This is a genomic window from Denitrobacterium sp. (assembly GCF_056180635.1).
In genome coordinates this window covers 1-56696 of record NZ_JAZZJS010000040.1, presented here as the reverse complement: position 1 = coordinate 56696, position 56696 = coordinate 1, and the positions used below count along the sequence as shown (strand labels likewise).

At 61.3% G+C, this 56696-nt stretch carries 46 protein-coding genes, 1 rRNA gene, 1 other RNA gene and 1 riboswitch; of the genes, 31 read left to right on the top strand and 17 right to left on the bottom strand.

The window, feature by feature from the left end:
• Window positions 1-167: 167 nt before the first annotated feature.
• The 10 genes from rrf (at window position 168) to AC04P6_RS03715 (ending at window position 12034) form a co-directional block, all read left to right on the top strand.
• A 5S ribosomal RNA gene (rrf, locus tag AC04P6_RS03760) occupies window positions 168-281 on the top strand.
• 170 nt (window positions 282-451) lie between these two features.
• Window positions 452-817 (top strand): YccF domain-containing protein, encoded by a 366-nt coding sequence (locus AC04P6_RS03755; protein ID WP_475565260.1) that lies wholly within the window; start codon window positions 452-454, stop codon window positions 815-817.
• A gap of 111 nt (window positions 818-928) precedes the next feature.
• Complete coding sequence (locus AC04P6_RS03750; RefSeq protein WP_475565259.1) at window positions 929-2368, top strand: polysaccharide pyruvyl transferase family protein; 1440 nt, start codon at window positions 929-931, stop codon at window positions 2366-2368.
• A 5-nt stretch (window positions 2369-2373) separates the two neighbouring features.
• Window positions 2374-5145: an SDR family oxidoreductase gene (locus tag AC04P6_RS03745; protein WP_475565258.1), complete on the top strand. Its 2772-nt coding sequence runs from the start codon at window positions 2374-2376 to the stop codon at window positions 5143-5145.
• Window positions 5142-5753, top strand: a complete 612-nt coding sequence (locus tag AC04P6_RS03740; protein ID WP_475565257.1) for a hypothetical protein — start codon at window positions 5142-5144, stop codon at window positions 5751-5753. Before AC04P6_RS03745 ends, AC04P6_RS03740 begins: the two co-directional genes overlap by 4 nt.
• Complete coding sequence (locus AC04P6_RS03735; protein WP_475565255.1) at window positions 5750-7027, top strand: FAD-dependent oxidoreductase; 1278 nt, start codon at window positions 5750-5752, stop codon at window positions 7025-7027. Before AC04P6_RS03740 ends, AC04P6_RS03735 begins: the two co-directional genes overlap by 4 nt.
• Before the next feature lie 100 nt (window positions 7028-7127).
• Window positions 7128-7703, top strand: coding sequence for a phosphatase PAP2 family protein (locus AC04P6_RS03730; protein WP_475565254.1), 576 nt, complete (start codon window positions 7128-7130; stop codon window positions 7701-7703).
• 15 nt (window positions 7704-7718) lie between these two features.
• Window positions 7719-8558 (top strand): deoxyribonuclease IV, encoded by an 840-nt coding sequence (locus tag AC04P6_RS03725; RefSeq protein WP_475565253.1) that lies wholly within the window; start codon window positions 7719-7721, stop codon window positions 8556-8558.
• 62 nt (window positions 8559-8620) lie between these two features.
• Window positions 8621-10447: a fructose-bisphosphatase class III gene (locus tag AC04P6_RS03720; protein WP_475565252.1), complete on the top strand. Its 1827-nt coding sequence runs from the start codon at window positions 8621-8623 to the stop codon at window positions 10445-10447.
• A gap of 168 nt (window positions 10448-10615) precedes the next feature.
• A complete protein-coding gene (locus AC04P6_RS03715; protein ID WP_475565251.1) occupies window positions 10616-12034 on the top strand; it encodes an FAD-binding oxidoreductase in 1419 nt (472 codons plus the stop codon).
• A gap of 51 nt (window positions 12035-12085) precedes the next feature.
• Here AC04P6_RS03715 and AC04P6_RS03710 read toward each other — a convergent pair whose 3' ends face one another.
• On the bottom strand, window positions 12086-12337 hold the full coding sequence (locus tag AC04P6_RS03710; RefSeq protein WP_475565249.1) for a DUF1653 domain-containing protein: 252 nt from the start codon (window positions 12335-12337) through the stop codon (window positions 12086-12088).
• A gap of 154 nt (window positions 12338-12491) precedes the next feature.
• On the opposite strand from AC04P6_RS03710, the gene brnQ reads away from it, so the two are divergent.
• Entirely contained in the window at window positions 12492-13814 is a 1323-nt protein-coding gene (brnQ, locus tag AC04P6_RS03705) for a branched-chain amino acid transport system II carrier protein (RefSeq protein WP_475565248.1), read from the top strand.
• Window positions 13815-13902: 88 nt separating this feature from the next.
• On the opposite strand, the gene AC04P6_RS03700 is transcribed toward brnQ, so the two are convergent.
• The 4 genes from AC04P6_RS03700 to AC04P6_RS03685 form a co-directional block, all read right to left on the bottom strand.
• The gene (locus AC04P6_RS03700) at window positions 13903-15984 is read right to left on the bottom strand and encodes an FtsX-like permease family protein (RefSeq protein WP_475565247.1); all 2082 of its coding nucleotides are present in this window, start codon (window positions 15982-15984) and stop codon (window positions 13903-13905) included.
• Between the two features lies 1 nt (window position 15985).
• Window positions 15986-16789 (bottom strand): ABC transporter ATP-binding protein, encoded by an 804-nt coding sequence (locus AC04P6_RS03695; RefSeq protein ID WP_475565246.1) that lies wholly within the window; start codon window positions 16787-16789, stop codon window positions 15986-15988.
• Window positions 16790-16858: 69 nt separating this feature from the next.
• On the bottom strand, window positions 16859-17926 hold the full coding sequence (locus AC04P6_RS03690; RefSeq protein WP_475565245.1) for a sensor histidine kinase: 1068 nt from the start codon (window positions 17924-17926) through the stop codon (window positions 16859-16861).
• Window positions 17913-18587 (bottom strand): response regulator transcription factor, encoded by a 675-nt coding sequence (locus AC04P6_RS03685; protein WP_475565244.1) that lies wholly within the window; start codon window positions 18585-18587, stop codon window positions 17913-17915. The genes AC04P6_RS03690 and AC04P6_RS03685 overlap by 14 nt, the downstream gene beginning before the upstream one ends.
• Before the next feature lie 192 nt (window positions 18588-18779).
• On the opposite strand from AC04P6_RS03685, the gene AC04P6_RS03680 reads away from it, so the two are divergent.
• The 4 genes from AC04P6_RS03680 (at window position 18780) to AC04P6_RS03665 (ending at window position 23576) form a co-directional block, all read left to right on the top strand.
• Window positions 18780-19151: a potassium channel family protein gene (locus AC04P6_RS03680; protein ID WP_475565243.1), complete on the top strand. Its 372-nt coding sequence runs from the start codon at window positions 18780-18782 to the stop codon at window positions 19149-19151.
• A complete protein-coding gene (locus AC04P6_RS03675) occupies window positions 19144-20424 on the top strand; it encodes a chloride channel protein (protein ID WP_475565242.1) in 1281 nt (426 codons plus the stop codon). Before AC04P6_RS03680 ends, AC04P6_RS03675 begins: the two co-directional genes overlap by 8 nt.
• 96 nt (window positions 20425-20520) lie before the next feature.
• Window positions 20521-21966 carry a C39 family peptidase gene (locus AC04P6_RS03670; protein ID WP_475565241.1) on the top strand — a complete coding sequence of 482 codons (1446 nt, stop codon included), beginning with the start codon at window positions 20521-20523 and terminating at the stop codon, window positions 21964-21966.
• Window positions 21967-21968: 2 nt separating this feature from the next.
• The gene (locus tag AC04P6_RS03665; RefSeq protein WP_475565240.1) at window positions 21969-23576 is read left to right on the top strand and encodes a TerB N-terminal domain-containing protein; all 1608 of its coding nucleotides are present in this window, start codon (window positions 21969-21971) and stop codon (window positions 23574-23576) included.
• A gap of 6 nt (window positions 23577-23582) precedes the next feature.
• On the opposite strand, the gene AC04P6_RS03660 is transcribed toward AC04P6_RS03665, so the two are convergent.
• Window positions 23583-25556 carry an SEL1-like repeat protein gene (locus AC04P6_RS03660; protein WP_475565239.1) on the bottom strand — a complete coding sequence of 658 codons (1974 nt, stop codon included), beginning with the start codon at window positions 25554-25556 and terminating at the stop codon, window positions 23583-23585.
• Window positions 25557-25796: 240 nt separating this feature from the next.
• Here AC04P6_RS03660 and AC04P6_RS03655 point away from each other — a divergent pair, with 240 nt between their 5' ends.
• Window positions 25797-27152 (top strand): ATP-binding protein, encoded by a 1356-nt coding sequence (locus tag AC04P6_RS03655; RefSeq protein WP_475565238.1) that lies wholly within the window; start codon window positions 25797-25799, stop codon window positions 27150-27152.
• Window positions 27153-27154: 2 nt separating this feature from the next.
• Complete coding sequence (locus AC04P6_RS03650) at window positions 27155-29548, top strand: DEAD/DEAH box helicase (RefSeq protein WP_475565237.1); 2394 nt, start codon at window positions 27155-27157, stop codon at window positions 29546-29548.
• Between the two features lie 45 nt (window positions 29549-29593).
• Here the strand turns inward: AC04P6_RS03650 and AC04P6_RS03645 are convergent, their stop codons facing one another.
• Both AC04P6_RS03645 and AC04P6_RS03640 read right to left on the bottom strand, forming a co-directional pair.
• On the bottom strand, window positions 29594-30448 hold the full coding sequence (locus AC04P6_RS03645; protein WP_475565236.1) for a TIGR02452 family protein: 855 nt from the start codon (window positions 30446-30448) through the stop codon (window positions 29594-29596).
• A gap of 77 nt (window positions 30449-30525) precedes the next feature.
• On the bottom strand, window positions 30526-32901 hold the full coding sequence (locus tag AC04P6_RS03640; protein WP_475565235.1) for a S8 family serine peptidase: 2376 nt from the start codon (window positions 32899-32901) through the stop codon (window positions 30526-30528).
• A 223-nt stretch (window positions 32902-33124) separates the two neighbouring features.
• Window positions 33125-33215: riboswitch (glycine riboswitch) on the top strand.
• A gap of 123 nt (window positions 33216-33338) precedes the next feature.
• Between AC04P6_RS03640 and AC04P6_RS03635 the strand changes: the two genes are divergently transcribed.
• On the top strand, window positions 33339-34748 hold the full coding sequence (locus tag AC04P6_RS03635) for an alanine/glycine:cation symporter family protein (protein WP_475565234.1): 1410 nt from the start codon (window positions 33339-33341) through the stop codon (window positions 34746-34748).
• A gap of 108 nt (window positions 34749-34856) precedes the next feature.
• Here the strand turns inward: AC04P6_RS03635 and AC04P6_RS03630 are convergent, their stop codons facing one another.
• On the bottom strand, window positions 34857-35495 hold the full coding sequence (locus tag AC04P6_RS03630) for a lactate utilization protein (protein ID WP_475565233.1): 639 nt from the start codon (window positions 35493-35495) through the stop codon (window positions 34857-34859).
• A 112-nt stretch (window positions 35496-35607) separates the two neighbouring features.
• Window positions 35608-36969: a sodium-dependent transporter gene (locus tag AC04P6_RS03625; RefSeq protein ID WP_475565232.1), complete on the bottom strand. Its 1362-nt coding sequence runs from the start codon at window positions 36967-36969 to the stop codon at window positions 35608-35610.
• 205 nt (window positions 36970-37174) lie between these two features.
• Between AC04P6_RS03625 and AC04P6_RS03620 the strand changes: the two genes are divergently transcribed.
• From AC04P6_RS03620 to AC04P6_RS03610, 3 genes are all read left to right on the top strand, one after another.
• Window positions 37175-38956, top strand: coding sequence for an ABC transporter ATP-binding protein (locus tag AC04P6_RS03620; protein ID WP_475565231.1), 1782 nt, complete (start codon window positions 37175-37177; stop codon window positions 38954-38956).
• Between the two features lie 274 nt (window positions 38957-39230).
• The gene (locus tag AC04P6_RS03615) at window positions 39231-39824 is read left to right on the top strand and encodes a hypothetical protein (RefSeq protein ID WP_475565230.1); all 594 of its coding nucleotides are present in this window, start codon (window positions 39231-39233) and stop codon (window positions 39822-39824) included.
• A 65-nt stretch (window positions 39825-39889) separates the two neighbouring features.
• A complete protein-coding gene (locus AC04P6_RS03610; RefSeq protein WP_475565229.1) occupies window positions 39890-41119 on the top strand; it encodes a restriction endonuclease in 1230 nt (409 codons plus the stop codon).
• A gap of 59 nt (window positions 41120-41178) precedes the next feature.
• On the opposite strand, the gene AC04P6_RS03605 is transcribed toward AC04P6_RS03610, so the two are convergent.
• The 5 genes from AC04P6_RS03605 to AC04P6_RS03585 all read right to left on the bottom strand — a co-directional run bounded on the left by AC04P6_RS03605 (window position 41179) and on the right by AC04P6_RS03585 (window position 45723).
• Window positions 41179-42462 carry a HipA domain-containing protein gene (locus AC04P6_RS03605; RefSeq protein WP_475565228.1) on the bottom strand — a complete coding sequence of 428 codons (1284 nt, stop codon included), beginning with the start codon at window positions 42460-42462 and terminating at the stop codon, window positions 41179-41181.
• Window positions 42462-42716, bottom strand: coding sequence for a helix-turn-helix domain-containing protein (locus tag AC04P6_RS03600; RefSeq protein WP_475565227.1), 255 nt, complete (start codon window positions 42714-42716; stop codon window positions 42462-42464). Before AC04P6_RS03600 ends, AC04P6_RS03605 begins: the two co-directional genes overlap by 1 nt.
• Before the next feature lie 252 nt (window positions 42717-42968).
• Window positions 42969-43529 (bottom strand): MogA/MoaB family molybdenum cofactor biosynthesis protein, encoded by a 561-nt coding sequence (locus tag AC04P6_RS03595; protein WP_475565226.1) that lies wholly within the window; start codon window positions 43527-43529, stop codon window positions 42969-42971.
• Window positions 43529-44782, bottom strand: coding sequence for a molybdopterin molybdotransferase MoeA (locus AC04P6_RS03590; protein WP_475565225.1), 1254 nt, complete (start codon window positions 44780-44782; stop codon window positions 43529-43531). Before AC04P6_RS03590 ends, AC04P6_RS03595 begins: the two co-directional genes overlap by 1 nt.
• 56 nt (window positions 44783-44838) lie before the next feature.
• Window positions 44839-45723, bottom strand: coding sequence for a methionyl aminopeptidase (locus AC04P6_RS03585; protein WP_475565224.1), 885 nt, complete (start codon window positions 45721-45723; stop codon window positions 44839-44841).
• Between the two features lie 224 nt (window positions 45724-45947).
• Between AC04P6_RS03585 and alr the strand changes: the two genes are divergently transcribed.
• From alr to AC04P6_RS03570, 3 genes are read left to right on the top strand one after another with little or no spacing between them, the layout of a single operon-like run.
• Window positions 45948-47225, top strand: a complete 1278-nt coding sequence (alr, locus tag AC04P6_RS03580) for an alanine racemase (RefSeq protein WP_475565223.1) — start codon at window positions 45948-45950, stop codon at window positions 47223-47225.
• A gap of 6 nt (window positions 47226-47231) precedes the next feature.
• The gene (locus tag AC04P6_RS03575) at window positions 47232-47804 is read left to right on the top strand and encodes a uracil-DNA glycosylase (RefSeq protein ID WP_475565222.1); all 573 of its coding nucleotides are present in this window, start codon (window positions 47232-47234) and stop codon (window positions 47802-47804) included.
• 27 nt (window positions 47805-47831) lie between these two features.
• Window positions 47832-49169 carry a bifunctional folylpolyglutamate synthase/dihydrofolate synthase gene (locus AC04P6_RS03570; protein ID WP_475565221.1) on the top strand — a complete coding sequence of 446 codons (1338 nt, stop codon included), beginning with the start codon at window positions 47832-47834 and terminating at the stop codon, window positions 49167-49169.
• A gap of 27 nt (window positions 49170-49196) precedes the next feature.
• Here AC04P6_RS03570 and AC04P6_RS03565 read toward each other — a convergent pair whose 3' ends face one another.
• A complete protein-coding gene (locus AC04P6_RS03565; RefSeq protein ID WP_475565220.1) occupies window positions 49197-49685 on the bottom strand; it encodes a phosphatase PAP2 family protein in 489 nt (162 codons plus the stop codon).
• Window positions 49686-49894: 209 nt separating this feature from the next.
• Here AC04P6_RS03565 and ffs point away from each other — a divergent pair.
• From ffs to AC04P6_RS03535, 6 genes are all read left to right on the top strand, one after another.
• Window positions 49895-49988, top strand: an RNA gene (gene ffs / locus AC04P6_RS03560) — signal recognition particle sRNA small type.
• A gap of 87 nt (window positions 49989-50075) precedes the next feature.
• Window positions 50076-50744 (top strand): VTT domain-containing protein, encoded by a 669-nt coding sequence (locus AC04P6_RS03555; protein ID WP_475565219.1) that lies wholly within the window; start codon window positions 50076-50078, stop codon window positions 50742-50744.
• A gap of 1 nt (window position 50745) precedes the next feature.
• Complete coding sequence (gene dnaX, locus AC04P6_RS03550) at window positions 50746-52812, top strand: DNA polymerase III subunit gamma/tau (RefSeq protein WP_475565218.1); 2067 nt, start codon at window positions 50746-50748, stop codon at window positions 52810-52812.
• A 37-nt stretch (window positions 52813-52849) separates the two neighbouring features.
• Window positions 52850-53155, top strand: a complete 306-nt coding sequence (locus AC04P6_RS03545; RefSeq protein WP_066664099.1) for a YbaB/EbfC family nucleoid-associated protein — start codon at window positions 52850-52852, stop codon at window positions 53153-53155.
• Between the two features lie 18 nt (window positions 53156-53173).
• Window positions 53174-53770: a recombination mediator RecR gene (recR, locus tag AC04P6_RS03540; RefSeq protein WP_475565217.1), complete on the top strand. Its 597-nt coding sequence runs from the start codon at window positions 53174-53176 to the stop codon at window positions 53768-53770.
• A 103-nt stretch (window positions 53771-53873) separates the two neighbouring features.
• Entirely contained in the window at window positions 53874-55121 is a 1248-nt protein-coding gene (locus tag AC04P6_RS03535) for a deoxyguanosinetriphosphate triphosphohydrolase family protein (protein WP_475565216.1), read from the top strand.
• Window positions 55122-55319: 198 nt separating this feature from the next.
• On the opposite strand, the gene AC04P6_RS03530 is transcribed toward AC04P6_RS03535, so the two are convergent.
• Window positions 55320-55577 (bottom strand): hypothetical protein, encoded by a 258-nt coding sequence (locus AC04P6_RS03530; RefSeq protein WP_475565215.1) that lies wholly within the window; start codon window positions 55575-55577, stop codon window positions 55320-55322.
• A 282-nt stretch (window positions 55578-55859) separates the two neighbouring features.
• Between AC04P6_RS03530 and AC04P6_RS03525 the strand changes: the two genes are divergently transcribed.
• Window positions 55860-56696: arginine deiminase (locus AC04P6_RS03525; protein WP_475565214.1), on the top strand; the 837-nt coding region annotated here is incomplete at its 3' end.

Sequence of the window (56696 nt, the reverse complement as noted above, 5' to 3'; positions counted from 1 at the left end):
TGCAAGCGCCGCGAGGCGTTCAGGCGAGCGGTACTAATAGCCCGAGCTCTTCTATTCACATCGCGCATGTCTAGTCACGATCAACGAACGCTATGCGGCACCCAGGGTAGCCGGCTCCCGCCGGACCTGACAATCGCATATGAGCGATTTGGGGGAACGCCCCCCATGAGCGCGACCATGGAGAGGGGGATCACCCGATCCCATTCCGAACTCGGCAGGTAAGCCCCTCCTCGCCGAAAGTACTGCGGTGTAGTCCGGGGGAGGATAGGGCGGCGCGCTCATGGGGGGCATTTCCATGCCATGGCCCGTCCCGCACCTGCGGGGCGGGCCTTTTTGTTTTATGACGCATAGTGTTGCTTGGGCATCGAATTACTTGTTTGTACGCATTTTGGTACATGCCAAATGCGAGGATGGGTATCATGGTGTCTAATGGCACGAGATAAGGAGCGTCATGCGTACTATCGGCAACATCATCTGGATTCTCACGGGCGGTTGGATCACGGCTCTGGGCTTCTGCCTGGCGGGAATCGTTTTCTATGTCTCCATCATCGGCATTCCGCTGGGACGCATTTCGTTCCGCATGGCCGCGCTTACGCTTACTCCGTTCGGCAAGGAAATCGTCTATGGCGGCGGAGCGCCGTCGTTCCTGGCGAATGTCGTATGGTTCCTGCTCATCGGCCTGTGGGCCGCAATTGCCTACGTTATCATGGGCGCCCTGTTTTGCATCACCGTCGTGGGCATTCCCTTTGGCCTGCAGCTTTTCAAGATGGCGCGCCTCGCTATCGCGCCTTTCGGATCCAGCCTCGTCGAGCGGTAAATACACCCGTAGGTTTACAAGTTAGCGAAGACTCCGTATAAAGCATTGTACACAATTAGATAGCGTGCTACTATTCTTTGCGATATTGAGGTATTGCAAGGAGTATTCCGCATGGATCGTCTGTTGGATATTGTCGTTCGTCTTCTCGCGCGCGCTTCGGTGCTCGCGAAGCCCCTGTCGCGCATTGGGCTCGTGTGCTATAGCGAATGGAAGCCCGGCCAGCCCATCCGTTTTCTGCTGGTGGGGTATAACGGTGCTGGTAACACCGGCGCGGATGTGCGCACGGCGGAAATCGCGCGTTTCGTGCGCGAGCGCTTCGGCGACCAGGCCCAGATCACGGTCATGACGCTCGACCGCGCCACGACCGATTGCTATTTCGACAGCGACGTCGCATCGTTCGAGTTCAGCTCGCTGTATCCCATGGCTACGCTGAAGGCGTGCTCGGAAAACGACGTCGTCATCCTGTGCGAAGGCTCCACGCTGAAGAGCAAGTTTGCCAACGCGCTCACGCTGTTCTTCGCCGAGGCCGCGGGCATTATGAAAGCGCAAGGCAAGCCCTGCATCGCCCTAGGCACGGAAGCGGGCCAGATGGACGAGTTCCTTGAGCGCACGGTGCGCAAGGAATTCTCGGAGGTCGAATACATCGCCCGCAGCGAGGCTTCGCTCGAGCGCGTGCGCGAGCTGGGCCTGAAGGCCCATGCGGGCACCGATGCCGCGTGGGATTTCGAGGTCGAGCGCGAGAATCCGGCAATCGAGGCGCAGCTGCGTGCCGATGGCTGGGATGGCAAGGCGCCCCTCATGGGCGTGGCTGCCATCGACCCCTTCTGCTGGCCGGTGCGCCCCTCGCTGGCAAAGGCCATCCGCGCGGCCATCACGCGCGACTGGTCGAACAACTTTGCGAAGTGGTATTTCTTCAGCACCTCGCCTGAGCGCGACGACCAGTTCGAGCGCTATATTCACGCGCTCGCCGATGCCATCAACACGCGTTATGTGCTCACGGGCTGCCACGCGGTGCTGCTGGGCATGGAACGCCTGGATGCGCGTGCGTGCCAGCGTCTTTCCGAGCTCATCGATGCGCCGTATTCCGTCTTTCTGGCGCGCGACCATAATGCCTACGACATGACCGCGGTGCTGCGTCGCCTTTCCCTCCTGGTGACGTCGCGCTATCACGCGAACGTGCTGAGCATGGCTGCCGCGGTGCCCACCGTGGCCGTTTCGATGGACGAGCGTCTGAAGAACACCATGGATGAAATGGGCCTTTCCGAGCATCTGCTGCTTGCGGCCGATGACCCCGACCTGGCGAGCCACATTAAGTCGGCGATGTCGTACATCGATGCGAACGAGACGAACATTCGCGAGACCATTCGCACGTCGAATCGCGAGTACCAGGGCCAGATGCATGCCATGGTTGACCAGATGGAAGGCATGGTCAATGCTTATCTGCGTGAGCGTCAGGCGGCGTTGAACGCATCTTCTGCGATGTCGGCAGAGCCGTTCGAGGCTCCCATCCGCAATCTGGGCGATTCCGCGGTTCGAGCGGGGCAGAGGTAGTGGCGATGAACGACGTCCGCGAAAGCGTATTCCTCACGGGTGCCACGGGATTCCTTGGCACGTTCGTGACGGCGGAGCTGCTTGCCCGTCCTAACGTGACGGTGTATGCGCTCGTGCGCGCGGCCGACGAGGCCTCTGCGCGTACGCGCTTGCGCAATCTCTGGTGGGAATTGCCCGATCTGCGCGAAGCCGTGGGCGAGCGCGTTATTCCCATCGTCGGCGATCTTGCCGCCCCTGACCTGGGGCTTTCCGTGTCTGACCTGCAGCGTGTAACGGAATCGTGCACGTATGTCGTGCATGCCGCCGCGCAGGTGGAAATCATGAAGTCGCGCGACGAGATGCAACGCGTGAATGTGGGAGGCACGCGTGCTGCGCTTGGCCTGGCCCAGCGCCTGCACGAAACCGGCTGCCTGAAGCGCTTCGCGTTCGTGTCCACGGCATATGTGGCAGGCTCGATGTCGGGGCGCATTCCCGCGGGAGAGCTGCCCGAGCATGCGTTCAACAGCGCATACGAGGAGAGCAAGGCACAGGCCGAGGCACTGGTGCGCGCGAGCGGGCTTCCGTTTTCTATCTTCCGCCCCGGCATGATCGTGGGCGATAGCGCCACTGGGCGTATCTCCACGTTCAACACCGTGTATTACGTGCTGAAGCTGCTACTCACGCGCAAGCTGCGCTTCCTGCCCATATCATCCTCGCAGCGCGTGAACCTCGTTCCCGTCGACTACGTGGCGCGTGCTCTTGTAGGCTTGCTGCTGCGTGACGACACCGAAGGCGAGACGTTCCACCTGGTCACGCCGAAGGAAAAGCAGCCCCAGGTGGGCGAGCTGCTTTCCCATGTACGTGCGTGGGCTTCCCGCGAGTTGGGCGAGCGCGTGCCCAGCGTGACGTGCATCCCCCTGGGGTTCTTGGCCAAGCGCGGGGCCGCCACCAACCTGCGTGGCGCCGAGCGCGCACATGGGCTGAAGGAGAATCTGCTCGCGCTCACCCCGTATTTCTTCGACGCCTGCGATTTCGACACGGCTAACGCGAAGGAACGTGGTTTCGAGGCGCCTGAATGGCGTGGGTATATTGATGCGATGCTGGCATATGCCTGCCGCAAGAACTTCCTGCACCACAACGCGCGCACGGTGTTCGAGCAGGTGATGTTCCGTCAGCGCAGCAAGAGTGCTCGCGTCATGTATCACGACGTGAGCTCGCAGGGCATCAGCGACGTTTCGGCGCGTGATATGGGCGAGCTCATCGAGCGCGTGCATGCCTCGCTGGTTGCCATGGGCATGAAGCCTGGCAGCCGCGTGGCCATTTCGGGCGCGAACAGCACCGCCTATCTGGCTATCGACATGGCCATCGGCCTTGCAGGTGCGGTGAGCGTCCCCCTGTATTACACGACGCCCGCTGCGGAAATCGACGAGCTGCTGCAGGCGCGCAACGCGGATGTGCTGTTCGTGGGCGATGCGCGCATCATGGCGCATATCGACGACGTGCGTACGGACATCCCCATCGTAGCTTTTGGCGGCGTTTCCCATAAGGATGTTACGCGCTCCATCGTGGCCTGGGATGATTTTCTGGCGCGCGGTGAGGGGCTCTATCCGCAGCCCGCCGTGGTCGATTACGGCTCGCTTGCCACCATCCGCTCCACGTCGGGCACGACGGGCATGCCGAAGGGCGTGCTATTCAACCACTATCAGCTGCGTTGGATGGGCGAGGTGCTCGCTTCGCTTCTGGGTTGGCGTGGACGCACCACGGAAATGCGCTACCTGTCGTTTTTGCCCATGAGTCATGTGGTCGAGGGCATCCTGGCCACGTATGCACCCTATTACCTGCGTGCGAAAACCGACCTGTACTACCTGAACGACTTCGAGAGCCTCGTTTCCTCGCTTCCGAAGATTCGCCCCACGGTGTTCTTCTCGGTGCCGCGTTTCTACGAGAAGGTGTGGGATCAGCTTGCCGCAAACCCAGTGGGCCGTCGCTATATCGCCATGAAGGATGGCTTCCTGAAGCGTGCGCTCGCGCCCGTGCTGCGTCGCAAGCTGCTCAAGCAGGCGGGGCTCGACGCGTGCGAGCAGTTGCTGGTGGGTTCGGCGCCGATCAACCCGCAGCTGCTTCGGAATTTCCGCAGCTTGGGAATCGAGATTCACAACGCGTACGGCCAGACCGAGGCTCCTCTCATTTCCATGTGCCGTCTGGGCGACAACCAGCTTGGCAGCGTGGGTACGGCCCTCCCCGACACGCAGATTTCCGTGAATGACGAGGGCGAAATCCTCGTGCGCGGCCCACAGGTCGCCCTGGGCTACGATGGGCGCAGGGCGAAGGGCCTCGACGAGGGCGTGCTGTTCACGGGAGATATCGGCAGCCTCGACGAGGCGGGGCATCTGTCGCTCGCGGGGCGCCAGAAGGAAATGCTCGTGACGTCGTACGGCAAGAACATCAACACGCAGAAGGTCGAAACGGCCCTGAAGGGCATTCCCGGGGTCGAAGAGGCCGTGCTCATCGGCGAGGCGAAGCCGTTCTGCGTGGCGCTCCTGTGGGTTTCGCAGGAATGCGACCTTGGCTTGCTGGAGCGTTCGATTGCGCAGGTGAACGAAGGTCTTTCGCATCCCGAACAGGTAAAGCGCTGGCGCGTGGAGGCCGAGCCGCTCTCCATTGCGAAGGGCGAGCTCACGCCCAACTTGAAGGTGCGCCATGCCGTGGTGGAACGTCATTACGCGCATGATATCGAAGCGCTGTATGCCGGTCATGGCGCGGTTCCCGTGGGAGTCGGGAGGGATGCGTCTCGATGAGCATCGCTCTCCGAATGTTCCTGTTCGCGCATCGTCGCATACCCCAGGTATTCAACCGGGTTGCGCTCGGCGTGCTCATGCGGGTAACGGCACGTGCGTTTGGCGAGAAGCCCCCGCGCCAGATGGGGCCCCATAAGAAGCGTCTGCAATCGTATGCCCAGTACACGCGGCGTATGGCGCGTACCGAGCTGAAGGCGTACGAGGAGGGGCGCACTGCCCTGGAAACAGGTGAGATGGACGCGGTGCGGAACCTGCCCGCGGCCAAGCGCTTGCGCGAGGAAATGCGCGTTATGTCGGCTCGCCTGAAGCGCGTTCTGAAGCCGCGCACCGAAGAGCAATCCTGGCGCATCGTGCGTACGCTCTACAGTGCCATTTACATCGACATGCACGCTAAGCCCTCATCTGCGCAAGAGGGCGCGTCGGTATGCATGAAGCGGTGCTATTTCTCGAGGATATATGGTCCTGCGACCTGCGCTTTTATGGGGTGCATGGATGAAGGGCTGATGGCGGGTCTGGTTGCCGATGGGCAGCTGGATTTCTCGTCGCGTATCACGCAGGGTTCGCCTGCATGCTGTGCACGTTTCAACATGGAGAGTGGTGCTCGATGAAAACCGCAATCGTAGTGGGTTCCGGCGCGGGCGGCGCGATGATGGCGCGCGAGCTTCAGGGCGCGTATCAGGTGACGGTGCTGGAAGAAGGTGGCGCGTTCGAGCCGTTCGGCGCGAATATCAACCGCCTTGCCAAGCTGCGCAAGACGGGCGCGTTCTTCGATGACCGCATGATTCAGTTGCTCTTTCCCCAGATGCGCATTTCGCATGTTCCCGAAATGACGCTCGTGCGTGGTCGCGGTTTGGGTGGCACTACCACGCTGTCGACGGCGAATGCGCTGCGCTACGACGGGTCGCTGCGCGAGCTGGGCATCGATCTCGATACCGAATTCGCGGAGCTGCAGGATGAGCTCCCCATCAATACGGAACACCAAGCTCGTTGGTCTCCGATGACGAAGCGCGCGTGGGATATCTTCGGCGACATGGGCCTCAATCCCGTTGTCATGCCGAAGTTCACGCAATGCCCCAAGCGTTGCGTAGCGTGCGGCCGCTGCGTGCTGGGCTGCCCCACGGGCGCGAAGTGGGATTCCCGTTTGCTTCTTAACGAGGCCGCCGAAAACGGCGCGGTCATTCTGGAGAAGTGCCGCGTGCTGAGCCTTGAGATTCGCAACGATCAGGTGGCGGGCGTATGGGCCATTCACCAGGGGCATAAGCGCCTCTTTACCGCCGACGTGGTGGTGCTTGCCGCGGGTGGCGAGGGAACGCCGTGCATTCTGGAGGCGTCGGGCATTACCGCGAAGCAGGGCTTCTTCGAGGATCCGGTGCTTTGCGTCGCCGGCCGTCTTCCGAATGCGCGTCTGCATGCGCAGGTGCCCATGCCGTTCGCGAGCCAGCAGGATGGCTACATCCTCTCGCCGTACATGGATTGGCTGAGCTTCTTCTTCAACCGCGACTGGCGCCTGCCTGCGCAGGATATCGCCAGCATGATGATCAAGTTCGCCGATACGAACGAGGGGTCGGTCACGCGTGCGGGTACGTACAAGCGCCTCGAGGACATCGACTACGAACGCTTGGCGCGTGGCGTCGACCAGTGCCGCGAAATCCTGCTGCGCATGGGCGTGGCCGAGGAAGACATCGTGCTCGGCACCATGAACGCGGGGCATCCTGGCGGAACCTTCCCGCTGGGCGAAGCCGAAGCGGCGACGCTGCATAGCTCGCTGCTGCCCGCGAATTGCTACGTGGCCGATGCCTCGCTGCTGCCCGAATCGATGGGCAATCCGCCGATGCTCACCATCATGGCGCTCGCGAAGCGCATCGCCCGCATTCTGCGCTAGCGCTCACGTAACGCAAGCGTTGGTGATTCGGTGCAATCGCCGGGTCCATCGTCTCGTCTGCTAGGATGGAAGCACATTTCGATTCTAAGAGGGTGGGAACATGGACTTGGCGATACTGCACGGCATTCAGAACGCGATAGGCTGCGCGCCCCTGGACGCATTCATGGCTGCAATTACCATGCTGGGCGAAAAGGGCGCCCTTTGGCTGCTCATCGGCATCGTGCTTATCTGCATGAAGCGCTATCGCCGCTGGGGCGTTGCCGTCATCTGCGCGGTCGCCCTGGTATGGGTTGTGGGCGACCATGTCATCAAGCCGCTGGTGGCGCGTCCCCGTCCGTTCTTGGTTGACGCGTCGTTCCTTCCCCTGCTCGTGCCTACGCCCGACGGCTATTCGTTCCCCTCGGGGCATGCGGCCGGCGGCTTCGCCACGGCAACGGTGCTGTTGTTCAGTAACGTGAAAAAGCCCTGGAAGGTGGCCATTTTCGTGGTGGCCGCCATCGTTGCGTTCTCGCGCCTGTATCTGTGCGTGCACAATCCCTCCGACGTGCTGGCTGGCATGCTGCTGGGCATTGTGGCGGGCATCATCGTTTCCCTTATCGTGAAAGCGCTTTCGCAGCGCTATGGCTGGGGCGATTCCTCCGATGAGCCGCAAGGCGCTCACGCGCGCCAGGCTTAACGCGAAGGGGCGCAGGTGGAACAGCTTGTAATTGGGCCGCACCTTTCGGTGGCGAAGGGCTATGCCAAGGCCGCAGACGAGGCGGCATCGCTGGGTGCGAATACGTTCCAGTTCTTCACGCGCAACCCGCGCGGCGGCAAGGCGAAGGCCATCGACCCGAAGGATATCGAGGCCTTTCGCGTGCGCGCGAGGAAATACGGCATCGGCTGCATGCTTGCTCATGCGCCCTACACGCTGAATGCCGCTGCCGCGAAACCCGACGTGCAGGATTTCGCGCGTCGCGCGTTCGCCGAAGACCTCGAGCGCATGGAGCTCTTCCCCGGCCAGTGCTACAACTTCCACCCTGGCAGCCATGTGGGGCAGGGTGCCGAAGTGGGCATCGCCAAGATCGTCTCGGTGCTGAACGACGTGCTGCAGCCAGGCCAGACCACCATGGTGCTGTTGGAGACGATGGCCGGCAAGGGCACGGAAATCGGTCGTACGTTCGAGGAGCTTGCGGCCATCATCGATGGCGTGGAGCTGAGCGACTGCATGGGCGTCACGCTCGATACGTGCCACGTGTGGGATGCCGGCTACGACATCCGCGATAACCTCGACGGCGTGCTCGAGGAATTCGACCGCATCATTGGCCTCGACCGCTTGAAGGCCATCCATCTGAACGATTCCAAGAACCCCTGCGGTGCGCATAAGGACCGCCACGAGCGCATTGGGGAAGGGGCCATCGGCTTCGAGGCCCTCGCTGCCGTAACGCGCCATCCCGCTCTGCGCCATCTGCCCTTCTACCTGGAGACTCCTCAGGATTCCCCTGCGGGCTATGCCGGCGAAATCGAGGCATTGCGCGCAATTTGGCAATAAGCTGCATCCGCGCGCTCCTTCGGGTACCATTAAGCGGTACAAAACGATTCGAAAGGACGTCCATGGACCGCGAAGAGGAAATCAAGAAGATATCCGCTGAACTGAATTCCCTGAAAACGCCTGAGTACTTCGTTTCCGATGTGCATGGCGAATTCGGCGCGTTTGCCCACATCCTGCGCAATGGATGCGGCATGGTGCGCGTCGCCATCGACGACGTGCTGGGCGACCTGCTGGAAGAGGGCGACGTCGATGCCCTGGCAACGCTCGTGTACTATCCGCATCGCAAGCTCCCGCTTCTGGTGGAAGCCGCGGAAGATGCCGATCTGTGGCGCATTCGCACGATGAAGAACCTGCTCGCGGTGCTGCGCCATGTTGCGGCCGACCGTTCTCCGCGCTCCGTGGCCGACGCGCTTTCCAGCGACGTCGCGCGCGAGGTGTACGCCATCCTGGGGCTGGAAGACAAGGCTCCTGCGGAAGCGCCCGAGCTGTCGAACGACCCCGATGTGCAGATCATCGCGCTATGCCGGGCCATCCAGCGTCTCGTTATCGGCCACGTGCACATGGTGGGCGACATCTACGACCGTGGCCCCGCGCCGCATCTCATCATGGACGAGCTCGCGAAGCTTCCCTCGCTCGACATCCAGTGGGGCAATCACGACATGGTGTGGATGGGCGCATCGCTGGGCCAGCGTGGCTGCATCGCGCACGTGGTGCGTAACTGCGCGCGCTATGGCAACCTCGACATCCTCACCGACGCCTACGGCATGGACCTGAAACCCCTGGTGGATTTCGCGCTCGAGGCGTACGCGGGCGACCCGTGCGAAGCTTTCGCGCTGAAGGTGAACCCGGGCCTGTCGCCCGAAGAGCTCGACGCTGCCGTGAAGGTGCAGAAGGCCATGGCCATTCTGCAGTTCAAGGTGGAAGCGCAGCTCATCGACGAGAATCCCGATTTTGGGTTGGAAAGTCGCAAGCTGCTGCACCTCATCGACTACGAGCGCGGCGTGGTGCCGGTCGACGGCGTGGAGTACGACGTCACCGACCTCCATCTGCCCACGGTCGACCGCGAGCATCCCTACCAGCTCACGCAGGGAGAAGAGGAAGTCATGCGCCATCTGGAGCGCGAGTTCATGGAATGCGAGACGCTTCAGAAGCATATGCGCGTGCTGCTCGACCGAGGCAGCCTGTACGCGCTTTCCAATGGCAACTTGCTGCTGCACGCGTGCGTGCCCCTGAACGAAGACGGCTCGCTGAAGGAAGTCAGCATTTTCGGCAAGGTCTGCTCGGGCCTGGCGCTCTACGATGAGCTGCAGGAATGGGTGTACCGCGGCTTCCGCGCCGAAGACGAGGCGGAGCGCAAGCGTGGTCGCGACATCATGTGGTACCTGTGGCTGGGCGAGGGCTCGCCGCTGTTCGCCAAGAGCAAGATGGCCACGTTCGAGATTTACATGTGCCGCCAGAAGGAAGCGCGCAAGGAAATCAAGAACGCGTTCTACCAGCTGTTCGACTACGAGGAACCCTATAACGGCATCTTCCGCGACTTCGGGCTCGACCCCAACACGGCGCACCTGGTGTGCGGCCACGTGCCCGTGAAGGTGAAGGACGGCGAAGACCCGGTGAAGGCGGGCGGCAAGGTCATCTGCATCGACGGCGGCTTTTCCGCGGCGTATCAGAAGACCACGGGCATTGCCGGGTTCACGCTGGTGAGCAGCCCGTACGACCTTACCATCTACAGTCACGAGCCCCTTCCCGATGTGGATGCCGCAATTCGCGATAACCTCGACATTCACTCCACGGCGCGCATCATCGAGGAATATGCGACGCCTCGTCTTATCGCCGATACCGACGAAGGGCTGTTCCTGCATGCCCGCTTGGCGAAACTGCAAGCGTAGCGTTTTCTTATGGCCTACTGGCGGCTTCGGCTCGCTAGTGGGCCTTATTTATTCTGGGGGAATTACCTATCTCTGCCCTAAAAATGGCCCTTTAACTGGTATAACAGTCAATCACTGAGGGATTTTTTGAGCACGCGGGCGGGGGAGTTCGCGTGGAAAGGAGCTTTCATGCCCGAGTATCAGGAGCTAACGCCCGAGCTGATTTCCCAGCTCGCGGAAATCGTGGGCGCCGACAATTGCCTTTCCGGCGAGGATATCGCCGAAGACTACGCGCATGACGAAATGCCCATCTACGGCACGCGCATGCCCGAGGCGGTTTGCCTGCCCGCAACCACCGAAGAGGTGGCTGCCATCATGAAGCTCTGCTATGAAAACAGCATTCCCGTTACGGTGCGCGGCGCTGGCACGGGTCTGGTGGGCGGCAGCACGCCGCTCTTCGGCGGTGTCGTTCTGTGCACGATGCGCATGGACAAGATCCTGGAATACGACATGGACAATCTGAACGTGCGCGTTCAGCCGGGCGTGCGCCTGTGCGACCTCGCTGCCGACGCTCAGGACCACGACCTGATGTATCCGCCCGATCCCGGCGAGAAGACGGGGTCTCTGGGCGGCAACGTGAGCACCAATGCCGGCGGCATGCGTGCGGTGAAGTACGGCACTACGCGCGATTACGTGCTTGCCATGACCGTCGTGCTTCCCACGGGCGAAATCCAGCATATTGGCCGTGCCGTTACGAAGACGAGCTCGGGCTACAGCCTGCTGCACCTCATGATTGGCTCCGAGGGCACGCTGGGCGTTATCTGCGAGCTCACGCTGAAGCTCGTGCCGAATCCGCGTGAGGACATGAGCTTCATCCTGCCGTTCCAGAACATCGAAGCGGCCATCGAGTCGGTTCCGAAAATCAAGCTGGCCGGACTCGACCCCCAGTCCATCGAGTTCATGGAGCGCGACATCGTCGATACGTCGGCGGAGGCCACGGGCAACCACGTGTTCCCCACGGAAGTGGACGGCAACGAAGTGGGCGCCTACATTCTGGTCACGCTCGATGGCAACGACGAGGACGAGATCTTCATGCGTGCCGAGCGCTTGGCGGAGGTGGCCGATGAGCAGGGCGCATTCGACACGCTCGTCGTTCAGGACCCGTCTCAGAAAGACAGCGTGTGGGCAGCGCGCAGCTCGTTCCTCACGGTAATCGAGTCCGATACGCAGCATATCGACGAAATGGACGTGGTTGTTCCCGTGAACAGCATCGCCAACTTCCTGGAGTACGTGCATGGCGTGGGCGAGCAGAACGGCACGCGCATTCGATCCTTCGGCCATGCGGGCGACGGCAACCTGCATATCTACTGTTGCGCTAACGACATGGACCAGGACGAATTCCTGGCGCAGTCGGCCAAGGTGATGGAGGCCGCATACGCGAAGTGCGCCGAACTGGGTGGCCAGATTTCCGGCGAGCATGGCATTGGCCATGCGAAGAAGGAGTATCTGCGCGCTTCCCTGGGCGATACGCCCATCAACCTCATGGCAGGCATCAAGGCCGTGTTCGATCCGAAGGGAATTCTGAACCCCGGCAAGATCTGCAGCTAGGGCTGGCTTATACCTCACGAGGGGCGGTGCGCTTGCGCGTGCCGCCTCTTTTTATGCCTTGTGGGCTACGCTTTCGATTTCCTGCAGCTCGAAGCGGTGCTTCTGCTCGCAGTTGGGGTACTTGTCGTGGTCGACTTCCGAAAGGAACATGCTCTTGGGGCGAATCCAGAGCGAGCCGTCGCCGTAGAGCTTGCGGTACACCACGTATTCCTCGTTGGTTTCGGAATGGCGCGCGATGTCCTCCACGAGGTAATAGTCGCCCTTGAAATGACGGTATACGCGTTTGAGCTCGATGTTTCGCATGCTTATCCTTTCATGGCGCGCTGGTGTGCTTCCTTGGGATTGTAGCAGCTGCGCTGCGGTGGGACGCTTCGTGTCGAGGGAGTGTGAACGCTTTGGCGTGCCGCACGCCGCGCGTGCTATCATGCCCACTGTTTTTCAAATGATAGGAGCGCCGGTGAAGGCTAAGAATAGGATATCTGTTTCGGTGATGCTGTTTGGCATGCTGTTTGGTGCGGGCAACTTGATTTTCCCCGTTCACCTGGGGCAGCTTGCCGCGGGAAACGTGGTTGTGGCTACGCTGGGCTTCGTGATCACCGCCGTTGGCCTGCCCCTTTTGGGCGTGGCCGCTCTGGGCGCGAGCCGCGCGTCGGGCGGTCTCGAGCTTGCGCAGAAGGTTGGTCGCAGGTGGGGCCTTGCCTTCATGGGCGTGCTGTACCTCACCATTGGCCCGTTCTTCGCGATTCCCCGTTGCGCGTCGGTTACCTACACGGTGGGCATCGAGCCGCTAGTTGGCTCGTCGTGGCTCGCCCCGTGCACGGTCGTGTTTTTCGTCATTGCCGTGCTGCTGGCGATGAGGCCCGGCCAGATCCTCACGTGGATTGGCAAGGTCATCACGCCGCTCTTCCTGGTTTTCCTGGCGGTGCTGCTGGTAACGGCGCTCGCCAACCCGCTGTCTTCCATCGATGCCGCATCCGCATCTGCGGGCTATGACGCAAATGCGTTCTCGAGTGGCTTCTTCGAAGGCTACAACACCATGGACGTGCTTGCCGCGCTCGCATTCGGCGGCGTAGTGGTGGAGGTAATCCGTCGCCTGGGCGTTTCCGATGGTGGCGCCATTGCGGGCGAGGTGGTGCGCTGCGGCGCGGTGAGCTGCGCCATCATGGTCGTCATCTACGGCGCGCTTGCCCTCGTGGGCGCGCAGAGCGTGGGTGCGCTGGGCGCGTCCGAAAATGGCGGCATCGCACTTACGCAAATCGCCACGGCGTATTTCGGGCCGGCGGGCCTGGTTATCCTTGCCGTCACGGTTGCCCTTGCATGCTTGAAGGTGGCCGTGGGCTTGCTGGTGAGCTGCGCCGAATTCTTCAAGGAGTCGTTCCCGAAGGGGCCGTCGTATCGGGCGTGGGTCATCATCTTCGCCGTCTTGTCGCTGGTCATCGCCAACGCGGGCCTTACGCGCGTAATCGAATACGCCGCACCCGTGCTCATGTTCCTCTATCCGCTTGCCATCGTTCTCATCGTCTTGGCGCTTGCGGGTCGTTGGGTCTCCGTTCCCCGCGAAGTGTATATCGCGGTTGTTTCGTGCGTCACGGTAACGTGCGTGCTCGATTTTCTGAACGGGCTGCCCGAAGCGGCGCAGGCTCCGTTCCTGGGCCTGTTGAGCTGGGCATCTGCATATGTCCCGCTGTTCGACATGGGCCTTGCCTGGCTTCTGCCTGCCGCGCTGGGCGTGTGCATCGGCGCAGCTGCCCATGCGCTGCGCGCCAAGAAGAGCGCGTAGGCTGCGCAATCTGGCATAACGAAAGCCGGCCCGGAGCTAAACGCTGCGGGCCGGCTTTCTGTTTGTCGGAAGGGGTGTTGGGGTTAGGCTAGCGGGCAAGCGCTCCGCGTACGAGTCGCTTGCTTGCGAAGTACGTGATGAGCATGTAGCCGCCATAGATCACGAGCATGAGCGCGCCCGTGAGTGCGATGGATCCCGTAGCGTCGACGCCCAGTGCGGGGATGATGGTCTTCGACATAACGGCGATGCTCCATGCCGTGTGGCAGATCGCAACCGCAAGCGGGGCAAGGAAGTACAGCTCGACCTGATGGCGAAGCGAGCGCTGGATGTCGCGCTGGTCGGTTCCAATGCGCGAAAGCGTGCGGTAGCGTGCAAGCGAATCGGCTACGTCGGTGAGCTGCCTGATGGCGAGCAGGGCCGCAACGGCGATGAGGAACACGAACCCGATGTAGATGGCCAGGTACGTTACGAGCATATGCAGGAAGGTCGCCTGGGAGTACATTTCCTGTCCGGTGAGCGTGGCTTCCAGGGGCCAGCTGTCGCCATAGGCCTCTTCGCACGCTTTGCGCGTGTTCGAGAGCGCCTCCTCGTATGCGCTGGCATCGTCGGATACGAACATGAAGTTCAGGTAGGTGTACGACTCGGTTGCGTGGCCGCTGGCGATAAGCTGGTCTACGACATCGTCGTTCGCGATGATGACCAGGCCCACGCTGCCCATTGCCGTATTCGATTCCTCCACCGACGTGCTCGCGGTTATTTCAAGGTCGATGCCGCTGTACGTGACATGCGCGTGCTTTTCCAGCAGCTCCTTGGCCTGGGTCTTCACCATGTCGACGGTGTTGGCGAGCGCTGCCTGGCCTTCGCCGATATGCACTTCGGGCTGGCCGATCATGCGCATGGTGGCGTTGTATTCCGAAAGCTTCTGAATGGAAACCGGCCCATCCTCGATGTACGCCAGGGATTCGTCTAGGACTACGCCGGATGCGCCTAGCATTTCGCCGTACGTGAACGAGGTTCCGTCGGTTTCGCTTGCGAGGTCGTACGTGTTGAGCTGCACCGATTCGCGGACGTACGTATCCCAATTCGGGTCGGCAAGGCGGATGGCCGCCACGCGGTCGCCGTGGGTTTCCTGGTATGCGTCAAGCTTGTCGATGCCCGTCTGGCTTGCATGGTAGTAGAGCGGAGCCGAGCAGTCGTAGGGCGTGAGCTTGCCCGAGTTGTCGATGAGCGCGCTCGCGATGCCCATGCCCGTGGAGAAGATGGTCATGGCGAAGAAGAGGATGACGCTGATGGCCCACAGCGAGAGGAACGCCGTGTTGATGCGGGCAGCTACCTGGCGCATGGTGAACGCAGTGAGGCCGCGGCGATATGCGGAAAGCTTGCTTACGGCAGCGATGGTCAGGCCGGATGCCGACCAGAAGAACAGCAGCGTGCCCACGAGCATGGCGATGGTTGCCTGTATGAACCGGGGGTCGTCGAGCGAGACCAGGCCGGTTTCCGCCAGGCGGAAGTAGGCGAACGCCAGGATGCCGATGGAAAGCATGAACACGAGCGTGCTTGCAATGGGGTTGCGCATGATGATGCGTTGCTGCTGCGAGCCGCTGTCGAGTAGCTTCACGATGTTCGTGCGTCCGATGGAAACGACGTTGAACAGGGCTACCACTGCGAAGATGATGCCCACGCACAAGACGGTGCTCTTGAGTGCGTCCACCGAGAAGATGAACTGGTAGTGCTGGATGATGGTGCACATGAGCTTGGCCGTGGCGAGCGAGAGGAGCTGGCTGAGCAGGAAGCCCGCCGCAACGCCCAGCGCGAGCGCCGCCAGGCCAACCAGCAGCGTCTCCATGAGCATGACGATGGTGACGCCGCGCGTTGTCATGCCCAGGGTGAGGTACGTGCCGAATTCGCGATGGCGCCTGCGGATGATGAATCCGTTCGCGTAGACGACCAGGAAGCCAAGCACGAAGGCGACGACGTACGAGAACAGCCCCATGAATTCGGAAACCGACTTGAAGATGTCCGCGTTTTCGCGGATGTCGAAGAGGATCTGCTGAGCCTCGATGGAGTTGAACGCGTAGAAGACGGCTACGCCTACGAAGAGCGTCACGAAGTAGACGGCGTAGTCTCCCAGTGATTTGCGCATATTGCGCAAGGCGAGTTTCAAGTACATGCTACGCCTCCCCACCCAGGAAGCCCATGACGTCCATGATCTGCGAGAAGTAATCCTTGCGGGAGCGGTTGCCCCGGCGGATTTCGTTGAACAGCCTGCCGTCGCGAATGAAGAGGATGCGATGCGTCCAGCTGGCGGCGAAGGGGTCGTGGGTGACCATCATGATGGTTGCGCCCGTGACGCGGTTCATGGTGTCGAGCAGCTCCATCATGTGCGTTGAGCTGCGCGAATCGAGAGCGCCCGTGGGTTCGTCGGCCAGCACGAGCGAGGGGTTGCCCACGAAGGCGCGGGCTGCGGCGACGCGCTGACGCTGGCCACCCGACATCTGGTGGGGCATCTTGTCGAGGATGCTCGTGATTTCCAGGCGCTGCGCAATGTCTTCCACCTCGGTGCGGATGAGGCGTGCGGGCTTGCGCTGGATGGTGAGCGCGAGTTCGATGTTCTCGCGCGCGGTGAGCGTGTCGACCAGGTTGGAATCCTGGAAGACGAATCCAAGGTCCTCGCGGCGGAAACGCGCGAGGGCGCCGCCGCGCAGGCGGGAAATCTGCGTGCCGTTCACGGTGACTTCGCCCGCCGAGGGGCGGTCGATGGTGGAAATGCAGTTCAGCAGCGTGCTCTTGCCCGAGCCCGAGGGGCCCATCACGCCTACGAATTCGCCCTTCTCGACCTCGAAGGAAACGCCCGCCAGGGCGCGGGTGACGATGTCCTTGCTGCCGAAGCTCTTTTCCAGGTTCTGAACGGAAAGCGCGGGCTGGTTCTGCGTACCCGTTGCTCCGATGCGTGCTTCCGCGAATGTTTCTGCCATAGCGATCTCCTTTCGTATGTGGCGATTACCATGCTAGAAACCCACGTGATGCCTCGCCATCGATTAGGCTTACAGCTCTCTTTCGTTTTTGTCACATAGACTCTTGTTGGCCTGGTTGAGCGGGAAGGAAATCGTGATGCGCGTGCCGTTTCCCTCTTCGGATGCCACGAACAGGCGTAGCCCCATCTGCGAGCACATGACGGCGCACAGGTAGAGCCCCATGCCCGTGGAGCTGCCCGCGCGATGGCCGTTTTCTCCCGTGAACGCGCGGTCGAACACGCGCGGAACGTCGGCTGCGGGAATGCCCCAGCCGTTGTCGGCGACGACGAGGTCCACGTGGCCGGTGCTCGTGTTTTCCCCGTGGGATGAGGCGCTGAACGTGAGCTCGGTGGCGCCGTATTTCACCGCGTTCGCGATGAGCTGCCCCAGGATGAAGAGGAGCCACTGCTCGTCGGCCAAAACGGTAAGGTCTTCGGAAATGGCGGGCTTGGGCTGTACGCCGCTGGCGATGAGCAGATTGGCGTGGCGCTTGCATGCTTCGCGCGCAACGGCGGCCAGGCGCAGTTCGCGAATGTGGTAGTCATTCGTTATGTTCGAGCAGCGTGCGTAATAGAGCGCCTGCTCGACCTGGCGCTCGATGGATTCCAGCTCTAGTCGCAGTGTGTCGGCATCGGTGCCGTGCATCCCGGCCGTAAGGAGCTTCGCGGCGGCGATGGGCGTTTTCACCTCGTGAATCCATAGGTCGACGTAGGTACGGTAGTCGCTCACGCTTCGCTTCTCGCTGCTGATGTCGCGCGATGCGGCAAGCTCGCATGCCTCGATGGCGTCTTGCGCAATCTGCGATTCGATCGAATGGGGAAGCGGCGCCAGGTTGCCGAGCTCGCCGATGTGCTCGATGCGGTCGGAAATGGCGGCGAGCTCCCTGAAGTAGCGCGCGTGGCGGATGTAGTCGATGCTAAGGGCCGCGATGTCGCAGGCAAACAGCATGGCGAGACAGAGCGCGATGCCCGAGTTGCTGATTCCGAATGCGGAAAGCGCCAGGGTCAAAACGCAGGCGGCTACGATAAGCGGCACCACGACGGCCACGCGGTCGGCTAGATACGCGAGCGGCGTGTAGCGTGCGTCATTGGACGGCATAGCCCTGTCCCCGCTTCGTTTCCAGGAAGGATTCGGGCGCGCCGATGGACGCGAGCTTGCGGCGCACGCGGTTCACGTTCACCGTGAGGGTGTTATCGTCGACGAACGCGTCGGATTCCCAGAGCTCGCAGAGAAGCTCGCGGCGCGTGACGATGGCGCCCGGATTTTCCATGAGCATTGCCAGGATGCGCTGCTCGTTGCGCGTGAGCTCGACGCTTCGTTCGAGCGTGGATGCCGTCCCCGACGCAAGGTCGAGCGTGACGCCATTATGTTCGATGAGGTTCGATTTGGCGTTCGAGCGGCGCAGGATGGCATCGATGCGCGCCAGCAGAACGGCTGGACGATACGGCTTGGTGATGTAGTCGTTCGCGCCCAGTTGAAGCGCCATGACCTCGTCGAATTCCATGTCGGATGACGTGAGGACCACGATGGGGACCTCGCTGCGCTCGCGGATGGCGCGGCAGATGGAATGGCCGTCGGCGCCAGGCAGCTTGAGGTCGAGTATTACCAGGTCGGGGGATTGCGCGATGGCCTCTTCGGCTGCGTGCGCGAAATCGAAGCACGGTATGGCGTTGTGCCCTTGCAGGCGCAGCAAGTTGGAAAGCCCCTCGCGCAGCGTCGCGTCGTCTTCCACGATGTATATGTTGACCTGCGTGTCCATGTCCCCATCATACCTGTTTGCACTGCGGCGAACGTGACACTTTCGTAAGCAATGGCGCTCGTTCACATGGGATGTTCCCTGGTGGGAAACGATTGGCGGGTATACTATACGCAAAAACGGCGGGAGCGGTGCATGTTCAAGTTTGGAATCGTACGTTCGGTTATACGGAGCTCGGGGCTACAGCGGGCCGCTGTGGGTTTCGTGGTGGTCTATCTCGTTTGCTCGCTGCTCATCTGGCTATTCGATCCCGCCATCGGCGGGTTTGCCGATTCCCTGTGGTACTGCTTCGAAATCGTGAGCACGATTGGTTTTGGCGACGTTACCGTCACCTCGCCGCTGGCGCGTATCGTGTCGGTGCTGCTTAGCGTCACGAGCGTCTTCCTTGTCGCCGTCCTTACCGGTGCGGTGGTCAGCTACAGCCAGGAAATCATGCATGCGCGCAGGGATGAGAGCGTCGCGCTGTTCCTCGACCGCCTCGAGCGCTTGCCCGAGCTCCTCCCGAGCGAGCTCGAGGATATTTCCTCCCACGTGAAAAGCATGCGTAAGCGGAATGGCCATGAGTGACGCGCGTCCCCTGGTGGGGGAGTACGGAGAGTCGGAACCGCGGCTTGCGGGCGTGCTCGCCTTGGTACTCGTGTCGCTGGCGATGGGCGCCGTGGTGGGAGCGGCCGTGTCGCTTTTGCTGCGTGCCATGAACGCGGGCGTGTCGCTCGTATGGTCGGCGCTTCCCGCGGCGGTTGGCGCCTGGTGGCTGCCGCTTGTGGTCTGCCCCATTGGCGGGGCTGTCATCGGCATGCTCTCGAAGCGCACGCATGCCGCTCCCGAAGAGCTCGAAGACGTTTTTGCGCAGGTGAAGCGCGAAGGGGGCTATGCCCTCGAGCGCCCGGCTGCAACCGTCGTCCTGTTCCTGCTGCCCCTGGTCTTTGGCGGGTCCGTGGGTCCGGAGGCGGGACTGACCGGCATTATTGCCGCGCTGGTCACGTGGGTGGGCGATTCCCTGCGACGTGCGGGCTTGGGCGCGCAGTCGCTTGCCGACGTCACGGTTTCCGCTACGCTCACCGCCGTATTCGGAGCTCCGTTTGCGGGTATCGTGGCTGCTCGCGAGGCGCTGGGCGATGTGCCCAACCCGCGCCTGTTCACGTTCCGTCGCGTGGCGAAGGTGGTCTTGTATGTGGCCGCCGCCGCGGGCGCATTTGCGGGAATGTGGGCGGTATCGCTGCTCTTTTCCCAGATGGGCGGCCTTCCGCGGTTCGATGCCATTTCGTATAGGCTCGACCAGGTTCTCTGGGGCGTGCTATTCGTGGCCGTGGGCTATGCGCTGGGCGTGGAATCGCATGCGGCTCGTTCGCTGGCCCGGCGCATGAAGCCCCTGGTCGATGCATATCCCGTTATCGCGGCCGCGCTATGCGGCCTGGTGCTGGGCGCGCTGTTCCTGGCGTTTCCCTACGTGCTCTTTTCGGGCGAGGAGCAGTGCCGTGAAATCGCCGGGGCGTGGGTGGGCATCCCCGCAGTTGCCCTTGTCGCAACGGCCGTGCTGAAGTGCGCAGTTACGCCGCTCTGCATTGGCGCTGGATGGCGCGGCGGCACGATCTTTCCGAACATTTTCACGGGGGTGGTGGCCGGGTTCGCCCTGGCGGCTCTTACGGGGGTCGACCCCATGTTCGCCGTAACGGCAACGGCATCGGCCTTCATCGGCGTCACGACGCGCAAGCCCCTTCTGGCAATCTGCCTGCTGCTGCTCTGCTTCCCGTTGTCGAGCTTGCCCGTGGTCATCGTGGCGGCCATTCTGGGCGCGAAGATTCCGCTGCCGCCCCGCCTGGCGCATCCTGCGGCGTAGCACTTTCCTGCGATGATGCTTTGTGGCCTCCGTTTGCACGGGGCGTGCCCGCAAGGCGCCTGCGGTATACTTGCCGCATAGATTAAGGAGTGTGCCGTGCCCGATTGTTCCTCGCATATGTATTCGCGTCGCAAGTTCGTCTCGCTGTGCGGGGGCTTGGCGGCGGCGGGGTCCGTGGCGTTCGCCCTGCCTGGGTGCGTGGCCAAGTCGGGTTCCAATAGCAAGAGCTCGCGCGCGTCGAAGGGCGCCAACGTGGCGCGCTATATCAGCCTTACGGTGTGGCGCGGCGCCAACAAGCTCGACCGCGGCACCTTCAACGGGCTCACGCTCGACGCCGCCGGCCATGCGGTGTTCGACGACGCTTCCGCAACTGAAACGCGCACGCTTTCCGACGAATTCGCGCGCAAGCCCGTCGATATCGATTTCGAGGCGGGTACGTGGATTTCGCCCGAGCTCGAGCTTTCGTTCGGCGCCACCGAGCTCATGGCTTCGTGGGGCGCTTCCGTGCCGGCGGGTTGCTGGCTGGAAGTTGATGTGCGCGGCCGCCGCAAAGACGGCAGCTTAACCGACTGGGTTTCCTTGGCGCGTTGGAGCGGGGCTGCTCTTTCGGAAGATGATGCCCTGCATAGTTATTCCGAGCAGAATTCGCTTGATGCGGGCAGTACCTCGTCGTGCGTGTTCGCGGCTGCCGAAGAGCGCAGGCTCTACAACGTGCAGATGCGCGTGACGCTCCTGCGGCCGCTTGGCAGCGACGCCCCCGTGTCGCTGTACATGGCCAGCTTGGTTTCCACGTTGTTCGACGAAGAGGCCGATATTGTCGAGCGCGAGGAGCATGAGGGCATCGACGCCATCGACGTGCCTCAGTACGCGTGGGCTGCGTCCGGCGAAGGCGCTGCCTCCAGCGCGCCCGCAGCGTGTGCCATGCTTTTGGACTGGTGGAACGTGGGTCCTTCCGAGGACGAGCTATCTGCGCTTGGGTTCGCGCCCGACCAGCGCGTTTCCTGGGCTGCCGCCCATATGCTCGACAGCTCTGCCGATTCGTGCGCAACGGCCCCCTTCGCCACGGCATTCTGCGCGTCGCGCGGCCTTGTTGCCTATGCCACGCGCCTTTCGGGGCTCGCGCAGTTGGAAAACGTGCTCGAACTGGGCGTTCCCGTGGTGGTTCAGCTGAATGTGACGAATTCCAACCTGCCGGACGCCGGCTATGAGGATGCGGCCCACGCCATGGTGGTGTGCGGCATCGATGAGGCGGGCGACGTTATCGTGAACGACCCGGCGGGTGCGGCTCCCGCGCTGCCCACCGTGGCCGAGCAGCAGGCCGTCGTGGTCAACGTCCTTGCCGGGCAGGCTTCCGCCGCCAGCGAACCCACGACGCCCGAGGCGCAGAACGAAGATGACGACCAGGCGCCAAGCGAATCGAGCCAGGTGGGCGATGTGCGCCGCACGTATCCGCGTGCCGATTTCGAAAACGCCTGGATCAACGATTCCGCTGGCACGGCATGGATCGTGCATTCCGCGGGCATCGCCGTGAACGTGGGGTAGCCATGGAAGAGGGTCGCGGCTTTGCCAAGCGCGATCGCATACGCGCTTTGCGGGATGAGCTTTCCGAGCGGCTGGGCGAGCGTGCCGCGTTCAGCGATGCGGTTTACTCCGACCAGCCCATTCTCATGACGGCAAACCAGCTTTCGCAGTTCGCGCCTGCTGAGGTGAGGCGCGTGCGCGAAATGGCGAAGGAGCCTGAAGTGCGACGGCTCACGGTGACGGAGCGCTTCGTGCGCGAAGCGCGCGTGCTGGAGTCGTGCGAAGACGAGTTCGCGGGGCAAGCCGCATTCAGCCATTATTTCCCGACGTACGACGACATGAACAACGATCAGCTGCGCACGTATCTCACGTGGCGCTCGCGCGTGCGCGCGGGCGACGTGCAGGCGACGTCGATTTCGTATGCGTTCGTGTACTTGTACGAGCTCATCAACCAGATTGGCGTGGAGGACGCACGGGAGGGGTACGACTGTCTGGTCGCCTTTGGCGATGCGTATCGCGAGCTCGATCCATCCATTGGCCGCTATATCGACGACTGGGCCGATGACTACGTTGTGTATTTCGATTTGCCGTCGTCCTTGCTTCGGAAGCTTCCGAAGCGCGCGGAGGATGCGGCGCTTATGGCGGTTACCCAATGGGATGCCACGCCCGATGCCGAGTTGTACCAGGCGCTTGCGCGCCTGTCGTCGTATCGCGTGTCTACCTCGGCGTTCGTGACCGAGCATGGTGACGATTTTCGTAGCGTGGCGGTGAAGGTTTTCCGCGTCGTGGCCCAGCACCATGAGAAGCTTACGCGCACGCTGCCTGAGCGCCTGTTCGGCAAGCGCAAGCCCAATTGGTATCATCCGTTCGAGCGAGCGATTTTCTGCAATCCGCTCGAGCGGGGCGGGTACCGTTACCGCATCAGTGCCGTCGATTGCGTGTACTGCCGCGACGATGCGTGGATACGCTTGCGTTTTCCTGCGCCGAAGAAGGCTAAGGCGTGGGTGGGCGATTTCCTGAAGACCGTCGACGCCATCATGCGCGTGGAGTATGGCGACGCGCGCGAGCTTGCGGCTCCCATGAGCACGAAGTACATCGTCGAGGCGATTCAATCGGAAACGCGTGAGCTCCTTCGCCTGCGTCGCGAGGCCGAGGCGCGTGCGGTTCGCATTGACCTGGGGAAGCTTGGGGCTATTCGCGCGGCTGCGGACGTCACGCGCGACCGCCTGATCGTGGAGGAGGACGAGCTCGATGCGCTGGCTTCGCTCCCCATGGCTGCTCCCGTTGTTGCGGAAGGGGAACCGGCTGGCGAGCCTTTGGCGGGCGTGCCCGATGCGGCTGGCGAAGTTGCCGCCGCTAGCCCCATTGGCGGCGAGGCCTTCGGTGATAGCGCTTCTGGCGAAGCACCGTTTGGCCTTTCTGTCGATGAGCTGGACTTCCTGCGCGTTCTCGTGAATGGCGGGTCGGTGAGGGAGTTCCAGCGCGAGCGGGGCGCTATGGCATCGCTTCTGGCGGAATCGGTGAATGAGAAGCTCTTCGACGAGTTCGGGGATATCGTGGTCGATGCCGCGACGGAGCCACCCGAGCTTATCGAGGACTACGTGGACGACGTGCGCGAATTGCTGGGTTAGCGTAGGTTAGTGCCCGCCGATGGCGAGGCGCTCGATGTGCCGGTAGCTGGCGGCATCGAGCATCATCTCGTTGTTCGTGCAGCTGATGAGGTCGACCACGCGCGCAATCTTCTCTACGCCGTTCACTTCCACCACCACGAGGCAGCCCTTGGTGGCGGGCAGCCCGTCGCAGAGGTAATCGTAGGTCTTGCCGCCACGCGTGAATTCCACGCGTGCGAACGTATGGCGCCGCGCGTTCCAGGCGCCCTTCCAGTCGACGCGGAAGCGGTAGCTCTTGCAGGCGAAACGCGCGACGACGCGCCCTTCGTGCAGGAATTCGTAGCAGGGCACGCCGTTCTTCCGGCCGCAGGGACGCAGCGTGTCGGCGTGGAACCGCCCACCTTCCCTCAATTGCAGGTAATGGATGCCTCGGCCTTCCTCCTCGATGGTGGAATGCAGTTTGCAGTAGCCGTGGCAGGGGTGTGTGACCAGCACGAAATGCGCCCGCTCCTCATCGGACTTCGGGATGCGCTTCGCGATGAACGCGATGCCCTTCTTCGTGCGCTCGATGGCGACATCGACGATGTAGCCATCTTGGAAGGCCTGCTCGAGGTGGCTGGGCTGGTGGCTCTTCAGGTACTTCGTGGGCGCTGCGTCGGGGAATTCCATGCGCAGTTCGGCGAGCTCGTAGTCGATGTTCGCCGCCACGATGGCGTCGCCGTAGTGCGAGCCGTTGCGCGCGCGTTCGCGCAGGGCGCAGGCTGCCTGCGTGATGAGCTCGTAGGCGCGGAAGCGGTCTTTTCCCACGTGCAGGCCGTTGCGGTAGGCGTTGCTCATGCGCAGCGCGGCATCGGCGAACTTGCTTTCGGGGTTGCCCGCCGTGAAGTCTTCCAGATTGCGCGAGAACGCCCAGGTGAGCAGGTTGAACGCGGCAAGGTGGTTCTCGGGCACGCCCTTGCCGTTCATATACATGTCGGCAAGCTTGTAGGCCGATTCGCGCACCATGCCGAAAAAGCCGATGCAGTAGTAGCGGAATGCCAGGTCGTATTCGGGAACGCCGTCGTTGCAGCGCCCGTAGTAGAAGAGGTAGCCCAGCGTGTTTGCGAAGAAGCGCTTCTTCTCGTCGGAAATGTCGCTGCGATCCATGAGGGCCAGCAGCAAGTCACGCGAGGCGACCCAGTCGCATTCGTAGGCGGGGCTTCCGCCGTAGCAGGAGTACGCCTTGCGCTCCATGGCGCCCGCGTGCCCTTCCGCACAGAGCTCTTCCAGGATGCGCCGGTATTCCTCGTGGTGGAGCTTATCCATCTGGGCCAGCTGTGCGTCGGTGAGCCCCATAACGTACGAGGTGCGCGCGGCGCGCGACCATAGGTAGGGCTTCACGCGCTCGCCCTTGCCGCTGCGCAGGTGCTGGCAGTCGGTGAGGATGCGGTCGTAGTCGAGGAATTCGGTGTCGTTCTCGGCGATTTCGCCCGTCGTCACGGCGTACACGACGTCGCGGTAGCAGGCACGCAGCATGAGGAGCATGTCGGCTTCCGAATGGGGCGGCATTTCGCCGTTGCGCTCGAGCGCGCGCTTGTGCTCGCTGTCGGAAACGAAGACGATTGCCTCTTGGAGCTGGCGCTTCTTCGCGTATGGGTCGACCCAGCGCACGAACGTGGCGGCGTCGAGCGCGCAGTCGCGCATGTTGAATAGGGCGCGCATGGCATCGTCGAGATTGACGTAGCAGGGCTCCTTGAGCTTGTATCCCGCTAGCGGATCGCTGTTGGGCGCAATGTCGCTTAGGGGGATTTCGAAGCGGTAGTACGCGCGCAGGTTCTTCGTGGTCACCTCGGCGGGCTTGATGTACGTTACCTCGCCGAGGGGGAAGATCTTGGGGGAATCGGGCTGGCCATTGTCGTGGAAGAGCATGACTTTCACGTTGCGCTTGTCGGGGAAACCGCGCACGACGCCACTACGCCCGCCAGGCGTAGATACCGCGTCTCCAATGCGGATTTTCCTCATACGCCAAACCCCTTTGGCCCCATTACTACGTGAATTGTATCAATTATATCTGTTCACATGGGGGCATTGCAAAGCCCCTAGATGCGGTGGAGGGTGTCATCGAATGCGCAATAGCTGGCATGCATTGTGCGCATGGTGTGTGGGAGTAGGGCGTGGGCTTCTCGCGGCGCGCTTTCGTGCGCGTTTGTTCCGTGCTATGATGCAGAAAACTAGAACACTTGTTCGGAAGGATTGCTCGGTATGAAGAAGGCGCCCAAGCGCATTGCCAACACCATCATCAACGCGCTGAAGGGCGGCGTCGTGCCGCGCGTGGGCCTGCCATACATTGCGGTGGGGCGCGATGCCGAAATCGACGCTCTGCTGCACGATGTGGAAATCATTCAGGATGGCGGGGCCACGTTCCGCTTCGTCGTGGGCAAATACGGCAGCGGCAAGAGCTTCCTTCTGCAAACCATTCGCACGTACGCGATGGACCGCAACTTCGTCGTGGTCGATGCCGACCTTTCCCCCGAACGTCGCCTGCATGGCGGGCAGGGCCAGGGGCTCGCCACGTACAAAGAGCTCATCAGGAACATGTCCACGAAAACGCGCCCCGAAGGCGGTGCGCTTACGCTCATTCTCGATCGCTGGATCTCGGGCGTGCAAAGCTCCGTCGCCGCGGAATCGTCGCATGCCGTGGGCTCGCCGGAATTTTCCGCTGCCGTGGAAGCGCGCATTCACGAGGCAGTGGGTGTCCTTTCGGAAATGGTGCACGGCTTCGATTTCGCGCAGCTCCTCACGCTCTACTACCGCTCGTATGTGGAAGACGACGACGAAACGAAGGCGCGCGTGGTGAAGTGGTTCCGCGGCGAATACGCCAACAAGACGGAAGCACGCCGCGAGCTGGGCGTGGGCATTTGCATTACCGACGACGACTGGTACGAGTACGTCAAGCTGTTCGCCTGCTTCTTGAAGCAGGCGGGGTATGCGGGCATGCTCGTGCTCATCGACGAGCTGGTGAACATCTACAAGATTCCCAACGCCATTTCGCGTCAGTACAACTACGAGAAGATTCTCACCATGTACAACGACACGCTGCAGGGCAAGGCGCGCTACCTGGGCATTATCATGGGTGGCACGCCCCAGGCGGTGGAGGATCGCCGCCGTGGCGTGTATAGCTACGAGGCGCTGCGCAGTCGTCTGTCGGAGGGGCGTTTTGCAGGCGCGCAGTATAAGGACATGCTCGCGCCCGTCATTCAGCTGGTGCCTCTGTCGTACGAGGAACTGCTGGTGCTCGCCGGCCGCCTGCAGGATATTCATGCGGGGCTGTTCGGCTACGAGCCCACGCTTTCCGACGAAGACCTGGCGCTCTTCATCAAGACGGAATTCGAGCGCGTGGGTGCTCATACGCATATCACGCCGCGCGAGGTCATTCGCGATTTCGTCGAGCTCCTCGATATCCTGCATCAGAACGAGGGCATGACGCTGCAAGCGCTCATGGAGGCCGATGGCTTGCCTACGGGCTCTGCTGGCGAACCTGTTGCGGGTGCTGCGTCGGGTGTCTCGGCTCCTTCCAACGAGCGCACGGCGCGTGATTTCGCGGAATTCAGCTTGTAGCCATGGATGCGTTCGCGCGGTACGCGCCCTTCATCCAGGATTTCATCTACCGCAACGGCTGGGATTCTCTGCGTGGCGTGCAGGTTGCCGCTGCCGATGCCATTTTCAACAGCGACAAGAACGTCTTGTTGGCTGCGTCTACCGCGTCGGGTAAAACCGAGGCTGCGTTCTTTCCCATGCTCACGCTGCTAGAGGAACAACCGTCCACCTCGGTGGGCATCATCTACATCGCGCCGCTGAAGGCCCTCATCAACGACCAGTTTGGTCGTTTGAACGAGCTCTGCGAGGAAGCGGGCATTCCCGTGTGGCGCTGGCATGGCGACGTGTCGAGCTCGCGTAAGGCGAAGCTCCTGAAGAATCCCAGTGGCGTTCTGCAGATTACGCCCGAATCGCTGGAGTCGCTGCTGCTGCATAAGCACAATGCCATTCCGCATCTGTTTGGCGACGTGCGCTTCGTGGTAATCGACGAAATCCATTCGCTCATGCGTGGCGATCGCGGTGGGCAGACGATGTGCCTGGTGGAGCGCTTGTCGCGTACCGCGGGCGTGCAGCCTAGGCGCATTGGCCTTTCCGCTACGGTGGGCGATCTTGAACAAGCTGGGCGCTTTCTGGCCGCCGGTTCAGGCCGCGATACGGTGGTGCCGCGCATCGACGCCCGCGGGCAACGCTGGCGCCTTTCCATGGAGCATTTCTACACGAGCGACCGTCAGGCGCTCGATGACGTCGAGTTTCCCGGCGACGTGCAGATGGCGCCCGCGGTCGATATCGACCTGCCTTCTGCAGCGGCGGGGGAGCTAGTCCTCTCTTCGGGCAGTGCGGGCTCGGGCGGCGCGTACGTGTTCGAGGCGCCTTCCGACGAAGCGCCCGCTGCGGCCGACCCGGGTATCGGCTACGTGTTCGAGCATACGCGCGGGCGCAAGTGCCTGGTGTTTGCGAACTCCCGCGAGGAAGCCGAGGCGGTAACCACTACCTTGCGTTCGTATTGCGAGGTGAAGGGCGAGCCCGACCGCTTCCTTATCCATCATGGCAACCTATCCACGTCGTATCGCGAAACGGCCGAAGACGCCATGCGCGACGAAAGCCTTCAGCTCACTACCGTCACCACGGCAACGCTCGAGCTAGGCATCGACATCGGTCGCCTTGAGCGCGCGTTCCAAATCGATGCGCCGTTCACCGTGTCGGCGTTTCTGCAGCGTATGGGGCGTACGGGCCGCCGCGGCCAGCCAAGCGAAATGTGGTTCGTCATGCGCGAAGACCGTCCTGAGCCTCGCGCGCTCCTGGGCGAAACCATTCCCTGGAAGCTTCTGCAGGGCATTGCGCTCGTGCAGCTGTATTTGGAAGAGCGTTGGGTAGAGCCTCCGCGGCCGCATGCGCTGCCGTTCAGCCTGCTCTACCATCAAACGCTTTCCACGCTCGCGTCGGGTGGCGAAATGACGCCCGCCGAACTTGCGGGGCGCGTGCTCACGCTCTCGCCCTTTCGCAGTGTTTCCGCTGATGATTACCGCGTTCTGCTGCGTCATCTCGTGGAAACCGAGCAGATTCAGGTCACCGAGCTTGGCGGCCTTATCGTGGGGCTTGCTGGCGAGCGCGTGGTGAACAACTTCCGTTTCTACGGCGTGTTCCAGGAGAGCGAGGAGTACACGGTGCGCAGCGAATCGCAGGAGCTGGGCACCATCGTGCAGCCGCCTCCCATGGGCGAGAAAATCGCCATCGCGGGCCGCACATGGCTGGTGGAGGAAGTCGACCACCATCGTCACCTCGTGTACTGCACGCTCGTGAAGGGCCAGGTGCCCGCGTATTTTGGGGAGTGCCCGGGCGACATTCACACGCACATTCTCGAACGCATGCGCCGCGTGCTGGCGGAGGATGCTGCCTATCCGTACGTGATGGGCAATGCCCTTGCCCGCTTGCATCAGGCGCGTGCCACGGCTCATGCGTCGGGCATGCTTCAGCGTCCGCTCATCAACCTGGGCGGCAACATGTGGGGGCTTTTCCCCTGGTTGGGAAGCTACGCGTTCCTTGCGCTCGAGCGCTTCCTGAAGCGCATCTGCGCCGATGAGCTGCACTTGAAGGGGCTCGATTCTTCGCGTCCGTATTTCCTGCAGTTCCGCATGGATGCAAGCGAGGAGGATTTCTGGCGTGTGCTGGGCGAGCGCGTGTCCGCGGGCTTTTCCCCGATGGAGCTTCTCTACGAGGGGGAAGTACCCGTGTTCGAGAAGTACGACACGTTCGTTCCCGACGAGCTCATTCGGAAGGGCTTTGCCTATGGCGTGCTCGATGTGCCGGGCATGGTCGAGCGCGTGTGCGAGTGGACGGGTGCCGTTCCCCATGTGTCATTTGGGCTTCCGGGTGGCGCATCCGCGCTGCCGGAATCTGCATCTGGCCAGGAAGGATAGCGGTAAGTAAAAAACGCCCGAGCGGTTGCCCGGGCGGTTCGATTCCTATCGCAGCGTAACCCCTTCGGGGAGCTCCACGTTGCGCCAATCTTCGTCGTCGCGCTCGTCGTCTTCGGTTGGCGTGGGCGCCGCCTCCTGTGCGGGGCGCGTGCTCTCGAAAACGCTTTCGAACGCTTCGCGCGCCGAGCGCGGCACGGCAAATACGACTTCCTTGAACACGCCAGGATGCGCGTCGATCCACGTGCGGTAGGCTTGCGCGACGGACGTGGGATCGTTGCCGTACGAGCCGCAGCCGAAAGCCCCGCATATCAGGGTTTCAACGCCGTTAGCTGCGGCGATGCGCAGCTGAGCTTCGATGCGGTTGGCCAGGTTCGAATCGCATTCACGCTCGGAGCGGTGATTCTCCAGCGCGCGTGTGCGGTTGGGTGCCGCGATGGCAATGACCGAGGCCTTATTCATGGTGCCGTTGCGCACGAACATCACGTCGGGCAGGAAGAGCGCGCGGTCGGTGAAGAGCATGCTGCATTCAAAGCCGCGGTTGGCATCGAAGAACGTTTTCTTGCAGCCCTGCAGCACGGGATAGAGGTTGCTGTCGGAGCAAAGAGCCTGCTCCGGGCCGAATGCGCCGTCTTCGTAATTTCCGCCGGGGCGCGTGAACGAGCAGGCATCGACCACGCCCGTCTTGCTTTGCGAATCGAATACGACGGTGGCGGGGAATGCCCCGCTCACGCGCGTGGTCGTTTGCTCGAATGCCGCATCGGGGATGGGCAGCTCGCGTCCTTCGCCGTCTTCGTACACCACGGCGTTGGCGATGCTTCCCTTCGTCTCGCTGCCGAAGACCGTCTTCACGAATGCTATGTGCTTGGCTGCTTCTTGCTGGCGTTGATCTCTGGTGGGCATAGCAACCTCGTCTCTTCCCAGGTCAATCGTGTTTTACGGGCATTATATCACTCGATTTCGATGGCGAAGGATACAGGCTATGCGCCGTACCAGCAAATTCCCTCGTCATGCCAGCCAATGCTTGCCAGGTATGAATGCTCGCTCAGCGATGAAGTGTAGTTGTGCGCGCCGGAACGGGCGTTTGGATTGTATTCGCGGTAAATGGCAACGGTCTCGAGGGTGCTCGACCGCCATCCTATGCCTTCGTAGATCCATCCTAGGCGTTTTAGCCAGTCGCGTTCCTTTGCTGAAATCGTGTAATGGTGGTCTCCGCCGTTGGGATTGTATAGGCGGTATACGTCATCTCCCTCGAGAGGAGCGGCCCACCCAATTCCTTCATAGCGCCATCCCAGGCTTTTCAAATGATCTCGCTCCTGTTCGACGGCTGTGTAGAAATGCTCTCCTGAATTTGGATTGTACAAGCGGAACATGGGCTGGGTTGTAGTGGAGGGAGGGCCGACGCTCGGCGGCAGTGGCTCTTCTGCTGTATGCGAGGCGGGGTCTTCGACGCTGATCACGGTTGCGAGCGTGTTTCCCGTTGTGGTGCTTGTGGCGAAAACGATTGCATCACCAGCAGCTAGGGCGCGTATTTCTCCGCCGTCGCTTACGGAGACTACGTTTGGAGCGGTGCTCGACCATGCGTACGCGCCGCTCTCGTTGGGGGCAAGCGCCGAAAGATGTGCACTGTCGCCGGTCGCGAGCATCGAGGGCCCGTCAATGAAGCTGAATGCGTTCCGCACGACGCCGTTTGCATCGACGTTTCCGAATCCCGTATATGCGTCGTATCCAATGGTAACGGGGTCGGTGTTGCGCTCGCTGGGCGCGATATCGTTGGCGCTGGAATAGAGTACGCTTTTAAGCTGGTTAACGTTCAGATTTGGGTTAACGGAAAGCGCAAGAGCCGCTACGCCGGAAACGCATGGCGCGGCCATAGACGTTCCGTTCAGGCGACGATAGCGGTTGCCCGGCGTGGTGCTTAGCACGTCGTCGCCCAACGCGGAGAGTTGTTTGTTAACGGTGCCCGCCATGTTGTAGTTTGAGTAACTGGCTCGGGAAAGCGAAAGCGATAGGCCAAGCGTGTCGTATGGCCCCTCGTCGTCTTCTTGGACGCCCGTGACGGCGCAGTCTATGACGCCTATGGCACTTGGTGCAAAGTCGCAGGGGAAGTCGCTATAGGCGCCGTTCATGATATCGGCGTCGTTACCTGCGGAAATGACCGTTAGGATGTTTGCCTTGCTTGCCCGTTCGATTGCGTCAAGCAAGGCTTTGTCATCGGCATCGGCTGTCTCGGTGGTGGATCCAAGGCTCAGATTCACTACGCGGATGTTGTCTTCGCTTGCGCGCGTGAGAACGTATTCGTAGCCAGCTAGGATATCGAGCGAATCGGCAAGGACGGAGCCGTTGATGCGTTTGAATACCCTTACGGGTACGAGCTTCGCATCGAACGATATGCCCACGATGCCCACATTGTTGTTCGTGCCGGCTGCGGCAATGCCGCATACGTGCGTTCCGTGATAGTCGATGTCGCTGAAATCGGAGCGTGCGGGTTTTGCTCGTTCAACGGCGTCGTAGAAGTCGATGACGTTTTCGGCAAGGTCTTCGTGGGCGATGTCGCATCCCGTGTCGAGCACGGCAATGGCGGGACGCGCGTCGCTGGCGCTCCATTTCGTGGGATTGCCGTTTTCGTCATGCGTGTATTCATATGCTTCGCGTGCGTGTTCGGTCAAGATGAGCATCTGGTTGTTAGCTTGCGGGTCGTTCACGAACGCATAGTATTCGTTCGTGTCGTAGGAGTTGCCGCCCTCCGCGATGGTGGGCAGGTTGCTTGGCTCTCCCTCGATCAGGCTTTCGGGGGTTGCGTTATCCGCCAGGTGGTAGACGTAGTTTGGCTGCGCGTGCGCAACGCTCTGCGTGCTATTGAGCGCGTCAATTGCCTCGGGAACCGAGACGCCATTGGAAAGCGGTAGTGCCGCCCAGCCTCCAATGGCTGCGTCAAGCGCTTCCGAAAGGCTTGACATATCGAACAATCCAAGGTCGGAGAGGCCGTCCAAGAGGTCTTCGATATCCGTTTCCCCAATGCGCACGAGTACGGTTTGCGTTTGATGCTCTTGCGCGATGCCATCTTCGGTCGTGGTCTCGTACGTGGTATGCGCCGAGGGCTCCGTTTCGTTTGCCCCGTTGGGCTCATCACTTGCGGTGAGCTGCTCGGCGGGTTTGTCCTCCAGGTTGGAAAGCTGTGGTTCGCCCTCAGCCCGTTCCGATAATGCGCTTTCGGAAATGAGCGCCATGGGCGTGGGGTCGGGGAGTGCGACGGGCGTGCTGGAGCCTATCGCGAAATGCGCGATGGCCGTGCCGCCAACGAATACGGCCAGCACGAAGCTTGCGGCAGCGATGCGATTGCGCCAGCGCTTCATGCGACCTCCTAATAACACCACGGGAGTAACATATTACGCGATTCAAATGGAGGCCGCAAACGCAGGGATTATTCTGTTCAAGAACTGTTTACCTGCGATTATGCCTGGTATTGTCAGGCTTTCCTTATTTTCTAAAAATCTCGTTGTGCTTTAGTCCACGATAGTCTATATTGTGCTCACCATCTTTCCGGTGAAGCCTTTGGAATCGCAAGAAACCGAAGGTCGAGGAAACTCTGGAGAATCTCTTTATGAGTGCCGAAGGTGCAAGGCTGGAAACGGCTCAATCTCTCAGGCAAACGGACAGAGCGTACACAAAGATGGCGGTTGCGGGCACTCCCCAACCGCTACTTCGGTGCACATAAGGACCTTCTCGATGGCGCAAGGTGTCGCGAAAGAAAGAAGGTTAGCGTCTTATGGAAGCCGTGTTGCTCCCAATCGTGGAAACGATCAATTCGTATCTGTCGAACTACATCCTTATCATCATGCTCATCGGCGCGGGTCTGTTCTTCACCGTGAAGACGCACGCCGTGCAGTTCCGCTGCTTTGGCGAGGGCTGGCGTCGCCTCTTCGGCGGTTTCAGCCTGCGTGGCGGTAAGGCCAAGAGCGGTATCAGCTCTTTCCAGGCGCTTGCCACTGCCATTGCCGCCCAGGTAGGCACGGGCAACATCGTTGGCGCATGCGGCGCCATCCTCATCGGCGGCCCGGGCGCCATCTTCTGGATGTGGATCATCGCCCTGCTGGGCATGGCCACCAACTACGCCGAGGCCGTGCTCGCCCAGAAGACCCGCAGGGTCGATGAAGACGGCACCGTGCATGGCGGTCCCGCGTACTACATCACCACGGCTTTCAAGGGCCAGGGTGGCAAGATCCTCGCTGGCTTCTTCGCCGTGGCCATCATCCTGGCACTCGGCTTCATGGGCTCCATGGTTCAGTCGAACTCCATCGCCAGCACGATGAGCACCGCGTTCGCCATCCCCACCTGGGTTGTTGGCGTCGTTATCGTCGTCATCGCCGGCGTCATCCTCATCGGCGGCCTTTCCCGCATCGCTTCCGTTACGGAAAAGCTCGTGCCCATCATGGCCGTGCTCTACCTGCTGGGCGGCCTGATCGTGCTCATCATGAATGCGGGCAACATCATCCCCGCGTTCCAGCTCATCTTCGAATGCGCATTCAATCCCCAGGCCAGCATGGGCGGCGTTACCTTTGGCATCATCGCAGCGCTGTCTCAGGGCGCTAAGCGCGGCCTGTTCAGCAACGAAGCTGGTATGGGCTCCACGCCCCACGCTCACGCGATGGCTAACGTGAACGATCCGCACGAGCAGGGCGTTGTGGCTATGGTTGGCGTGTTCGTCGACACCATCATCGTCGTGAGCATGACGGCCCTGGTTGTCATCAGCACCCTGTACGTGGGCGACGGCGCGCTTGCTCAGGCATTCGCTTCCGCCGCTGCGGGCAGCGACCCCGCCGACGTCGCCGCACTCGTTGGCCTCGACAAGACCAACATGGCCCAGGCTGCATTCAGCACGTTCTTCGGCTCGGGCATCGGCAACGCGTTCGTGGCAATCTGCCTGCTCTTCTTCGCGTTCTCCACGATTCTGTCCTGGAACCTGTTCGCTCGCCTGAACGTGGAATACCTCTTCGGCAAGAAGGGCGTCATCCCGTTCCTGGTTATCGCCCTGGTCTTCATCTTCCTGGGTTCCATTCTTTCTAACGACCTCGTGTGGGAGCTGGCCGACATGTTCAACCAGCTGATGGTTATCCCCAATGTCATCGCGCTCGTTGCCCTTTCCGGTGCCGTTAGCGCATGCGCCCTTGCCCGTGGCAAGAAGGGCTCCAAGGAAGACTAAGCTTCCATAGCGCCCCGTTATAGCCTGAACGCGAACGACCCGCTCATATGAGCGGGTCGTTCTGCGTGTGTCGGGGTTTGCGCAGGTGCGCATCTGGCGTTTGGCTAATTAGTAGCCCAGCTCCTCGCCAACGAGCACCACGGTGATGCGGTGCGGTTCCATGCTATGACGCGTGATGACCTCCTGGCAGCAGATCGTCGATGCGCCATGGCAGTCGCCGCATACGCCCGTGGCGGCGCAGGGCGTTTTCAAGCCCAGGCGCACGCAATTCGGCGGGGTGGCGTGGTCGTGAATGCGCTGAATGGCGGAGGGCACGTCGCGCGCCATCTTGTTCAGGCTCGCCACCACGATAACGTGTGCGGGGCCTGCAACCAGGAAGCAGAGGCGCGTGCCCATGCCGTCGATGTTCACCAGCTCGCCGTCGCGCGTGAACGCGTTGGTGCTCATGAGGAAGTAGTCGGCCATCATCTGCTTGCTCAGCATGATGCGCGGGTCTTCGCCCGGCTCCTTCTGCGAGCGGTCGATGACGTCGAAGTCGCTTTCACGCACGGCGTCGAGAATGCCCGCTTCCTCGACGGACATCGAGCCACCCCAGGTGACGGACGAACCTGCGGGCATGAGGTCGAGCACCGCCTGCTTTGCCTCGGCGGCGGTGTCGCAGTAGACGGCGTCCATGCCGCGGCGCGCGAATTTCTTGATGAGCGTCTGCCCTAGATTGCGGCGGTACGTGAGTTTGTGGTCGTTCATAGGCCTTCCTTCCGATAGTCTGCGCGCACATGCTAGCACGCGGCCGCATGCTCGTCGCATAGCCGCCGCGTGTGTTGCCTAATGATTGATTTGCGTGCGGAGGGAAGCGTGCTTAGCCGATGCCGCCCAGAATGGAGCCGGCGATGAGCACGAACAGCGTCACGAAGCAGTAGACGTATTTGCCCAATGTGTAGAACGCAGGCGAAAGCATCTTCTTGCGCCCCTTGTTCAGCTGCTCCTTCACGAAGTCGTCGCCCATCATCCAGAAGAACAGGATACCCGCCATGGCTGCGCCGATGGGGCACAGATACACGGAGCAGACGTCCATCCATGGGGAGACAATCTGCTGGATGGCGAGGCTCACTACCAGGCCGATTGCGGCGATGATGAGGCATGCCGTCGGGCGCTTCAACTTGAAGCGCTCCTGTAGGGTTGCGATGGGTGCCTCGTATAGGTTGATGAGCGAGCTTAGGCCGCCGAACAGCACGGCAACGAAGAAGGCAATCATCACGATGTTGCCCATGGGCATGTCGGCGAATAGGGTGGGCAGGTAGATGAACAGCAGGCCGGGGCCGCCCGAGGAGAGCTTCTGACCAGCCGACGCCATGGCCGGGATGATGACGAGCGAGGCGAGGATGGCCGCAAGCGTGTCGAAGATGGCCACGTATTTGGCGCTGTTGGGAATGTCTTCCTCGTCGCTGAGGTACGAGCCGTAGATGAGCGTGCCGCTGCCGGCTACGGACAGGCTGAAGAACGCCTGGCCCAGAGCGAACACCCACACCATGGGGTCGGCGAGGCCCGCTGGGTCGAGCGTGAACAGATATGCGTAGCCGTCGGCCGAGCCCGGCTGCATGGCAGCATAGATAGCCAGCGCTATGAACAGCAGGAAGAACAGGGGCATCATGACCTTGTTGGCTGCTTCGATGCCGCGGCCGATGCCGAACGAGACGATGGCGAACGCGATGACGAGCGCAGCGACCTGCCACAACGCGTTGTCGCTGGCAACCGATTCGAACAGCCCCGCGTACTCTTCGGCGCCCTGCATGCCCGTCATGCCGCCCGTGATGGAGGAAATGGCGTAGAACAGAATCCAGCCAACCACAACGGAGTAGCCAATGGCCATGGCCAGCGACGAGACGACGGGGAAGAGGCCGAGCGCGCGGCCTGCTCGTTCTCCCGATTCGCCGAAGCGCTTGCGGAACGCTTGGCCGAATGCGCCTGCAGGGCCGCTATGCGTGGCGCGCCCGAAGGCCATTTCGCCCATAACGCCCGTCGAGGCGATGAGCACGACGAAGATGAGATAGGGAATGAGGAACGTTCCGCCGCCGTATGCGGAAACGCGCGTGGGGAAGAGCCAGATATTTCCCATGCCCACGGCCGAGCCGATGCAGGCGAGGATGAAGCCCCCGCGTGAGCGGAAGCTGTCGCGGCGCAATGCGGGTGCGTTTTCTTGGGGTTTCCTAGTGGTTGCCATCTTTTCCCTTACTGCTTGAATGACGTTAAGCAGCCTACCATAAGCGTCGCCCCGAAGCGCGCGTAGCGCGCCAAATCGCCCTGCTGGTCCGTCTCGCGTTCCTTACCCGGGCGTTACCTTTTGATGCCATTAGCGTCCCATTCCTAGAATCTCCGTTTACGGGTTGTATCGTTGGCTTGAAAAATTCAATGGGAAGGGTATGTATATGACTCGAACGAAATCGCTTACGAGGCGAACACTTCATTACTACTGGCTTGCAACGCGCAAGCACAAGGGGTATTTCTTCGCGCTCGTCCTCACCACCATTGGGTTCCATGCACTGCTTTCATACGGGAACCCCTACCTCATGAGCCTCATCGTCGACCGCGTGAGCGAGGGTGGCGTTACCGCCGACCTGCTCGTTCCCGTGTTCGGCCCGTATGTGCTGGCTCTCATCCTCGTGAACCTCGTGGGGCAGGGGTGCAGCAAGCTCCAGGACTACGCGCTATGGAAGCTGGAAATCGCGGTGAGCTACGACTTGGCCACCGTGAGCTTCGACACGCTGTGCCATCAGAGCATGTCGTTCCATTCGAACCGCTTTGGCGGCACGCTCGTCTCGCAGACCACCAAGTTCATGAACGCGTATAACCAGCTGCTGGAAGCGCTGGTCTTCCCGTTCATGCCCGTTATCATCTCGGTCGTGATGACCTGCGTCATCCTTATTCCGCGCGTCCCGCTGTACGTGGTCATCCTCATGGTGCTGCTCGTGGCGTACGCGCTCATCTCCTACTACATGTACAAGCGCATTCTGCACCTGAACGAGGAAGCGGCTGGCGCGCAGAACCAGCTCTCTGGCGAGCTGTCCGACTCGGTTGCCAACATCCTGGCCGTGAAGACGTACGGTCGCGAGGAATACGAACGCGGGCTGTTCGACCGCTTCAACCGCGAAGTGAAGGCGCGCGACAGCAAGCGCATGCGTTCCTCGATGATGCGCGGCATCATCACGGCGGGCATTACCGTGGTCATCATGAGCGTGGTAACCGTGTTCATCGCGGGCGGTAACGCCTGGTTCGGCATTTCCGCGGGCACGCTCGTCATGATGTTCACGTACACCAACACCGTGACGAACCAGTTCAACTTCATCAACACGGGCCTGCAGCGCCTGAACCGCGCCCTGGGCGATGCGAGCGGCATGACGGCCGTGCTCGACGAGCCGCGCCTGGTGGATGACGTGCCCGATGCCAAGCCGCTCGAGGTTACGGAAGGCGCCATCGATTTCGAGGGCATCGACTTCTTCTACGACGACGGCGGCGTGCGCACGCAGGTGTTTGATCAGTTCGAGCTGCATATCGAGCCTGGTCAGCGCGTTGGCCTGGTGGGCGTGAGCGGTGCAGGCAAGACGACGCTCACCAAGCTCCTGTTACGTCTTTCCGACATCCAGGAGGGGCGCATCCTCGTGGACGGGCAGAACGTGGCATGCACGACGCAGCAGAGTCTGCGCAGGCAGATTGCCTATGTACCGCAGGAATCGCTGCTGTTCCACCGCAGCGTAGCGGAAAATATCGCATACGGGCGCCCCAATGCCACGATGGAGGAGATCCGCGAGGCGGCGCGTCGCGCGAACGCGCTCGACTTCATCGAGCGTCTGCCGCAGGGCTTCGATACCGTTACGGGCGAGCGCGGCGTGAAGCTTTCGGGCGGACAGCGCCAGCGTATCGCCATCGCGCGCGCCATTCTGGCCGACTGCCCCATTCTGGTGCTCGACGAGGCCACGAGTGCGCTCGATAGCGAAAGCGAAGCTGCGGTGCAGGATGCCCTGGAAACGCTTATGGCCGGGCGCACGGCGATTGTCGTCGCGCATCGCCTGTCCACGGTGGCAAGCCTCGACCGCATCGTGGTGCTCGAGCGCGGGCGCATCGTGGAAGATGGCCCGCACGACGAGCTCATCGCCGCCGGCGGCACGTATGCCAGCCTTTGGAACCGTCAGACGGGCGCATTCCTGGAATAGCTTCAGGTCATTCGTTTTGCCTACCCGCAGAAAGTCCTCCGATAGTGGCTGCGCTATACTTCAACTGTAATTAGGCTATCTTGGCTGGCCATCGTTTGGAGTGAAAAATGATGCATGAGACTCAGCGGCTTATCAATGAGTGGAGGAAAAAGGGCTGGTCGATTCCCGACCTTCGCGGAGGAAAGCTTAGCTGGTTCCCTATGGTTCAGGGTCTTGTGGACCAATTGCACGAAGAAAACGGCTGTGAATTAGATGCTTCCCCGAGGTTGACGGTATGCCAAGTGTTCGGCAGTGGAGGGAATACTCTGGCTTTTTGAGGGGCGTTGGACTTGCCGAAAATAAAGGCGGATTGCTCCGACTGTCTGATTTGGGTATTGCGTTTCAGAAGCGGCCTACTGAGATCGCTTTGGCCAATTTAATCCAGGACCGATACCGCTTCTTTGGCGAGCTATTGAACCTGTTTGCGTCTAAGCCGATGACGATTGAAGAGGCAAAGGATGCGCTATGCGGTCAATATGGCCTAGATTGGAAAAACCTTTCCAGAGTGAGGAAGAGAGCGGATTGGCTTGAGGTGCTTGGGCTTATTGAGCCGCACGGGTCTCATGCTTGGATTGCTAGCGAATCGGGCATTAGGGCTTTGGGGGAATGGAACTTGATGCCGCCCGATGTGTTGGGGCTTATGAATGCGGAACCGCTATCCAGCGATGCGGAGATCCAAGATCCCCCTGAGGAAATTGCCACCCTTGTCAGCCGTCTGGCGGACACTCCCGAACTGCACGAACAGAGAAGCTCGTACAATATCTGGGTTCCGAGCCCTAATCGAATTGACAATTTGAGGGTCATTACCCAATTTGCCTCAGAAGAATAACGAGGGATGATCTGTTCGACCTCGTCGGCAGCGAATTTGGAATAAAGAAAAGCAGTATCGAATCGATGATGCCTTTCTTGAAAGTTGCCGGCTTAATCGAAGAGGTCGGAAGAGGGGTGTACCTCGCAACCCCGGCGGCGATGGCTTGGGTTGAAACGGGTAACGATTTGGATTTCATTCGTATCCTGCATGTGCATATGCGTTTCGTTGGCGAAATGATTGTTGCGGCGCGAGAGGATACCATCCGTAATGATTTGTATGAGATCGCGAAGGAGCATGGGATAAATATCGACAAGGCACGCTGGATTGCCGGGTTCTTGCTTGAAGCGGGGCTTCTCGAAGAGCCTTCGTATTTGCATCTCAAAGCGACGGCAACAGGGCTAAGGCTTGCCGAGCAGCTTCCGCTCTATGATTCTCATAAAGTGGAAGCGGATATTGTCCTGCCTGTGTGCGATGAAGAGGAGCCCGAATGTGATGTATCTAACTCAGTTCTTTCCGTCGAGCGTCTTATTGATAAGCTTGCGAGGTCGTCTGTCGACCCGATGGCTGAAGGAAAACAGTCCGGCGTGGCATTCGAAGAGAATATCGCAGAGTTGTTCTGCTTTATGGGGTTTGACGCGAAAAGAATTGGCGGGTCGGGCAATACTGACGTTGTTGTTCGGTGGGAGGATCGGTCGGGCCAGGTCATAACGGCGATAATTGATGCGAAGTCTAAATCGAGCGGAAACGTCTCCCATACCGATGTTAGCGACGTTGCAATCAGCACTCACAAAGAGAAAAACAACGCCGAATATGTGGCTATCGTTGGCCCTAATTTTAGCGGGGATACTATAAAATCTCACGCTCGTAAGATGTCTTTTGCGTTGGTTAATGTTGCTGAGCTGGGAGATATCGCTCGTTCGTTTGCTGCGGTTGGATTGTCGAGAGAAGAACTCGCTTGCGTTTTTAAGGCTCCTGGCGGCCAGTCCGAGCTGAGCGATATTATCACCGAGAAGCAGAGAAAGCTTGAGATTATTTCTGCCGTCGTTGCTGAGTTTCGGAAGAGTCAGGGTGAGCTAGGTGGTCTTTCGCCTCGCGATCTTCTGTTGCTCCTTCGGGGACATAGCGTGTCGCCCTCTCTTGATGAGCTGGTCATGGCTTTTGATTCTCTTTCGGATGATACGGTGGGCGTTCTTGTCCCGATGAGTCGGGGAGGGGCTCCAGAGCATACTGCATACGTATTGCGCGACGCGAAAGCTGCGGCCCGTCATTTGAGGGCGCTTGCGGATGCTATCGATAGCGGATTGGAGACGTAGTCCGGCCCATCGTCATTGTCTTCAGGCGATGCATGCAGCAAGCGATGGTTTTGCTTTCGTTATCTATTCAGATAGCGTTTCAGTGTCGTTAGCCTCGGTGCCGAGTTCTCGATGATGCGCGCTAGCATACGCTGCGTGTCTTCGTCTGCTCCCTCGACTGCGGGCGTTTCGAAACCCTTGATGATGCTTTCGATGGCACGGTCGAAGGCCGCCAGGCTTACGTCGGCGTCAAGCGCAATGGATATGATGTCCCGCTCGTCGATGTCGTCCATGGCGCGATGCGCCCCGAAATCGAAGGGCATTTGCGTCGAGTAACCGCTGAGCGGGATGCACGTGACGTCGTACATCGGTGCCAGTCGCCTCTTTTTCCATTCCCGATCGTATAGCAGCGAGCTGTTCTTCAGGTGCGCATCTGCATTGCCCACTGCATAATTGAATGCCAGCCGTTTCGCGAATTCGATTGCGTCTTCAACGGGTTGCTCGACCGTGTCCCGTAGGAGGTCGGAAGCGTGCATGATGTAATCCGCGTCAACGCCTTCGGGCTGGTATTTGTATATGGGCGGAAGCCCAAGTGCCTGGCAGAGGTCCTCCTGGTGGAGTCGCAGTAGACGGCCTTCTTCGATCCATTCTCTGTCGTATCGCCTCACGGCGATGGCGCCGGGGATGCCGGGGAGAAGACTTACCTCGGCCGTTTCTATTCCGCACGATGTTGAAAGAATAGAGCAGGCCAACTCGTTCAGGGCGAGCTCTTCTTCGCCGCTGCGCGAGATCTTGACGATGTGAGTTGATGGTGCCGTGCCTTTCGGGACGAGCCAATCGTCCGTTTCCGCTTCGTTGGGGTTGAGGCCCTCGGGCAGGTACCATGCGACTTTCGACTGCGCGCCAGCAAGCGACAGGCGCGTTTCGCTCGCTACGGTGGTGGCGAAACGTATGGGGTCTTCCGAGGCTTCGGAGGTGACATGCTCAGTGACGGGTTGATAGCCGGGTGTGTAATTGCTTGTGTCCGCTGTCTCGGCAATGAACGTGAGCGCCCCGATGCTTTCGCAGCCGAGCTTTTCGAGCAACGTGAGGTAATCGTTTCTCGCAACTTGGTATGCGCTTGCGAGGTTGGCGAGGACCTCTCCTTCGGGCAGTAGCCCCTGGAAGAAAGGCGCTATCTCGATGTCTTCGTAGGGTTTGCCGGAGAGGGGGAGGCGCTCGGAAATGCCGATTTCTCCTCTTTCGCGTGCCTTCGTAGCGTATGATGCGTCGTATTCAAAACGCGAGTACGCGCCTCGTTCGAAAACAATGCATCCGACCAGCTCTTTCCCGTCTTCTTTGTCTCGATACACGGCAAGCTTCATCACTCGCCCCTTACTTTCGCAAAGAGGTCAATGCCAATTTCCTTGCACACGCGGATGACCTGCTTTATGTTTCCTCCGGCTTCACCACGTTCGAGCTCGCTGATGAAGCGCACGGAGCAGTGGCATGCGGCGGCAAGCTCGCCCTGCGTAAGGCCTATTTTCTTGCGGCGCTTTCTAATGATTGCGCCCAGGTCCTGTGCGTCGCGGAGTTTGCCGTCGACGTTACGTGGTTTGGTGGGCAGGACGAACTCCATTGCATGCCTTCTTTTCGACTCTCGGGTTCTGGGTTTCGAAAATATCCCAATTGGGAAAATTATAGCAGGATTGGTAAATTATTCCCATTTGGGAAAAATTTTGTTATACCTGTCACAAATTTCCCATTTGGGAAAATAGTATGTACATGCGCCAGAATTATCCCGAATGGGAAAATGCCCATACGGCGCGAAAGAAAAGCGGCTGGGAGCACATTGCATCCCAGCCGCCAGGCAATCGATATGCTGAATGACCTAGTGCCCTTCGCCCGCCATCATGGATACGGCGTGGGGCAGGGCGGCTTTGATGCCATCCCAATTCTCGCGGGCGGCCTTTTCGCTGCCGGGCAGGTTCACCACCAGATGGCGGCCGCGTTGCATGCATACGGCGCGCGAGAGCATGGCATGTGGCGTGATGGCGATGCTATGCGCGCGCATGGCCTCCACGATGCCGGGCACGTAGCGGTCGCACACGTCGGCCGTGGCCTCGGGGGTCACGTCGCGCAGCGAGAGGCCGCTTCCGCCGCAGGTGAGAACGATGTCTGCGTTCAGCTCGTCGGTGGCGTGCACGATGGCCTGGCCAATCGCCTCGCGGTCGTCGGGAACAACCACGTGGCTCGCCACCTGCCAGCCTTCGGCTTCCACGAGTCCCGCCAGCGCGGCGCCGGCGGTGTCTTCCTCGATCGTGCGCGTGTCGGAGCACGTGACGATGGATACGCGCGGAATATGCTTCTGCGGCGCCTTGCCGTGGGCGACGTCGTGCTTGTGAGCGGCGCTTGCCGCGGCTTGCGGGTCGAACTGGCTTTCGTGCGTCATTACAGCACCAACTCCTCGGGGATGTCCAAAAGCAGGCATTCGATGGGGTCGCCCGCCTGCTTGCTTTCCAGGCCTTCGGGCATGATGGCCATGCAGTTGCTGCGCTGGATGGGGCCGAACAGGCCGCTGCTCTGGTTCTTCGCGGGCGTGACCACGTAGTCGCCGTTTTCGCGCACGATCGTCGAGCGCATGTAGATGCGACGCGGGTCCTTCTTCTTCATGTCGCGCGTGAGGCGCGCCATGACCTTGGTGTGCTCGAAGTGCGTGTAGCCCTGCATCTTCCTGAGCGCGGGGCGGATGAGCATGTGGAAGCCCACGTATGCAGCAGCCGGGTTGCCGGGAAGGCCGAATACGGGCACGCCATTCACGAGGCCGAAGGTTTGGGCCTTGCCAGGGCGCATGTTCACCGTGGTCATGCGCAGGTCTCCCAGGTTGTCCACGACGGGCTTGATGAAGTCGTAGTCCCCGTTGGCCGCGCCGCCCGTGGTAATTACGAAGTCGCAGGTCTTGGTGGCTTTCCGAACCGCTTCGGCGAGCGCTTCGTACGTGTCTTCCACGATGGGGAAGACCTCGGCGATGCCGCCGGCCTGCTGCACGCAGGCGGCCATGGCGTAGCTGTTCGAGTTGCGGATCTTGCCGGGCGTGGGCGTTTCGGTGGGCGGAACGAGCTCGCTGCCCGTGGCGATAACGGCCACGCGCGGGCGGCGGTAGGTGGGAACGTCCATGGCGCCGCAGCTCGCGAGGAACCCGATGCCCGCAGCGGTGATGACTTCGCCCTGCTGCACTACCGTTTCGCCGGCCTTGGCCTCTTCGCCCGCTTCGCGCACGTTGTTGCGCAGCTTGGTGGGGGCGGTGAAGGAAACGATGCTGCCCGTTTTGCCGTCGCCCTCGACGACGCCCACGATCTCGTATTTCACGACGGCATCGGCGCTGGCGGGAAGCGGAGCCCCCGTCATGATGCGGATGCATTCCCCTTCGCCGATGTTGCCCTCGAATACGCTGCCCGCGCCCTCTTCGGCGATTACTCGCAGCGTGACGGGATTCTCCTCCGAGGCGTTTTCCAGTTCGGCGGCATGCAGGGCGTAGCCGTCCATGGCGGAATGCGCGAACGGCGAGATGTCGATGTCGCTGGTGATGGGCTGTGCCGCTACGCGTCCTATGGCTTCCAGCAAGGGGACCGTCTCGACGTCGAGCGTATGCACGCCCGCGAGCACGAGGTCGCGGGCCTCTTCGGGTGAAATCATTTCAGGCATGGCAATCCTTTCACGTGAATGCGCCTGTGGAGTTCGATGTGGTGGGAAAGCGTGCGCTACCAGGAAAGGAGCTCGTAGCCGTCTTCGGTGATGACGACCTGCACTTCCCATTGGGCGGAGTCGCTGCCGTCGGCGGTGCGCACCGTCCAGCCGTTCGGGTCGTTCATGTCGATGGCCGCGCCACCCATGTTCACCATGGGCTCGATGGTGAAGCACATGCCGGGAACGAGGATGGGGCCCGTGCCGGCTTCGGCCACGAAGCTCACGAACGGGTCCTCGTGAAATTCCAGGCCAATGCCGTGTCCGCCGAATTCGGCGACAACTGAATAGCCCGCCTCGGTGGCGACCTTGTTCACGGCGGCGCTCACGTCGCCCAGGTGCCCCCAGGGCTTGATGGCGGCCAGGCCGGCTTCTACCGAAGCCTTCGTGACCTCGACGAGGCGCTTGCGTTCGGGGCTCACCTCGCCGATGCAGAACATGCGCGAGGAGTCGCTGAAGTAGCCGTTGCGGATGGTGGACATGTCGACGTTGACGATGTCGCCTTCTTGCAGCACGTCGTCTTCCGAGGGGATGCCGTGGCAGACCACGCTGTTGATGGACGTGCAGACGCTCTTCGGGAAGCCTTCGTAGTCGAGGTCGGCCGGGATGGCGTCGTGCTCGATGCAGTAGTCGTAGACCCACTTGTCGATTTCGGCGGTGGTAACGCCTGGCCCGATGTGTTCGGCCACGTAGTCGAGCGAGCCAACGTTCACCTCGGCCGAGTGCTTGATGCCCTCGATTTCCTCGGGGGTCTTCAGCAGGCTGCGGTAGAGCATTTCATTGCCCTGGTCGTAGAGCTCCTGCATGCGCTCGTCGTTGCGCAGGTGGCATTTCTTGTATTTCTTCCCGCTGCCGCACCAGCATTCGTCGTTGCGGTTCGGGGAAATGAGTCCGTCGAACATGGATTTCCTTTCGTTGGCGGCATGAGCCGCGCGTTTGTTTCCGTGCAATCATAATCCAAATGCGGGAATAATGCTTGCGGTTGGCCAGGATGCGTAACCGTTTGGATTCCCCGCCTGCACAGCCCCTACGCCTGGCTTGCCCGTGCGTGTTGCTCACGTGAGGGTCCGCTTTTCGCGGTGCCTGCGCGCTATACTTACATGCGCACTAGTTAGAAAGGCATATCGTGGCGTACGAAGAACCGTTGAATGGATTTACCGGCTTCAATCGGAAGAAGAGCAACTTCCAGTATTCCCGTTCGGCTGAAAGCAGCAGCCCGAATGGCGTAATCGATTTCGACCTGGAAAAACTCGATGAAATGCCCGAGTCCGACCGCCGTTGGGCGTGGGTGGAGATTGACCTTTCCGCCATTCGCCACAACGTGGTCGAGGCGAAGCGCCGTCTGAAGCCCGGTTGCAGGCTCATGGCCGTCGTGAAGGCCGACGCCTACGGTCATGGCGCCGTGCGCGTTGCGCGCACCGCACTGAACAGCGGCGCCGACGAGCTGGCCGTTGCCACTGTCGACGAGGGCGTCGAGCTGCGCAAGGCGGGCATCCATGCGCCCATCCTGCTTCTGGCCGAGCCTCCTGCGTCGTCGATTCCCCTGCTGCTGGGCTACCGCATCATGCCGGCCGTGTACACGCCGGAATTCGCCCTGGCGTACGCCGAAATGGCCGACGCCCATGGCATGAAGGCGCCGTTCCATCTGGCCATCAACACGGGCATGAACCGCATCGGCGTGCGCGCCGAAGACGTCATCGAGTTCGAGCGCACCGTGAACTTCCATCGCGCGCTCGAGCAGGTGGGCACGTTCACTCATTTCGCCACGGCCGATATGCCCGAAAACATCGATTTCACCATTCAGGTCCATCGCTTCACTGAAGCCATCGAGGCGCTGCGCACTGCCGGCATCGACCCCGGTACCGTGCATGCCGCCAATTCCGCGGCGCTGCTTCGCTATCCTCAGACGCACTTCGACATGGCGCGCCTGGGCATCGCCCTGTACGGCTTCCATCCGTGCGCCGAAACGCGCGGCACGGTGAACCTGAAGCCCGCCATGAGCGTGTACGCGCGCATCACCGAATGCAAGCAGGTTCCCATGAGCGAGGGCGTAAGCTACGGCTTGAATTACCGCAGCACGGGCAGCGTGAAGATCTGCACCGTGCCGCTGGGATACGCCGATGGCCTGAACCGCGCGCTTTCCGGGCGCACCAATTTCATCCTCGACGGCACCTACGTTCCGCAGGTGGGCAACATCTGCATGGACCAGTGCATGTTCGAAGTCGATATGCGCACGTATGGCACGCGTCGCCGCCTCGACCCGCAAATCGGCGACGTCGTGACGATCGTGGGCCAGCAGGGCGATTCCGTAACCACCATCACGGAAATGGCCTATACGCTGCACACTATCGAGCACGAGCTCGCCATCGCGTTCAGCCACAGGCTCCCGCGCCTGTACGTGTAGGTGCGCATGGGCTCCGCAACTGGCAATACGCCGCTTTCGCTCGACGATATCCGTGCGCGGGTAGAGGGGTGCCATGCATGCCCTCTGGCCGATGGGCGCACGAATGTCGTCTTCGGCGATGGCGGCCCCAACGCGCGCGTGCTCATCATCGGGGAAGCCCCCGGCAAGAACGAAGACGCTCAGGGCGTGCCGTTCGTGGGCGCTGCTGGCAAGTCTCTTTCCAAGCTGCTGGCCATCGCCGGGCTCACACGCGAAGAGGTGTTCATCGCGAACGTGCTGAAGTGCCGCCCTCCGGGAAACCGCAATCCGCGCGCCGAGGAAATCGAGCAGTGCACGCCGTTCCTGCGCGACCAGACGCGCGCCATCGACCCCGAGTACATCGTTACGCTGGGCAATTTCGCCACGAGGTACATCCTGAAAACCCAGGTGGGCATTACCCAGCTGCATGGGCAGCTTCAGCAGATTGGTCGGTTCAAGGTGTTCCCCATCTACCACCCGGCTGCCGCCATCTACGATAGGAAGAAGCAGGCTGCGCTCGAAGAGGACTTCGCCAAGCTGGGCGAAATGCTCAAGAAGTAGCGCGCCTTTGCGTCGATTGGGATTTCAATGACCGAGGAACAGCTTGCCGGTTTCGATCCGGTTGCATACATCAATACCCCGCGCTGGCAGGAAAGCCGCATGGGGCTCGAGCGCATTGCGAGCCTTATGGAGCAGCTGGGCAATCCGCAGGATTCGTTTCGCGTCGTGCACGTGGCGGGCACGAATGGCAAAGGCTCCACGTGCGCGTACGTTTCCAGCGTGCTTCAGGCGGCTGGCTATCGAACGGGCCTGTTCACGAGCCCGTATATCATTGAGTTTTCCGATCGCATCCGCATCGACGGGCGCAATATCGAGTCCCAGGCGCTTCTGGAGGCAACGCTCGAGGTGCGCGATGTCGCGGAGCGCATGACCGACCATCCCACCGAGTTCGAGCTCATGACGGCCGTAGCGTTCGTCGCGTTCAAGCGCGCGGGCTGCGAGTATGCCGTGGTTGAAGTGGGCTTGGGCGGTCGTCTGGATTCCACGAACGTGCTGGCGCATCCCGAAGTGTGCGTGATCGCGCCCATCGCGCTCGATCATACGAATCTGCTGGGCGATACCGTCGAGGCCATCGCGCGCGAGAAGGCGGGCATCATCAAGTCGGGTGCCGCGGTAGTGAGCGCGCACCAGCATGACGATGCCGCGCACGTGATTTGCGATGCGGCGGAGCGCGTTGGAACCTCCGTGAACTGGGTTGATATTGATTCGATTCGCGATTTTGGAATCGAGGGCGGAAGCGCGCAGGGCGCCGACCCCGCTCGCTCGTTTGCCTACCGCGGCTTCCAGGGGCTTACGACGCGCCTGCTTGGAACGTATCAGCCGCAGAATGCCTCGCTCGCCATCGAAGCGTGTCTGGCGCTGCGCGAGCGCGGGTGCGCGCTTTCCGACGAGGTCATCCGTCGCGGCATTGCCGAAGCACGTTGGCCGGGGCGTTTCGAGATCGTGGCGCGCGACCCGTTCTTCATCGTCGACGGAGGCCATAACCCACAGGGCGCGCGCGTGCTTGCCGATTCCCTGAAGAGCGCGTTTCCCGGAAGGAAGGCGACGTTCCTCGTGGGCGTGCTCGCCGACAAGGATTACCCCGCCATGCTGCGCGAAGTGCTGCCGCTGGGCGAAACGTTCGTATGCATTCAGCCGCCAAACCCCCGCGCATTGAGCGCGCGCGACCTTGCCGCGGAAATCGAGCGGGCCGCATTGGAAACCATGGGAGATGCGAAGGCGGTGCGTGTCGTTGCGGCCGAAACCATTGCCGACGGCGTGGCGCGCGTGTGCGAAATAGCAGGCCATGAGGGCCTCATCTGCGCGTTTGGCAGCCTGTATTCCATTGCCGATATCCTGGCCGCGCTGCGTGCCGGCCAGGAGTAGCGCTCGCGATCGAAGCGCTTCCTGCGCCTACGGAATAAGCAGGAAGCCGAACGCCCCGCAGAAGAGGGCAAACGCTGCGCCCGCAACTACGTCGCGCGGGAAGTGCACGCCGCCCACCACGCGCACCCACGCGATGATGGCGGTGAGCAGGAACGCAGCGGCGCCTGCGAAGGGATTCAGGTAAAACAGCGCGCAGGCGATGATGGTGGCGCTGAACACATGGCGGCTGGGGAACGACTTGCCGTTCTCGTTGCGCTTGATGAGTGGGTGAATCCAGTACATCTGATAGGGGCGTGGAGCGTTGATGGCACCGCGCACGATGGTGCAGAGCACGAACGAGATGGCGCACACGAGCACCACGCGCAGGCAACGCGGGTCGCCCGTGATGAGGAGCCAGCCCAGGGTGGCGGTGTAGCCGGCGGCCACCAGGTACACCAGGAAGCGGTCGAACAGGGCGAGCTTGGCCGCCTGCTGCTCGTAGGGTTGCGATATGCGTTCGTAAAAATCTACGTACATGCTGGGCTTTCTTTGGGATTGCTATTCCACCATTGTACTGTCTTGCATGCGCAAGTCCAAGGGCGCGTGCCGTCTGTCCCATGAGTGGGCGCATCCCGCGGTCCCTATGTTCGTTTCGTTGCCCCCGTTTCCGTTATTGCCGCGCGAACGGGGAAACGGCTATACTGAACACCGTTGTCCGCCCGCAGAGGCGGATGTGCAAGTACCTCGAATGGGCTTGGGCGGCGCCAAGTTCCGAACCTGGTCAGGTCCGGGAGGAAGCAGCCATAAGGGACCGCTGACGAGCGCCCATGCCTATTCGGGGTACTCATGTATCTGCCGCCGTTTTCCGCAGCGGCTCGTTTGCAGGGGTTCGCGGGCCCGGGCTCGCGGTACACGCGAAAGGCTCGCATGGACTTCATCAATTTCATCGTCAGTTTGCTGCAAGATCCTCGCACCATCATCGCCAGCTGGATCGTCACGCTGGGCCCTGGCCTGGTGTATACGCCTCTGTTCCTAGTCGTCTTCATCGAAACGGGCGTCGTCGTCTTCCCGTTCCTCCCGGGCGATTCGCTGCTGTTCGCAGCGGGCGTGTTCTCGGCCGATGGCGGCGGGCTCAATATCATCGCAACGCTGGCTGTGTTCTATAGCGCGGCCATTCTGGGCAACACCTCGAACTACTGGATCGCGCGCTTCTTCGGCAGCCGCATCATCGACTCGGGCAAGGTGAAGGCGCTCACGCCCGAGCGCATGGCCAAGCTCGACCACTTCTTCGCGAAGTACGGCGGCCTCACTATCATCATCACGCGCTTCATGCCGTTCTTCCGCACGTTCGCCCCGTTCATCGCGGGTACGGGCCATATGAATTTCGGCAAGTTCACTCTGTTCAACGCAATTGGCGGCGTCGCCTGGGTCAGCCTGTTCGTGCTGGTTGGCTACTTCTTCGGCGGCATCCCGTTCGTGCAGGAGCATTTCGAGGTCATCGTCTTGGGCATCGTTGCCGTTTCGGTGCTGCCCGCCATCATCGGCGCGGTGAAGGGCGCAATGGCCGCCCGTTCTAAGAAGAAGGAAGCGAAATAGCATGGCAGAGGCTCTGTATCGCAAGTATCGCCCGCAGGTCTTCGAGGACGTCGTTGGGCAGGACCATATCGAGCGCACGCTGAAGAATGCCATCGAGCAGGACAAGGTCAGCCACGCGTATCTGTTCTGCGGCCCCCGCGGCACGGGCAAAACCACCACGGCGCGACTGCTCGCGAAGGCCCTGCTGTGCGAAAACGGCCCCACGAGCACGCCCGACGGCACGTGCGAACAGTGCCAGGCCGTTGCGAATGGCACGCATCCCGACGTCTACGAACTCGACGCCGCAAGCCGTACGGGCGTCGAAAACGTGCGCGACGAGATTATCGGCCGCGTGAATTTTGCGCCCACCAACGGCAGCAAGAAGATCTACATCATCGACGAGGTCCACATGCTTTCAACGGCGGCGTTCAACGCGCTGCTGAAGACGCTCGAGGAGCCCCCGTCTCACGTGGTGTTCGTGCTTTGCACCACCGACCCGCAGAAGGTGCCGGAAACCATTCACTCGCGCTGCCAGCGCTTCGACTTCCATCGCATCTCGAATGACGAGATCGTCGCCCGTCTGGGTGCGGTGTGCGTCGCGGAAGACGTGGAATTCGAAGGCGATGCGCTCGACCTTATCGCCCATCGCGCCCAGGGCGGCATGCGCAATGCCCTCACGTCGCTCGAGCAGCTCATCGCGTTTGGCGAGGGCAAGGTAACGGTAGGTGGAGCAGAAGACCTTCTGGGTTCGCTCGATTCGTCCGACATGGCCGAAATCATCACGGCCATCGGCAAGCGCGACGCCGCTGCGTGCTTCACCTGGACGGCTACGTACATGGAAACGGGTGCCGACCTGGCGCAGTTCGTGCGCGATATGGCCCAGCACGTGCGCAACATGTACGTCATGTCGCTTGCCGGTGCCGATGCCGCCATCGACGTGACCGATGCCGAGCGCCGAGAAATCGTGCGCGAGCTCGAGATGTTCGGAAGCGACCGCCTGGCTAACATGCTGGGCGTTCTGGGCGACGTCATCTCCGATATGCGCAGTTCCACGAACCCGCGCCTCGTATTCGAAATCGCCCTCACGCGTCTCGTGCGCCCCGACTCCGAGCTCACGCTCGCATCGTTGGCCGAACGCGTCGAGGCCCTGGAGGCGGGCGCTGCCGCCCTGCCTTCCCGCGCTCCTGCGCAACCCGTGGCTGCCCAGCCGGTTGCGGCTCAGCCCGCGCCCGCGCCTACGCCCGTTGCGGCCCCCGCGCCCGCCCCTGCGCCCGCCCCGGCTCCCGCTCCTCAGGAGGCTCCTTCGCGCCCCCTTACGGGTCATGAAGCCGCACGTGCGGCGGCTGCCGCTGCCGCCCGCGCCCAGCAGGCCCGCTCGCATGCGGCCCCCGCGCCCGCCCCGGCGGCTCCCGCTGCCAAGCAGGCTCCCGCGCGTCCGTATGCGCAGCCTACGCCGGCCGTGCCTGCTGCCGCTGCGGCTCCGCAGGCCGGCGGCGATCTTGCGAGCGTCGTGGCCAATCCGGCTGCGCTCCAGCGCATGTGGCGTTCTGTTCTTGCCGCGGTGAAGAAGGAAAAGCCCGCGTACGGCGTCTTCCTCATTACGGTGAAGGTCTCTCCCGAGCCCGGCAATACCGGCGTTGTCATCGAGTTTGCGCCTGGCAATGAGTTCGCGTTCTCGCGTGCGCAGAAACCCGAGTTCCAGGAGATGCTGAAGCGTATCTTTACCCAGGTTGCAGGCGTGGACGTGCCGTTCCGCTGCGTTCAGGCGAAGGCCCAGGCGCCCGCTGCGGCTCCTGCGCCTCAGGCTGCGCGCCCCATGGCCGCGCCCGTTGTGCCGCCTGTCGCGCATCGTGCGCCTGCTCCGGCAGCGCCCGTTCCTCCCGTCGACGACGTGCCGCTGGATGCCTATGAGGGCGTCGTGCCCGCCGAGGCTCCTGCGTACCCCGAGCCCGCCGCTACGCCGGCCGCGGCTCCCGCGCCCATGGGCGATGCGCCCGCTGGGGGTTCGCCCGAAACGGCCGACGATTTCAGTAAAATGCTTTCGGAGACGATGGGCTCGTCCATCGTGTTCGAGCAGATAGACGAATAGATTACGCCCTCGTGGCGAAGCGAAAAGGAGTTCATGCATGGATATGAAGAAGATGATGCGCCAGGCTCAGAAGATGCAGGCGCAGCTGGCCCAGGCCCAGGAAGAAATCAAGGACATGGAGCATGAGGCCACCGCTGGCGGCGGCATGGTGAAGGTCGTGGTCACGGGCGAGATGATGGTGAAGTCCATCTCCATCGATCCCGAAGCCGTCGACCCTGAAGACGTCGAAATGCTGCAGGACATGGTGCTTGCTGCCACCAACGAGGCCCTGCGCGGCATGGCCGAGATCAGCTCCGCTCGCCTCAACAGCGTCACTGGCGGCATGAACATCCCCGGTTTCTAGGATTATCCCAGGTAGAGCATGCATTCTGCACCGTCCATACAAGCGCTTCTCGATGAGTTCTCCCGCCTGCCGGGCATTGGCCCGAAGTCGGCTCAGCGCATCGTGTACTGGCTTCTGAATTCCGACCGCGCTACGGCGGAACGCCTCTCGGAAGCCATCATGAGCGTGAAGGACTCGGTGCATTTCTGCAAAACCTGCTTCAATTACGCGGAGGGCGATCGCTGCCAAATTTGCGAATCGCCCGACCGCGACAAGGGCATCATCTGCGTGGTTTCCGAACCGCGCGATATCCCGCCCATCGAGCGCACGCACGAGTTTTCAGGTTTGTACCACGTGCTTGGCGGTGCGCTTTCCCCGCTCGAGGGCGTCGGCCCCGATGATTTGCACATCGGCGAGCTCATGGCGCGCCTATCTTCCAGCGAAGTGAACGAGGTCATTCTGGCCACCAATCCCAACGTCGAGGGCGAAACGACGGCGAGCTACCTCGCGCGCCTCATCCGTCCGCTGGGCATCAAGGTCACGCGTCTGGCCAGCGGTTTGCCCGTGGGCGGCGACTTGGAATTCGCCGATGAGGTAACGCTTGGCCGCGCCATCGAATCGAGGCGTACACTGTAGGCTACTTGCGCCCGCGGCCTGCGTGGTTCCGCGATGGGCCGGCATGTGGTACAAACGGGCGTATAGGTGTGCGCTTTGGTTCGGCGGAAAGGATCCGTGCGTCATGGCTGATGCGAATAGCAATCCCGAATTCATCTTCACCAGCGACGAACGCGCGTATGTGCGCGAGGGCCTGCTAGCGCGCGAGGCGCTTCTATCCCCGTATGCCACCCGCGACAGCCAGGCGATCTTCGAACGCCCCGACGTGCAAGACGACGATACCGAGCTCGTGCGCCCCGCGTTCGTGCGCGATGTCGACCGCGTGCTGAACAACGCCTTCTACAACCGCTGCATGGACAAGACGCAGGTCTTTCCGTTCTACCGCAACGACGACCTCACGCGACGCTCGTTTCACCTGCAGCTCGTTTCCCAGATCTCGCGCAAGATCGGCGCCGCGTTGCGCCTGAACATCGCCCTCATCGAGGCTATCGCCCTGGGTCACGACATGGGGCATACGCCCTTCGGGCACGAAGGGGAGTACGCGCTTTCCGAAATCTATCATCGCCACACCGCCACGGCCGACACCCCGGGCAGGTACTTCAACCACAACGTGCATAGCGTTCGCCTGCTGCGTACGGTGGCGTATCGCAACCTCTCGCTTCAGACGTTCAACGGCATTCTCTGCCACTGTGGCGAAAAGGCGTTCGCGGAGTACCGCCCTGCGCCATGCGACACGTTCAAGCAGCTCGATGACATGATGGAGACATGCTATACGCAGGCGGGCGCCAGCCAGCTGCTGCGCCCCTCAACGCTGGAAGGCTGCGTGGTGCGCATTTGCGACATCCTTGCCTACTTGGGGAAAGACAGGCAAGATGCCCTTACCGTGCGCGTGCTGAGCCCCGAGGAGTACCCGCTGAAAGACAGCGTGCTCGGCTCCACGAACTCCGAGTTCATCCACAACGCCACGGCGAACATCATCAAGAACAGCATCGAGAAGCCCTACCTAGCCATGGACGAAGACGTGTTCCAGGCCATCGTCGACGCCAAGGAGCTGAACAGCAGGCAGATATACATGTCGCAAGAGGCCCACGAGCGTCTTACGGGCATCGTGCGTCCCATGATGGCGCGTCTGTACGACCGCTTCCTGGAAGACGTGAAGGCGGGCGACGAGAGCTCGTATATCTTCCGGCATCACATCAACGCGTGGATGATGCGCAGCAATCCCGTGTATGCCAATCAGGACCCGAACGATATCGTGGTCGACTACATCGCCAGCATGACCGACGAGTATTTCATAGGGCTCTTCAACTACCTGTATCCCGAAGAGGCCGTGAGCGAAAACGAGCTCTACGTGCCGTATTTCCACGACTAGGGGCACCGCGCGCTTTTGCGCCCAGCTGTAACCGAGCGGTCATATTCCCTGGTAGGAGCCTTGCAAGTGGCGGGATGCCGTTCGTCGAATTCCCATATTCACAATTTCTGCAAAGGCGGGTATAATGGCACGTCGGGTTAAGCGTTCTACGCTGAAAGAGGGTTTTGCACTGGAGGGAGCAAGGCTCTTTTTCATTGTCTAGGAGGGTTGCCACCAACCCAATATGGTGGCGTTGCTCGCGGCTGGTTCGGGGAGGATCCAGCCGCGAGCTTTTTTACGCCCTTTTTCGCTCTGCATGCGCCACGAATGGCGATGCATGAAATCCTGCATTGCCCGAAGCGTGACCAAGTTGTTGAAAAATGCATGTTTATGCGGTTTACGGCGTGGTGCATGCATGTTCGGAAACGAATATCCGCATATCTGGATATCAAAACGACTCTTGACAAAAATTCCCATATGCATTGTTTTGCATAAGGCCAGGTCAGAAGGGGGTAGGTTTTGGCACTATAGCGCAGTAGAGTGCCCCTAATCATAAAATCATCAAAAATCAAGTACCATTTACGGCGCATTAGATACCGCTTACCGATATAAGTTCTCAATAAACCGTTCACAATTGCGTGCGGACGTGCGGCGTGTAGAGTATGTGGAGACGTGTGTGCGGGAGGTGAGAGACCCGCAAACCCGTTTCCGTAATCTTCTTAGCATCGCCGCAAGGCGAGAGAGAAAAGGAGGGCGTTCATGACCGGAGTCAACGTCAAGAGCGAGATTGGGCCTCTTAAGAAGGTCATTCTCCATCGTCCCGGCAAGGAACTTCTCAACCTTACCCCCGACACGCTCGAGCGTCTTCTGTTCGACGATATTCCGTTCCTGGAAATCGCTCAGCAGGAGCACGACGCTTTCGCGCAGGCTCTGCGCGACAACGGTGTCGAGGTTGTGTATCTCGAAGACCTCATGGCCGACGTTATCCGCGACAACGCGGAACTGCGCAGCCAGTTCATCGAGCAGTGGCTCGAAGAGGCCGACATCCATACCCCGAAGTGGCACAAGCTCCTTCATGAGTATCTCGATGCGAACTACGCCGATCCCAAGGCCCTCGTCGAGAAGACCATGGAGGGCATCCACCTCGACGAGCTGGAAGTCGATCGCTCCAACAGCCTGATCGACCAGGTTTCCAGCCCCACCAAGATGGTGTGCGACCCCATGCCGAACCTGTACTTCACCCGCGACCCGTTCGCGATGGTCGGCAACGGCGTCACCATTCACCGCATGTACTCCGTCACGCGTAACCGCGAGACGATGTACGGCAAGTACATCTTCGACAATCACCCCGATTTCAAGGGCACGCCGCAGTACTACAGCCGCGACAACGCCTTCCACATCGAGGGTGGCGACATCCTGAACATCAACGATCACGTGCTCGCCATCGGCATCAGCCAGCGCACCGAGCCCGACGCCATCGACACGCTCGCCCAGAGCATCTTCCACGATGAGCGCTCCAGCATCGACACGATCCTGGCGTTCGACATCCCGAACAGCCGCGCGTTCATGCACCTCGACACGGTGTTCACGCAGATC

Excerpts from the sequence above, each read along its gene's own strand:
- AC04P6_RS03590 (WP_475565225.1), bottom strand. The coding sequence starts at position 44,782 with ATGCCTGAAATGATTTCACCCGAAGAGGCCCGCGACCTCGTGCTCGCG.
- AC04P6_RS03645 (WP_475565236.1), bottom strand. The coding sequence starts at position 30,448 with ATGCCCACCAGAGATCAACGCCAGCAAGAAGCAGCCAAGCACATAGCA.
- AC04P6_RS03735 (WP_475565255.1), top strand. The coding sequence starts at position 5,750 with ATGAAAACCGCAATCGTAGTGGGTTCCGGCGCGGGCGGCGCGATGATG.
- AC04P6_RS03675 (WP_475565242.1), top strand. The coding sequence starts at position 19,144 with ATGAGTGACGCGCGTCCCCTGGTGGGGGAGTACGGAGAGTCGGAACCG.
- AC04P6_RS03715 (WP_475565251.1), top strand. The coding sequence starts at position 10,616 with ATGCCCGAGTATCAGGAGCTAACGCCCGAGCTGATTTCCCAGCTCGCG.
- AC04P6_RS03745 (WP_475565258.1), top strand. The coding sequence starts at position 2,374 with ATGAACGACGTCCGCGAAAGCGTATTCCTCACGGGTGCCACGGGATTC.
- AC04P6_RS03750 (WP_475565259.1), top strand. The coding sequence starts at position 929 with ATGGATCGTCTGTTGGATATTGTCGTTCGTCTTCTCGCGCGCGCTTCG.
- AC04P6_RS03640 (WP_475565235.1), bottom strand. The coding sequence starts at position 32,901 with ATGAAGCGCTGGCGCAATCGCATCGCTGCCGCAAGCTTCGTGCTGGCC.
- AC04P6_RS03710 (WP_475565249.1), bottom strand. The coding sequence starts at position 12,337 with ATGCGAAACATCGAGCTCAAACGCGTATACCGTCATTTCAAGGGCGAC.
- AC04P6_RS03615 (WP_475565230.1), top strand. The coding sequence starts at position 39,231 with ATGCCAAGTGTTCGGCAGTGGAGGGAATACTCTGGCTTTTTGAGGGGC.
- AC04P6_RS03695 (WP_475565246.1), bottom strand. The coding sequence starts at position 16,789 with ATGGCAGAAACATTCGCGGAAGCACGCATCGGAGCAACGGGTACGCAG.
- AC04P6_RS03535 (WP_475565216.1), top strand. The coding sequence starts at position 53,874 with ATGGCTGATGCGAATAGCAATCCCGAATTCATCTTCACCAGCGACGAA.
- AC04P6_RS03740 (WP_475565257.1), top strand. The coding sequence starts at position 5,142 with ATGAGCATCGCTCTCCGAATGTTCCTGTTCGCGCATCGTCGCATACCC.
- AC04P6_RS03610 (WP_475565229.1), top strand. The coding sequence starts at position 39,890 with ATGATGCCTTTCTTGAAAGTTGCCGGCTTAATCGAAGAGGTCGGAAGA.
- AC04P6_RS03630 (WP_475565233.1), bottom strand. The coding sequence starts at position 35,495 with ATGAACGACCACAAACTCACGTACCGCCGCAATCTAGGGCAGACGCTC.
- AC04P6_RS03555 (WP_475565219.1), top strand. The coding sequence starts at position 50,076 with ATGGACTTCATCAATTTCATCGTCAGTTTGCTGCAAGATCCTCGCACC.
- AC04P6_RS03570 (WP_475565221.1), top strand. The coding sequence starts at position 47,832 with ATGACCGAGGAACAGCTTGCCGGTTTCGATCCGGTTGCATACATCAAT.
- AC04P6_RS03545 (WP_066664099.1), top strand. The coding sequence starts at position 52,850 with ATGGATATGAAGAAGATGATGCGCCAGGCTCAGAAGATGCAGGCGCAG.
- AC04P6_RS03650 (WP_475565237.1), top strand. The coding sequence starts at position 27,155 with ATGGATGCGTTCGCGCGGTACGCGCCCTTCATCCAGGATTTCATCTAC.
- recR (WP_475565217.1), top strand. The coding sequence starts at position 53,174 with ATGCATTCTGCACCGTCCATACAAGCGCTTCTCGATGAGTTCTCCCGC.
- AC04P6_RS03655 (WP_475565238.1), top strand. The coding sequence starts at position 25,797 with ATGAAGAAGGCGCCCAAGCGCATTGCCAACACCATCATCAACGCGCTG.
- AC04P6_RS03600 (WP_475565227.1), bottom strand. The coding sequence starts at position 42,716 with ATGGAGTTCGTCCTGCCCACCAAACCACGTAACGTCGACGGCAAACTC.
- AC04P6_RS03720 (WP_475565252.1), top strand. The coding sequence starts at position 8,621 with ATGGACCGCGAAGAGGAAATCAAGAAGATATCCGCTGAACTGAATTCC.
- AC04P6_RS03755 (WP_475565260.1), top strand. The coding sequence starts at position 452 with ATGCGTACTATCGGCAACATCATCTGGATTCTCACGGGCGGTTGGATC.
- AC04P6_RS03685 (WP_475565244.1), bottom strand. The coding sequence starts at position 18,587 with ATGGACACGCAGGTCAACATATACATCGTGGAAGACGACGCGACGCTG.
- AC04P6_RS03660 (WP_475565239.1), bottom strand. The coding sequence starts at position 25,556 with ATGAGGAAAATCCGCATTGGAGACGCGGTATCTACGCCTGGCGGGCGT.
- AC04P6_RS03575 (WP_475565222.1), top strand. The coding sequence starts at position 47,232 with ATGGGCTCCGCAACTGGCAATACGCCGCTTTCGCTCGACGATATCCGT.
- AC04P6_RS03585 (WP_475565224.1), bottom strand. The coding sequence starts at position 45,723 with ATGTTCGACGGACTCATTTCCCCGAACCGCAACGACGAATGCTGGTGC.
- AC04P6_RS03700 (WP_475565247.1), bottom strand. The coding sequence starts at position 15,984 with ATGTACTTGAAACTCGCCTTGCGCAATATGCGCAAATCACTGGGAGAC.
- AC04P6_RS03730 (WP_475565254.1), top strand. The coding sequence starts at position 7,128 with ATGGACTTGGCGATACTGCACGGCATTCAGAACGCGATAGGCTGCGCG.
- AC04P6_RS03565 (WP_475565220.1), bottom strand. The coding sequence starts at position 49,685 with ATGTACGTAGATTTTTACGAACGCATATCGCAACCCTACGAGCAGCAG.
- AC04P6_RS03625 (WP_475565232.1), bottom strand. The coding sequence starts at position 36,969 with ATGGCAACCACTAGGAAACCCCAAGAAAACGCACCCGCATTGCGCCGC.
- AC04P6_RS03665 (WP_475565240.1), top strand. The coding sequence starts at position 21,969 with ATGGAAGAGGGTCGCGGCTTTGCCAAGCGCGATCGCATACGCGCTTTG.
- AC04P6_RS03620 (WP_475565231.1), top strand. The coding sequence starts at position 37,175 with ATGACTCGAACGAAATCGCTTACGAGGCGAACACTTCATTACTACTGG.
- dnaX (WP_475565218.1), top strand. The coding sequence starts at position 50,746 with ATGGCAGAGGCTCTGTATCGCAAGTATCGCCCGCAGGTCTTCGAGGAC.
- AC04P6_RS03690 (WP_475565245.1), bottom strand. The coding sequence starts at position 17,926 with ATGCCGTCCAATGACGCACGCTACACGCCGCTCGCGTATCTAGCCGAC.
- AC04P6_RS03530 (WP_475565215.1), bottom strand. The coding sequence starts at position 55,577 with ATGGGAATTTTTGTCAAGAGTCGTTTTGATATCCAGATATGCGGATAT.
- AC04P6_RS03595 (WP_475565226.1), bottom strand. The coding sequence starts at position 43,529 with ATGACGCACGAAAGCCAGTTCGACCCGCAAGCCGCGGCAAGCGCCGCT.
- AC04P6_RS03605 (WP_475565228.1), bottom strand. The coding sequence starts at position 42,462 with ATGAAGCTTGCCGTGTATCGAGACAAAGAAGACGGGAAAGAGCTGGTC.